At 65.1% G+C, this 55438-nt stretch carries 59 protein-coding genes and 1 tRNA gene; 26 read left to right on the top strand and 34 right to left on the bottom strand.

Features of this window, described 5'->3' with window-relative positions:
• The first annotated feature begins 104 nt into the window (after positions 1–104).
• From ACFQZZ_RS15555 to ACFQZZ_RS15535, 5 genes are all read left to right on the top strand, one after another.
• The gene (locus ACFQZZ_RS15555; RefSeq protein ID WP_378680155.1) at positions 105–971 is read left to right on the top strand and encodes an alpha/beta fold hydrolase; all 867 of its coding nucleotides are present in this window, start codon (positions 105–107) and stop codon (positions 969–971) included.
• The gene (locus ACFQZZ_RS15550; RefSeq protein ID WP_378680152.1) at positions 958–1560 is read left to right on the top strand and encodes a TetR/AcrR family transcriptional regulator; all 603 of its coding nucleotides are present in this window, start codon (positions 958–960) and stop codon (positions 1558–1560) included. Before ACFQZZ_RS15555 ends, ACFQZZ_RS15550 begins: the two co-directional genes overlap by 14 nt.
• 91 nt (positions 1561–1651) lie before the next feature.
• The gene (gene recO / locus ACFQZZ_RS15545) at positions 1652–2431 is read left to right on the top strand and encodes a DNA repair protein RecO (RefSeq protein WP_378680149.1); all 780 of its coding nucleotides are present in this window, start codon (positions 1652–1654) and stop codon (positions 2429–2431) included.
• A 142-nt stretch (positions 2432–2573) separates the two neighbouring features.
• On the top strand, positions 2574–3404 hold the full coding sequence (locus ACFQZZ_RS15540; RefSeq protein ID WP_378680146.1) for an isoprenyl transferase: 831 nt from the start codon (positions 2574–2576) through the stop codon (positions 3402–3404).
• 68 nt (positions 3405–3472) lie between these two features.
• A complete protein-coding gene (locus tag ACFQZZ_RS15535; protein WP_378680568.1) occupies positions 3473–3829 on the top strand; it encodes a YbjN domain-containing protein in 357 nt (118 codons plus the stop codon).
• A gap of 69 nt (positions 3830–3898) precedes the next feature.
• On the opposite strand, the gene ACFQZZ_RS15530 is transcribed toward ACFQZZ_RS15535, so the two are convergent.
• Complete coding sequence (locus ACFQZZ_RS15530; protein WP_378680143.1) at positions 3899–4519, bottom strand: TetR/AcrR family transcriptional regulator; 621 nt, start codon at positions 4517–4519, stop codon at positions 3899–3901.
• 102 nt (positions 4520–4621) lie between these two features.
• On the opposite strand from ACFQZZ_RS15530, the gene ACFQZZ_RS15525 reads away from it, so the two are divergent.
• Positions 4622–5602, top strand: coding sequence for a hypothetical protein (locus ACFQZZ_RS15525; protein WP_378680140.1), 981 nt, complete (start codon positions 4622–4624; stop codon positions 5600–5602).
• Between the two features lie 67 nt (positions 5603–5669).
• On the opposite strand, the gene ACFQZZ_RS15520 is transcribed toward ACFQZZ_RS15525, so the two are convergent.
• The 3 genes from ACFQZZ_RS15520 to ACFQZZ_RS15510 form a co-directional block, all read right to left on the bottom strand.
• Positions 5670–6251, bottom strand: coding sequence for an alpha-ketoglutarate-dependent dioxygenase AlkB (locus tag ACFQZZ_RS15520; RefSeq protein WP_378680137.1), 582 nt, complete (start codon positions 6249–6251; stop codon positions 5670–5672).
• Positions 6252–6336: 85 nt separating this feature from the next.
• Positions 6337–6768 carry a Fur family transcriptional regulator gene (locus tag ACFQZZ_RS15515; protein WP_378680135.1) on the bottom strand — a complete coding sequence of 144 codons (432 nt, stop codon included), beginning with the start codon at positions 6766–6768 and terminating at the stop codon, positions 6337–6339.
• Positions 6769–6771: 3 nt separating this feature from the next.
• Positions 6772–7122, bottom strand: coding sequence for an ArsR/SmtB family transcription factor (locus tag ACFQZZ_RS15510; protein WP_378680133.1), 351 nt, complete (start codon positions 7120–7122; stop codon positions 6772–6774).
• A 198-nt stretch (positions 7123–7320) separates the two neighbouring features.
• Between ACFQZZ_RS15510 and ACFQZZ_RS15505 the strand changes: the two genes are divergently transcribed.
• The gene (locus ACFQZZ_RS15505; protein ID WP_378680131.1) at positions 7321–8712 is read left to right on the top strand and encodes a glycine--tRNA ligase; all 1392 of its coding nucleotides are present in this window, start codon (positions 7321–7323) and stop codon (positions 8710–8712) included.
• 50 nt (positions 8713–8762) lie between these two features.
• Here ACFQZZ_RS15505 and ACFQZZ_RS15500 read toward each other — a convergent pair whose 3' ends face one another.
• The 3 genes from ACFQZZ_RS15500 to ACFQZZ_RS15490 all read right to left on the bottom strand — a co-directional run bounded on the left by ACFQZZ_RS15500 (position 8763) and on the right by ACFQZZ_RS15490 (position 10339).
• Complete coding sequence (locus ACFQZZ_RS15500; protein ID WP_378680129.1) at positions 8763–9179, bottom strand: DUF1707 domain-containing protein; 417 nt, start codon at positions 9177–9179, stop codon at positions 8763–8765.
• A 226-nt stretch (positions 9180–9405) separates the two neighbouring features.
• Positions 9406–10131 (bottom strand): DUF899 domain-containing protein, encoded by a 726-nt coding sequence (locus ACFQZZ_RS15495; RefSeq protein WP_378680126.1) that lies wholly within the window; start codon positions 10129–10131, stop codon positions 9406–9408.
• Positions 10132–10210: 79 nt separating this feature from the next.
• Positions 10211–10339: a hypothetical protein gene (locus ACFQZZ_RS15490; protein WP_378680124.1), complete on the bottom strand. Its 129-nt coding sequence runs from the start codon at positions 10337–10339 to the stop codon at positions 10211–10213.
• 9 nt (positions 10340–10348) lie between these two features.
• On the opposite strand from ACFQZZ_RS15490, the gene ACFQZZ_RS15485 reads away from it, so the two are divergent.
• Together ACFQZZ_RS15485 and ACFQZZ_RS15480 are read left to right on the top strand one after the other, a co-directional pair.
• A complete protein-coding gene (locus tag ACFQZZ_RS15485) occupies positions 10349–10549 on the top strand; it encodes a TetR family transcriptional regulator (RefSeq protein WP_378680122.1) in 201 nt (66 codons plus the stop codon).
• Positions 10542–10691: a helix-turn-helix domain-containing protein gene (locus ACFQZZ_RS15480; RefSeq protein WP_378680119.1), complete on the top strand. Its 150-nt coding sequence runs from the start codon at positions 10542–10544 to the stop codon at positions 10689–10691. The genes ACFQZZ_RS15485 and ACFQZZ_RS15480 overlap by 8 nt, the downstream gene beginning before the upstream one ends.
• A 103-nt stretch (positions 10692–10794) precedes the next feature.
• On the opposite strand, the gene ACFQZZ_RS15475 is transcribed toward ACFQZZ_RS15480, so the two are convergent.
• Positions 10795–11403: a TenA family protein gene (locus ACFQZZ_RS15475; RefSeq protein ID WP_378680116.1), complete on the bottom strand. Its 609-nt coding sequence runs from the start codon at positions 11401–11403 to the stop codon at positions 10795–10797.
• A 70-nt stretch (positions 11404–11473) separates the two neighbouring features.
• Here ACFQZZ_RS15475 and ACFQZZ_RS15470 point away from each other — a divergent pair, with 70 nt between their 5' ends.
• Complete coding sequence (locus tag ACFQZZ_RS15470; RefSeq protein ID WP_378680113.1) at positions 11474–12754, top strand: acyltransferase; 1281 nt, start codon at positions 11474–11476, stop codon at positions 12752–12754.
• 99 nt (positions 12755–12853) lie between these two features.
• On the top strand, positions 12854–14302 hold the full coding sequence (locus ACFQZZ_RS15465; RefSeq protein ID WP_378680110.1) for a molybdopterin-dependent oxidoreductase: 1449 nt from the start codon (positions 12854–12856) through the stop codon (positions 14300–14302).
• Positions 14303–14358: 56 nt separating this feature from the next.
• Here ACFQZZ_RS15465 and ACFQZZ_RS15460 read toward each other — a convergent pair whose 3' ends face one another.
• The gene (locus tag ACFQZZ_RS15460; RefSeq protein WP_378680108.1) at positions 14359–15183 is read right to left on the bottom strand and encodes a MerR family transcriptional regulator; all 825 of its coding nucleotides are present in this window, start codon (positions 15181–15183) and stop codon (positions 14359–14361) included.
• A 49-nt stretch (positions 15184–15232) separates the two neighbouring features.
• Entirely contained in the window at positions 15233–17224 is a 1992-nt protein-coding gene (locus ACFQZZ_RS15455) for a TPM domain-containing protein (protein WP_378680106.1), read from the bottom strand.
• A gap of 57 nt (positions 17225–17281) precedes the next feature.
• On the opposite strand from ACFQZZ_RS15455, the gene ACFQZZ_RS15450 reads away from it, so the two are divergent.
• Entirely contained in the window at positions 17282–17959 is a 678-nt protein-coding gene (locus ACFQZZ_RS15450) for an MBL fold metallo-hydrolase (RefSeq protein WP_378680104.1), read from the top strand.
• 9 nt (positions 17960–17968) lie between these two features.
• Here the strand turns inward: ACFQZZ_RS15450 and ACFQZZ_RS15445 are convergent, their stop codons facing one another.
• A complete protein-coding gene (locus ACFQZZ_RS15445) occupies positions 17969–18865 on the bottom strand; it encodes an NAD(P)-dependent oxidoreductase (protein WP_378680101.1) in 897 nt (298 codons plus the stop codon).
• A 255-nt stretch (positions 18866–19120) separates the two neighbouring features.
• Between ACFQZZ_RS15445 and ACFQZZ_RS15440 the strand changes: the two genes are divergently transcribed.
• From ACFQZZ_RS15440 to dnaG, 4 genes are all read left to right on the top strand, one after another.
• Positions 19121–19798, top strand: a complete 678-nt coding sequence (locus ACFQZZ_RS15440) for a YdcF family protein (protein WP_378680565.1) — start codon at positions 19121–19123, stop codon at positions 19796–19798.
• A 6-nt stretch (positions 19799–19804) separates the two neighbouring features.
• Entirely contained in the window at positions 19805–21067 is a 1263-nt protein-coding gene (locus ACFQZZ_RS15435) for a deoxyguanosinetriphosphate triphosphohydrolase (RefSeq protein WP_378680098.1), read from the top strand.
• Positions 21068–21186: 119 nt separating this feature from the next.
• Positions 21187–21516, top strand: coding sequence for a hypothetical protein (locus ACFQZZ_RS15430; protein WP_378680095.1), 330 nt, complete (start codon positions 21187–21189; stop codon positions 21514–21516).
• Between the two features lie 65 nt (positions 21517–21581).
• Positions 21582–23504, top strand: coding sequence for a DNA primase (gene dnaG / locus ACFQZZ_RS15425; protein ID WP_378680092.1), 1923 nt, complete (start codon positions 21582–21584; stop codon positions 23502–23504).
• Positions 23505–23518: 14 nt separating this feature from the next.
• Here the strand turns inward: dnaG and ACFQZZ_RS15420 are convergent, their stop codons facing one another.
• The gene (locus ACFQZZ_RS15420; RefSeq protein WP_366528207.1) at positions 23519–23764 is read right to left on the bottom strand and encodes a hypothetical protein; all 246 of its coding nucleotides are present in this window, start codon (positions 23762–23764) and stop codon (positions 23519–23521) included.
• Between the two features lie 211 nt (positions 23765–23975).
• On the opposite strand from ACFQZZ_RS15420, the gene ACFQZZ_RS15415 reads away from it, so the two are divergent.
• Positions 23976–24048: transfer RNA gene (locus tag ACFQZZ_RS15415), tRNA-Asn, on the top strand.
• A gap of 68 nt (positions 24049–24116) precedes the next feature.
• On the opposite strand, the gene ACFQZZ_RS15410 is transcribed toward ACFQZZ_RS15415, so the two are convergent.
• From ACFQZZ_RS15410 to ACFQZZ_RS15400, 3 genes are all read right to left on the bottom strand, one after another.
• Positions 24117–24599, bottom strand: a complete 483-nt coding sequence (locus ACFQZZ_RS15410) for a hypothetical protein (RefSeq protein ID WP_378680089.1) — start codon at positions 24597–24599, stop codon at positions 24117–24119.
• Between the two features lie 71 nt (positions 24600–24670).
• On the bottom strand, positions 24671–25918 hold the full coding sequence (locus ACFQZZ_RS15405) for a carboxylesterase/lipase family protein (protein ID WP_378680086.1): 1248 nt from the start codon (positions 25916–25918) through the stop codon (positions 24671–24673).
• Positions 25896–26138 (bottom strand): carboxylesterase family protein, encoded by a 243-nt coding sequence (locus ACFQZZ_RS15400; protein ID WP_378680085.1) that lies wholly within the window; start codon positions 26136–26138, stop codon positions 25896–25898. Before ACFQZZ_RS15400 ends, ACFQZZ_RS15405 begins: the two co-directional genes overlap by 23 nt.
• Positions 26139–26478: 340 nt before the next feature.
• On the opposite strand from ACFQZZ_RS15400, the gene ACFQZZ_RS15395 reads away from it, so the two are divergent.
• From ACFQZZ_RS15395 to ACFQZZ_RS15385, 3 genes are read left to right on the top strand one after another with little or no spacing between them, the layout of a single operon-like run.
• Positions 26479–26745, top strand: a complete 267-nt coding sequence (locus ACFQZZ_RS15395; RefSeq protein ID WP_378680083.1) for a hypothetical protein — start codon at positions 26479–26481, stop codon at positions 26743–26745.
• A 5-nt stretch (positions 26746–26750) separates the two neighbouring features.
• Positions 26751–27026, top strand: coding sequence for a hypothetical protein (locus ACFQZZ_RS15390; RefSeq protein ID WP_378680080.1), 276 nt, complete (start codon positions 26751–26753; stop codon positions 27024–27026).
• A 2-nt stretch (positions 27027–27028) separates the two neighbouring features.
• The gene (locus ACFQZZ_RS15385; RefSeq protein WP_378680077.1) at positions 27029–27316 is read left to right on the top strand and encodes a hypothetical protein; all 288 of its coding nucleotides are present in this window, start codon (positions 27029–27031) and stop codon (positions 27314–27316) included.
• On the opposite strand, the gene ACFQZZ_RS15380 is transcribed toward ACFQZZ_RS15385, so the two are convergent.
• Positions 27291–27617, bottom strand: coding sequence for a hypothetical protein (locus ACFQZZ_RS15380; protein ID WP_378680074.1), 327 nt, complete (start codon positions 27615–27617; stop codon positions 27291–27293). The two genes, ACFQZZ_RS15385 and ACFQZZ_RS15380, sit on opposite strands and share 26 nt — an antisense overlap.
• A gap of 1016 nt (positions 27618–28633) precedes the next feature.
• Between ACFQZZ_RS15380 and ACFQZZ_RS15375 the strand changes: the two genes are divergently transcribed.
• Positions 28634–29200, top strand: a complete 567-nt coding sequence (locus tag ACFQZZ_RS15375; protein ID WP_378680071.1) for a hypothetical protein — start codon at positions 28634–28636, stop codon at positions 29198–29200.
• Between the two features lie 491 nt (positions 29201–29691).
• On the opposite strand, the gene ACFQZZ_RS15370 is transcribed toward ACFQZZ_RS15375, so the two are convergent.
• The 3 genes from ACFQZZ_RS15370 to ACFQZZ_RS15360 all read right to left on the bottom strand — a co-directional run bounded on the left by ACFQZZ_RS15370 (position 29692) and on the right by ACFQZZ_RS15360 (position 33337).
• Positions 29692–30495: a HEAT repeat domain-containing protein gene (locus tag ACFQZZ_RS15370; RefSeq protein WP_378680068.1), complete on the bottom strand. Its 804-nt coding sequence runs from the start codon at positions 30493–30495 to the stop codon at positions 29692–29694.
• 174 nt (positions 30496–30669) lie between these two features.
• A complete protein-coding gene (locus tag ACFQZZ_RS15365) occupies positions 30670–31413 on the bottom strand; it encodes an IS3 family transposase (RefSeq protein ID WP_378680065.1) in 744 nt (247 codons plus the stop codon).
• A gap of 292 nt (positions 31414–31705) precedes the next feature.
• The gene (locus tag ACFQZZ_RS15360; protein WP_378680062.1) at positions 31706–33337 is read right to left on the bottom strand and encodes a hypothetical protein; all 1632 of its coding nucleotides are present in this window, start codon (positions 33335–33337) and stop codon (positions 31706–31708) included.
• Between the two features lie 866 nt (positions 33338–34203).
• Between ACFQZZ_RS15360 and ACFQZZ_RS15355 the strand changes: the two genes are divergently transcribed.
• From ACFQZZ_RS15355 to ACFQZZ_RS15340, 4 genes are read left to right on the top strand one after another with little or no spacing between them, the layout of a single operon-like run.
• Positions 34204–34545 (top strand): ESX-1 secretion-associated protein, encoded by a 342-nt coding sequence (locus tag ACFQZZ_RS15355; RefSeq protein ID WP_378680060.1) that lies wholly within the window; start codon positions 34204–34206, stop codon positions 34543–34545.
• Entirely contained in the window at positions 34542–34841 is a 300-nt protein-coding gene (locus tag ACFQZZ_RS15350; RefSeq protein WP_378680058.1) for a WXG100 family type VII secretion target, read from the top strand. Before ACFQZZ_RS15355 ends, ACFQZZ_RS15350 begins: the two co-directional genes overlap by 4 nt.
• 5 nt (positions 34842–34846) lie before the next feature.
• On the top strand, positions 34847–36160 hold the full coding sequence (locus tag ACFQZZ_RS15345; RefSeq protein WP_378680055.1) for a hypothetical protein: 1314 nt from the start codon (positions 34847–34849) through the stop codon (positions 36158–36160).
• Positions 36153–36686 carry a hypothetical protein gene (locus ACFQZZ_RS15340; RefSeq protein WP_378680053.1) on the top strand — a complete coding sequence of 178 codons (534 nt, stop codon included), beginning with the start codon at positions 36153–36155 and terminating at the stop codon, positions 36684–36686. The genes ACFQZZ_RS15345 and ACFQZZ_RS15340 overlap by 8 nt, the downstream gene beginning before the upstream one ends.
• A gap of 295 nt (positions 36687–36981) precedes the next feature.
• On the opposite strand, the gene ACFQZZ_RS15335 is transcribed toward ACFQZZ_RS15340, so the two are convergent.
• The 7 genes from ACFQZZ_RS15335 to ACFQZZ_RS15305 form a co-directional block, all read right to left on the bottom strand.
• Entirely contained in the window at positions 36982–38289 is a 1308-nt protein-coding gene (locus ACFQZZ_RS15335; protein WP_378680050.1) for an FAD-binding oxidoreductase, read from the bottom strand.
• Positions 38290–38313: 24 nt separating this feature from the next.
• Positions 38314–39777 (bottom strand): amidase, encoded by a 1464-nt coding sequence (locus ACFQZZ_RS15330; RefSeq protein WP_378680047.1) that lies wholly within the window; start codon positions 39775–39777, stop codon positions 38314–38316.
• Positions 39774–40226 (bottom strand): DUF2871 domain-containing protein, encoded by a 453-nt coding sequence (locus ACFQZZ_RS15325; protein ID WP_378680045.1) that lies wholly within the window; start codon positions 40224–40226, stop codon positions 39774–39776. The genes ACFQZZ_RS15330 and ACFQZZ_RS15325 overlap by 4 nt, the downstream gene beginning before the upstream one ends.
• 7 nt (positions 40227–40233) lie before the next feature.
• The gene (locus tag ACFQZZ_RS15320) at positions 40234–40671 is read right to left on the bottom strand and encodes a DUF4267 domain-containing protein (protein WP_364484301.1); all 438 of its coding nucleotides are present in this window, start codon (positions 40669–40671) and stop codon (positions 40234–40236) included.
• A gap of 73 nt (positions 40672–40744) precedes the next feature.
• A complete protein-coding gene (locus ACFQZZ_RS15315; RefSeq protein WP_378680043.1) occupies positions 40745–44008 on the bottom strand; it encodes a BTAD domain-containing putative transcriptional regulator in 3264 nt (1087 codons plus the stop codon).
• 456 nt (positions 44009–44464) lie between these two features.
• Positions 44465–44977, bottom strand: a complete 513-nt coding sequence (locus tag ACFQZZ_RS15310) for a hypothetical protein (RefSeq protein ID WP_378680040.1) — start codon at positions 44975–44977, stop codon at positions 44465–44467.
• Between the two features lie 780 nt (positions 44978–45757).
• Positions 45758–46072 carry a hypothetical protein gene (locus ACFQZZ_RS15305; protein ID WP_378680037.1) on the bottom strand — a complete coding sequence of 105 codons (315 nt, stop codon included), beginning with the start codon at positions 46070–46072 and terminating at the stop codon, positions 45758–45760.
• Between the two features lie 253 nt (positions 46073–46325).
• Between ACFQZZ_RS15305 and ACFQZZ_RS15300 the strand changes: the two genes are divergently transcribed.
• Positions 46326–49106, top strand: coding sequence for an AAA domain-containing protein (locus tag ACFQZZ_RS15300; RefSeq protein WP_378680034.1), 2781 nt, complete (start codon positions 46326–46328; stop codon positions 49104–49106).
• A 193-nt stretch (positions 49107–49299) separates the two neighbouring features.
• Here the strand turns inward: ACFQZZ_RS15300 and ACFQZZ_RS15295 are convergent, their stop codons facing one another.
• The 8 genes from ACFQZZ_RS15295 to ACFQZZ_RS15260 form a co-directional block, all read right to left on the bottom strand.
• The gene (locus ACFQZZ_RS15295) at positions 49300–49533 is read right to left on the bottom strand and encodes a hypothetical protein (protein ID WP_378680031.1); all 234 of its coding nucleotides are present in this window, start codon (positions 49531–49533) and stop codon (positions 49300–49302) included.
• Positions 49534–49775: 242 nt separating this feature from the next.
• Positions 49776–50087 (bottom strand): hypothetical protein, encoded by a 312-nt coding sequence (locus tag ACFQZZ_RS15290; RefSeq protein ID WP_378680028.1) that lies wholly within the window; start codon positions 50085–50087, stop codon positions 49776–49778.
• A 461-nt stretch (positions 50088–50548) separates the two neighbouring features.
• Positions 50549–50773, bottom strand: a complete 225-nt coding sequence (locus tag ACFQZZ_RS15285; RefSeq protein ID WP_378680025.1) for a hypothetical protein — start codon at positions 50771–50773, stop codon at positions 50549–50551.
• A gap of 17 nt (positions 50774–50790) precedes the next feature.
• Complete coding sequence (locus tag ACFQZZ_RS15280) at positions 50791–51009, bottom strand: hypothetical protein (RefSeq protein WP_378680022.1); 219 nt, start codon at positions 51007–51009, stop codon at positions 50791–50793.
• Positions 51010–51027: 18 nt separating this feature from the next.
• Positions 51028–52287, bottom strand: a complete 1260-nt coding sequence (locus ACFQZZ_RS15275) for a hypothetical protein (RefSeq protein WP_378680019.1) — start codon at positions 52285–52287, stop codon at positions 51028–51030.
• A gap of 3 nt (positions 52288–52290) precedes the next feature.
• The gene (locus ACFQZZ_RS15270; protein WP_378680016.1) at positions 52291–52590 is read right to left on the bottom strand and encodes a WXG100 family type VII secretion target; all 300 of its coding nucleotides are present in this window, start codon (positions 52588–52590) and stop codon (positions 52291–52293) included.
• Positions 52587–52925, bottom strand: a complete 339-nt coding sequence (locus tag ACFQZZ_RS15265; protein ID WP_378680014.1) for an ESX-1 secretion-associated protein — start codon at positions 52923–52925, stop codon at positions 52587–52589. The genes ACFQZZ_RS15270 and ACFQZZ_RS15265 overlap by 4 nt, the downstream gene beginning before the upstream one ends.
• 417 nt (positions 52926–53342) lie before the next feature.
• Positions 53343–54896, bottom strand: coding sequence for an acyl-CoA carboxylase subunit beta (locus ACFQZZ_RS15260; RefSeq protein WP_378680012.1), 1554 nt, complete (start codon positions 54894–54896; stop codon positions 53343–53345).
• Between the last annotated feature and the right edge of the window lie 542 nt (positions 54897–55438).

Genomic DNA, 55438 nt, shown 5'->3' with positions numbered 1-55438 from the left:
TGGATCTACGTGCGCACAAGGCTGAAGGTTCGCACCGATTCTATAGACATACATACCGTATGTATGTAACAGTGGGCGGGTACCGCGAGCACCTTGGAGGAACCATGGGAACCAGTACGTCACTCGGCCGCATGCATGAGGTAGATCTGCCCGGCGGCCGCATCCGATACCACGACACGGGGGCGGGAGCGCCGGTTGTTTTCGTGCACGGACTCTTGGTCAATGCCGATCTGTGGCGCAAGGTCGTCCCGGCCATCGCGGCCGCGGGCTATCGCTGCCTGACGCCGGATCTGCCGCTCGGCTCGCATTCGATCCCGGTCCCCGATGCGGACCTCACCCCGACAGGCGTCGCCGATCTCATCGCGGCCTTCCTGCAACAGCTCGATCTCACCGACGTCACCATCGTCGCCAACGACACCGGCGGCGCGATCACCCAGGTGTTGCTGACCCGCAAACCCGATCGCATCGGCCGCGTCGTGCTCGCCTCCGTCGACAGCTACGAGGGCTTTCTGCCGCAGCCGTTCACCGCGCTGCCCCTGCTCGCCCGCATCCCGGGTTCGATACGCCCGCTGACCGAAGCCATGCGGATCCGGGCATTGCACCGGCTGCCGCTGGCCTTCGGCTGGGTGGCAAAACGCCCCGTCCCGCCCGAGATCGCCGACTCCTACCTGCTGCCGAGCCGCAACTCGGCCGCCATCCGAAAAGACCTGCGCCGGTTCCTGAAGAGCGTGCACCGCCGCTACACACTCGAGGCTGCCGCCCACTTCCCTTCGATCGAGATTCCGGTGCTGATCGCCTGGGCGCGCGAGGACAAGATCTTCCCCGTCTCGTTCGCCGAACGCCTGGCCGAGGACCTCCCCAACGCCACCCTGCGGCTCATCGACGACTCCTACACCTTCCTGCCCGAAGATCAGCCCGAGTTGCTCACCGAAACGATTCTGGAGTTCACTCGGCTGCATGCCACGCCGTAGCCAGGAGGATCGCTCCCGCACCACGAAAGCCGCGCTGGAGCGGGCAGGCCGCCGCCTGTTCGCCGAGCGCGGCTTCGCTGCTACATCGGCGGAGGAACTGGTCACCGAGGCGGGCGTCACCCGAGGTGCGCTCCACCACCATTACGGTGACAAACGCGGCCTGTTTCTTACGGTGCTGGAGCAACTCGAGATCGAGAACACCGCCGAGATCGAAAACGCCATCGGCGCGGTAGGCACCGACGACGTAATGACCTCCATGGCGATCGGCCTTGGTGTCTTCTTGGAAATCTGCCAGCGCCCCGACATGATCCGGATCGCCCTGTTCGACGCCCCCGCGGTGCTCGGCTGGCAGGCCTGGCGCGAATTCGAAGCCCGCCACGGACTCGGCCTGATCATCTCCGAGCTGGAACGCGCCCGCGCCGAAGGCCTGATCCCCGACGTCTCGATCCCCGTGCTCGCCCAACTGATCCTCAGCGCCGTCAGCGAGGCAGGCCTGATCGTCGCCCACGCCACCGACAAGGACGCCGCCCGCACCCGAGCTCAGCAATCCCTGATGCTCCTGGTCGGCGGTCTGGTCCAGAACGGGTAGCCGCCGCCGACCGGGCCAAGTCCGTGGCAGATGAGCATGCGGTGGGGTGCGTCGGAGGGTGCGTGTCGGGTGGGCGTGGGAAGATGGCCGGGTGCGGTTGTATCGGGACGAGGCGGTGGTGGTTCGCCAGCACAAGCTGGGCGAGGCGGATCGCATTGTCACGTTGCTGACGCGACAGCATGGGTTGGTGCGAGCGGTGGCCAAGGGGGTGCGGCGGACCAAGTCGCGGTTCGGGGCCCGGCTGGAGCCGTTCGCTTATGTGGACGTGCAGTTGCATCCGGGACGCAATCTCGACACGGTCACTCAGGTGCACACGATGGAGGCGTTCGCCTCCGACATCGTCGACGATTACGGGCGTTACACGACGGCGTGTGCGGTGCTGGAGACCGCCGAGCGGCTGGCCGGTGAGGAGCGCGCACCCGCGCCGCGGTTGCATGCGCTGACCGCGGGGGCATTGCGGGCGATCGCGGCCAAACAGCGTCCGCACGAATTGATTCTGGACGCGTTTCTGTTGCGCGCCATGGGTTTTGCGGGATGGGCGCCCGCACTGGACGAATGCGCCCGCTGTGCCACCCCAGGCCCGCATCGCGCGTTCCATGTCGCCGCCGGCGGCGCGGTATGCGTGCACTGCCGCCCGCCGGGTGCGGCCACGCCCGCGCCGGGCGTGCTCGACCTGCTGATCGCACTGCGCCGAGGCGAGTGGGACCACATCGAAACCACCTCCGACGGGGTTCGCAGGCAGGCCAGCGGCTTGGTCGCGGCCCACCTGCAATGGCATCTCGAGCGCCAGCTGCGCACCTTGCCCCTCATCGAGCGCTCGCAGCCACGGCCGGTAATCGCGGAGCCCGCAGCCGCCGGCCACGCGGGCTGATCACCCCGCACTCGCCGGCCCGCCCCGGGGTCCGGGGTGAATGGCACATCATGGTGAGCTCCACTCGACCGTCGGCGCGACCAGGTATCACTCGACCACTGATGGTGGAGGGCTTTCCGGCGCACAGGTGGCATCAGGCAGGATGGAGGCCGTGATCCTCCGTCGAGACTCTTCCGCGACCAGGTCGAACAGCGCGCGCTCGGATGCCGAGCGCACCGTCCGTCCGCCGTCGCAGCATCCCTCGGGGGCGCGGCCGCCGGAATTGCCGCCGGAGCTGGTGCCCAACCACGTCGCATTGGTGATGGACGGCAACGGGCGGTGGGCCCAGGAGCGTGGGCTGCCGCGCACCGCGGGACACGAGCGCGGCGAGGCGGTGCTGATGGACACCGTCGAGGGCTGCATCGAAATCGGGGTGAAGTGGCTGTCGGCCTACGCCTTCTCCACCGAGAACTGGCGACGTAGCCCGGAGGAAGTGCGCTTCCTCATGGGCTTCAACCGCGACGTCATCCGGCGCAGGCGCGACGAGATGCACGAGATGGGCGTTCGCGTGCGGTGGGCGGGGCGGCGACCGCGGCTGTGGCGCAGCGTGATCAACGAGCTGGAGACCGCGCAGGAACTGACCAAGGACAACACGGTGATGACTCTCACCATGTGCGTCAACTACGGTGGCCGGGCCGAAATTGCCGATGCGGCAAGGGAAATCGCCCGGCGAGTGGCGGCGGGCGAGATCGACCCGGAGAAGGTCACCGAGGCGACGATCGCCAAGTACCTCGACGAACCGGATATGCCGGATGTCGATCTGTTCCTGCGTCCCTCGGGTGAGTTCCGCAGCTCGAACTTCCTCATCTGGCAGTCGGCGTACGCCGAATTCGTCTATCAGGACACGCTGTTTCCCGATTTCGACAGGCGCAACTTGTGGGAGGCCTGCCTCCAGTACGCTTCGCGTGACCGCCGCTTCGGCGGCACCAAGTGAACGGCGGCACGGATATGGACGCAGCGGTCACCCCGGAGCAGGAGCTACAGGCGCGAGCCGGTGCCTGCATGTCGCTCTACGACATCGACGTGCGTGTCGACCCCGAGGGTTCGCTCGGTTTCGAATACGAAGGCGCGCTGTGCTCGCTGCGCGCGGTCAACCTGGCGCCCGGACTGGACGTACTGACGCTGACCTGCGTGCTGGCCTGGGATCGTCCGCTGAAAACGCAGCTGCACAAGCGCGTCGCGGAGCGCAACAGCTCACTGCAGTTCGGTTCGATCACCCTGATCGCACACGGTCAGCTCGCCGATGTGATCCTGCGCTACACCTTCCCGGCCGCGGGCCTGGACGATCAGGCATTGGCGACCATGCTGTTGCTGGTGCTGTCCGGCGCAGGCCGCGCCAGGCAGGGCCTGCTGCCCTGACCCTGCTGTCCCCATGACATCTGTTTTGCCGGGCGTGACAGCCGGGATATCGAACCCCGGGCTGTTCGGTCAGATTGTCGCGGGTTGTGCGGCGGGCTCGCCGTAGGGGAGCAGGGTCTTGACGCCGCGGGCCATTGCTTCGGGGTCTGGATCGCCGATGATCAAGTGCTGCAGCATGAATCCGGGGAGGAAGCAGATCATCGCGCTCGCTACCGCGTGGGTGTCGGCATCCGCGGGCAGCCAGCCCGCCTCGCGCATCAGCTCGGCGTACTCCTGCCATAGTCCACGCATCGCGAGGATGGCTCCCTTGACGTACTCGGACGCCTCGGGATGGACAAGTGCCAGCGCCCAGACTTGCGGAGCCAGCCGGATCGGGCCATCCGGTCCGCTCTGTGCGACCACGAGCTCGGCGAGGGTGGTTACCAACTCGGCGGGGGTGGGCAGCTGGTCGCCGTGGATCAGTTCCGACATGGTTGCGCGCACGGTGACCATCGTCTGCGTGGCCAGCGCCGTGATCAGGTCGTTCTTGCTCTTGAAATATCGATAGACCGCCCCGGACGACAACCCGGATTCGGCGAAGACATCCTGCATGGAGGTCTCGTGGAAACCCTTGCGGGCAAAACACAGCTGCGCGGCGTCGAGGATCTGCTGCCTGCGGCGTTCCAGATGTTCTTCGCTGACTCTTGGCATGCCACCAAACTAAAACGAATGTTCGTTCTTGACAACAGTCGCGGCCCGTGCGACGGTGTTCTCGTCGAAAAAGAACGAACATTCGATTTTTGGGAGACCGTCATGACCACCACTCAGCGGGCGCTCGCTGCCGGCCTCGGCGCCGCCCTGCTCCAAGCGCTGATGCTGATCGCATTCGCGTGGCCCGCAGCCAATATCGCGCCGCGCGAGGTGCCGCTCGCCGTCACCGGACCTCAGGCCGCCATGGTTGCCGGCAAGCTCGGGCAGTACAGCCCCGACGCCTTCGATATCTCGAACCCGGCCGACGAAGCCGCCGCCCGCGCCGCCATCGAAGACCGCGAGGTCTACGGCGCGATCATCACCGGCGGCGGCGCGCCGCGCGTCATCGTCGCCTCCGGCGCAAGCCCGGCCGTCGCCCAGCAGCTCACCGCGATTGCTCAGCAGCTGTCCGGCACACCGGCCGCGCAGGTCGAGGACGTGATCGCCGCCGACTCCGACGACCCGCGTGGGACCGCTTTCGGCGCCATGGTGCTGCCCCTCGTCATGTCGGGCATCGCGGCAGGCGTGCTGCTCACACTGCTGGTTCCCGCGGTCGGCGGCCGATTGGTCGGTCTGGTGACCTTCGGCATCGCGGGTGGACTGCTCAGCATGGCGATCGTCCAGGGCTGGATGTCGGTCGTGCCGGGTCCCTACCTCGGTCTGGCGGCCGTCGCCGGTCTGGTGTCCTTATCGGTCTCCGGTGCGGTCGTCGGCCTGGCCACCGCCATCGGCCGAGCGGGCATCGGCATCGCCGCGCTGACCATGCTGCTCATCGGCAACCCGTTCTCCGCGGCCACCTCGGCCCCGGAGCTGTTGCCGCAGCCGTGGGGCGCCATCGGGCAGTTGCTGCCGCCGGGCGCTGCCGCTTCGCTACTGCGCTCGGTCGCCTACTTCGACGGTGCTGGTGCCGCGAAACCCCTTGTGGTCCTGCTGATCTGGGCTGCTGCGGCGCTGGCTCTGCTCGGCGCCGGCGCACTGCGCGGCACCCGCGCGGACACCCCGCAGGCGCAGGCCGCCACACCCGAACCGGTCGCGGCCGTCTGATTCGCTCGGCACAGCCCGCAGGCCACCACCGCTCGGTCCGCCGAGTGCTGGTGGCCTGCAACCATATTCAGCTCAGAACGGTCCGAAAGGTGACCGAGACACGGCGTCCGCGGGTGACCCGGCCGCTCGGGGTCATATCGGACTTCCTCGGTGCGATGGCGTGGCGCCACCGATAGCGGGACGGGCCGGTCATCACGATCAGGCTGCCCGCCTCCAGCCGGACCGGAATGCGCATACGGGTGTCGGGGTCGAGGAAATCCATGGTGTAGGCCGAGCCGAGGCTGATCGCGGCGACCTCGGGGCCGAAGCACGGAACGCAGTCGACGTGCGCGCTGATGCCCTGGCCCGGCTGATATTCGTTCACGATGACCTGATCGGCGCGCTCGTTCAGCTGCCGGTCGCGGTGCAGGCGCGCTGTCGCCGAGAGTGCCCAGTCCGGCAGCGGTGGCGCGGTGGCGCTGTGCTGCTCCTGATCGGTGACCGCTCGACGTCCGTAGTCGTAGCGATGGCCGTAATGCTGCACCCGGCGTCTGAGTTCGGTGGACCAGGTCGCGGCATCGATGGCAGCGAGCATGCCGGATTGCTCGTCGTCATCGAGCCATCGGGGGAGGTACCGAAGTCCGGGCACGATCTCGTTATCGGTAGGCACCGTTGTATTCTCGCCGACCCCCGCGGTGTGGGAACAAGGCGAAGGCCACCCGGGGACCACGAACGACACGTGGTCCTGATCCTTGTCAGACGGTGCGACCCGCTTTCGCGCAGGACTTGCAGGTGCCGAAGACCTCCATAGTGTGGCTGACCTCGGTGAAACCATGTTCGCCCGCAATGGATTCGGCCCATGCCTCCACCGTGGGACCTTCCACCTCGACAGTGCGCCCGCAATGGCGGCAGACCAGATGGTGATGATGCCCGGTGGAGCACTGCCGATAGACGGACTCTCCGGTGTCGGTGCGCAGCACGTCGACGAGACCGGCATCGGCGAGCGACTGCAGGGTGCGGTAGACCGTGGTCAGCCCGATGCCCTCGCCGCGGCGGCGCAGTTCGTCGTGCAGTTCCTGTGCGGAGCGGAACTCCTCGATGTCACTGAGCAGCGCGGCGATCGCACTGCGCTGGCGGGTACTGCGGATACCTACCGGCTTTTGCGGGAAGACCGTCTTGTCTGACACGAATTACCCTTCCTCGGCATGTGCGACGGCGTCGACAACGATGTGTGCCAGATGGTCGTCGACAAGTTCGTACAACACCTCGCGACCCGATCGTTCCCCGTGCACGACGCCCGCGGATTTGAGAATGCGCAGATGCTGGCTGACCAGCGGTTGGGTGACGCCGAGCGCGTCGACGAGCTCGTGCACACAGCGCGGCGACTCGCGTAGCTGCAGCACAATGGCGATGCGGACCGGCGCTGCCAGGGCGCGCAGCAGCTCGCCTGCGTCCTCCAGGACGGTCCGTGCGGGCACCGGCGCGGGCGCGGGCGACCGATACGGGTTGTGGGGATGAGCGGTGGCGGTCTCGGCGGTCATCGAACCAACTCCTTATTGGAAAGCGATTCCATTTTGATATGCACAGTTGCGCATGTCAAACGGGCTCGCCGCCGGTGTCGCCTGTGCGGTGGAAATCCCATTGGCCGATGCCGATAGGCTGGTGACACTTGCAGCGTAGTGACTACGCGATCGCGTCGTCATTACGAATCCGACTCGCAGTGGATGGAGAATTCTCGCGTGGCACCCAAGTCGAAGGTGGACACCGTTGCCAACCTCGCCAAGCGCCGGGGTCTGGTGTACCCGTGCGGTGAGATCTACGGAGGCACCAAATCGGCGTGGGATTACGGTCCGCTCGGCGTCGAGCTCAAGGAGAACATCAAGCGGCAGTGGTGGCGCTCCATGGTCACCAGCCGCGAAGATGTCGTCGGCCTCGACTCCTCGGTGATCCTGCCGCGCCAGGTCTGGGTGGCATCCGGCCACGTCGGCGTGTTCAACGATCCGCTGGTCGAATGCCTCAACTGTCATCACCGGCACCGGCAGGACCACCTGCAGGAGGCATACGCCGAGAAGAACAACATCGATGACCCGGACAGCATCTCGATGGAAGCCATCGTGTGCCCCAATTGCGGCACCCTCGGCAAGTGGACCGAGCCGCGCGACTTCAACATGATGCTGAAGACCTACCTCGGCCCGATCGAGTCCGAGGACGGCCTGCACTACCTTCGCCCGGAGACCGCGCAGGGTATCTTCGTCAACTACAAGAACGTGGAGACCACCGCGCGCAAGAAGCCGCCGTTCGGCATCGCGCAGATCGGCAAGAGTTTCCGCAACGAGATCACCCCGGGCAACTTCATCTTCCGCACCCGCGAGTTCGAGCAGATGGAGATGGAATTCTTCGTCAAGCCGGGTGATGACGAGCAGTGGCACCAATACTGGATCGACACCAGGCTGGCCTGGTACACCGACCTCGGCATCGACCCGGAGAACCTGCGACTCTTCGAGCACCCGAAGGACAAGCTCTCGCACTACTCGACCCGCACGGTCGATATCGAGTACCGCTTCCGCTTCCAGGGCAGCGAGTGGGGCGAGTTGGAGGGTGTCGCCAACCGCACCGACTTCGACCTGAAGACGCACTCGGAGCACTCCGGCACCGACCTGAGCTTCTTCGATCAGACGACCAACGAGCGGTACACCCCCTACGTCATCGAACCTGCGGCCGGTCTGACCCGTTCGCTGATGGCGTTCCTTGTCGATGCCTACGCCGAGGACGAGGCGCCGAATGCCAAGGGCGGCGTGGATGTTCGCACGGTGCTGCGGCTCGATCGCAGGCTTTCGCCGGTGAAGGCGGCCGTGCTGCCGTTGTCGCGCAACGCGGATCTGACACCGAAGGCGAAAGACCTTGCCGCGCAGCTGCGTAAGAACTGGAACGTCGAGTTCGACGATGCGGGCGCCATCGGCCGCCGCTACCGTCGCCAGGACGAGATCGGCACCCCGTTCTGCATCACCGTCGACTTCGACACCCTCGACGACCAGGCCGTCACGATTCGCGAGCGTGACTCGATGGCGCAGGAACGGATCGCGCTGGACAAGGTCGAGGGCTACCTCGCCCAGCACCTGATCGGTTCCTGAGCACGGCGTTCGACTTCGAGGCCGTCAGCCCCGTGCTGGCGGCCTCGCGGTTATTCCGGGGCAGTTCCGCGGCATTTCGCCGCCGCCGTGTGCGAGCCGACGGTGAGCCCGATGGCGGTCGGGATCAGCAGCGCGAAACCCCATGGCACCGCTACCCAGAACGGCCAGAAATATCCCGCACCGGTCGCCACCCAGATCGTCAGGCACAACGCGTTGATCGCGACCCACGGAATCCACATGATCACGACCCACGGCGGCACGCGCGCCCCCGCCTTCGGTGAATTCCGCTGAACGGGCAGATCGGACAGCAGCGGAGTCAGCTCGCCGTAGGTCTTGGCCGCGTACGCCTGCTGGATTCGGTCATCGTATTCGTGCAGGGACAACCGCCCGTCGTCCATCGCCAGACGCAGTTGCTCGACGATCTTTTCGCGGTCCGCGTCCGATGCGCGCAGCCTGTCCTCACCCACGAATGCCAGCTTAGGTGCTAACACCTTCCACGGCAGGGTGATTCGAGGTCGGGCGCAGACCGGGGCGACGAAGCGCGGAACGTCTCGACCTGGGGTCCCTATATCGGCGGCGCAATCCACGACTACCCAGTCGATGTCGGACACCATCAGCTGACGGCCCCGGAGGCGCTCGCGGTGATCGGCCCGAAGATCGCCGAATACCTACGCGGCAGAGGTGGCTGAGTAATCAGTGGCAGTGCGGTGCGCCGGCTTCGTAGCGGTCGTGGTGGGGGAACTTCGAGACGTGCCTTTGCCTGCCGAGCGGCGTCAGATCCAGGTAGTTGTGGGTGCCGATGAGGATGTCGCCGCCGCGGGCGTAGGACGAATAGGTATGGAATACCGTGTTGTCGTCGTCGCGCCAGAAGACACTGGTGCCAGGCTGTTCGCCGTCCACGTGCCAGGGAAGTCCCCTGGCTTCCAGCTGCGCCTTACCGAGATAGTTGTAGTCGACGGGCGCGACCGATTCGTCCTGTGTCGCATGGAAGTCGTAGTTGAAGTCGCTGCCGAACGACGAATACATCGGGAACCGCCACCCCATCCGCTCCTGGTACCGGCTCAGCGTGTCCCACGGCCCACGGGATACGGCAACGAATCTGGTGTCGGAATGTTCGAGATGCGCGGTGTGCCCGACATTGTCGAGCAGGAGCGCGCAGCTCGGACAACCCGCATCCAGATCCCAGCGCCACATCATGTGATACACGATCAACTGCCGCTGCCCGTCGAACAATTCGGCCAGGCCGACCGTGCCCTTCGGCCCCTCGAACACATACTTCTTGTCGATCACGACCATCGGCAACTCCCGTCGCCGGGCAGCCAGCGCGTCCTGTCGACGCGTCTGTTCTTTCTCCTCGGCCAGCAACCGTTTGCGCGCCGTCAGCCATTCGTCGCGGGAAACCACGGTCGGACGATTCATGACTATTCTCCTCAGGCTCCGATGACACAGGTCTGCTTGTGTAGACCGGACGGCAGTCAAAAAGTCATCGCGGCTGCGATCAGCTGTTCGGTACCGAGGGCGCGGGCAGTGCGGCGGTGGTCGCTGGCGCCATGATGCGCTCCATACCGGCGAGGGACTCCAGCAGCGGCAATCGCGCGATGATATTGCGCACCGCCGCGGCTATCACGCCGTCACGGTGCGGGAAATCGCCGAGGATCTCGGTTTGACGAAAACAGCTGTGCTCTATCACTTTCCGAGCAAGAGTGACATCATTCCCGCGGCTGCTCGGTTCGGCTGTGCCGCAGGAAATTTCGTCCGATCCGGCGGCGGTCATGACGACGCCGCAGGCGACTCCGGGCCGTCCCAACGTTCGAGGCAGGCCGGGCACGATGAGTAAGGAGATGGTGGAATCCGCGCGGCAGATGCGTGCCTCCGGTGCGTACACCGTCGACGGCATAGCCGCCGAACTGGGCGTTTCGCGCGCCACCCTCTACCGTCACCTGTCGGTGCACGGGAAGTCTCACGCGCCGGGAGAATAATTATGAGACGGTTTGTGAGACGCCAATTGCCGTAGGGATTCGGTATCGCGGGTCGCTCAGTGGAAGCAGGTCACCTGTGCAGCGGCCTCGACCACTTTCGACATCAGCGCGGCACGTCCCAGAAAGCGATTTCGTGGTGCATGCCTGCAAGGAAGAGCTCTTCGGCGCGGGCCGGTTCGACGTCGGCCTCATCGATCATCTGCGCGCAGCGGCGGGTCAGCGCGGCGAAGCCAGGGTCGGCGTAGGTGTCGACCCAGCGGCGATAGCGTGGCTCGGCCGGTGGGTTGCGGGCGAGGATGCTGCCGAGGGTCGAGTACCCCCACATGCACGGGTACAGCGCGGCAAGACCCTCGCCGTAGGCGGCGGCCGACTCCAGGAGGAACGTCGTATAGGCCGCGCACGGAGCGCCTTTGGTCGCGCCGTCGAGGTCGGCGCCGAACTCGGCGGCCAGCGAACGGTGCAGCGACAGCTCCTCGTGGTAGGTGGCGTGGGCCAGATCCACCAGGTCGCCGAGGTGTGCCGCAGGGGCCTGCCAGGCCAGGCGGGAGAACACCCGGACATAGTCGAGCAGGAATAGGTAGTCCTGTTCGAGCCAGGATCGGAAGATCGGCTCGGCCAGGTCGCCGGTGGCGATCCCGGCGACCGTTGGGTGCGCGAGTTGCTTGACGACCAGTGGACGGCCGAGTTCCTCCAGTTGTGCCGCGAGACTCATATGTGCAGTCTCTCGCAGTCCGCACGGTTTCCGGTTTGCACCCTGGTCGTAGTTGCCGCACGCTTGCGGTGTGTTGCGGGATGAGGACGATGTGGTGCGGGTGTTGGCGCCGTCGGAGGAGCGATTCGTACGGCACGGGACCTACACCGGTCGGTCCGTGTCGGTTGTCGGCGATCTTGATATCGATGCGGTGAGAGCCGCCTTCGCCGCACTGCGGCGGGCGTATCCCGTGGTGATCTGCCGCATCGAGGAGGACACCGCCGGGCGCGGCTACCTCCTGCGCCCCCGGCAGCGGCCGCCGGTCGGCGTGTGGGCCAACCTCGGCGATCCCGATACCGTGCGGCTGCCTGCCGAGCCGATCGATCCGGCGGATCAACTCGTCTACCTCGATGTGGTGCTGTCGGATGCTGGTCGATCGCGCATCACGTTGTTCGCCCATCACAGCATCGCGGACGCGGGCCACTGCGTCGAGCTGCTGGCACGGCTGTGGGACCACTACACCGATTGCGTCGAGTCGGGAACGACAACCGTTGTGCCGCACGACTATCCGCAGTCGCTGGAATGGCATGCGGCGGCGCATGGAATCACCCGAAGTGAGCTGTCCGGGTTCGACGACGTCGCGCGGCCACTCGATCCCGAAGAACAGTCACTTCCTGCCGACCCCGCCACTGCGGCACCCAGTGTTCTCGTCCGACCCCTGCGAGCGGTGCTGGACCGCGCGGCGACCGCGCGGATAATCGGACTCGGCCGCCACCAAGGCGTCACGGTCAACGGGCTGGTCACCGCCGCGCTGCTGCGCGCCTACGTGTCCGAAAAGGACAGAGCCACCGGCGATCCGGTCTCGGTCGGCTGCCTGTACCCGGTGGATATGCGATCGCGCCTGACCCCACCGGTGCCCGCCGCCGCAGGAACCAACATGGCAGGCCTGGCCTCCTTCGCCGCCGAGGTCGATGTCTCGGCAGGAGTCATCGAACTGGCCCGGCAAATCTCGTCCCGACTACACCACGACCTGGCCGAAGGCATTACCCAACAGTCGGTACTGCACTTCCCGGATTTTTTCGGCCCCACCAGGATCCACTCCCTCGCCGGCCACGTCGCCGTGACCAATACCGGTGTTGTCCCCACCTTCCGAGTCCCCGCGAACATCGAGCTCTCCGACTACGAAATCGTCTACGTCTCTGCACACCCGAGACCATCGGCAGGCGCCTCCGCCGCCGTGACCTTCCTCGTCTACACCTTCACCGGCTGCCTCACCGTCGGCATCCTGGGCGGCGGCCCCACCGCCGGCCGTCTCCTCAACGCCGTCCGCAAAGAACTGACGGCGTTATCGGAGGAAGCAATCGGCGCCTGAGTCTCGTGTCAGTCGATGCGCGACGCGGGCAAGGCGACTCGTGGAGAATGCGGGATAGCACGGCACGGGTAGTGATCGATGGAAGCGGGTGTTCGAACGGTGCGGACTAACGGAGACCGGAGACACGGTGGCCTCGGTGCCGCAGCGGTCGGCGTCGCGGCGCTCGGCGTCGGCGAAGTGATCGCCGCGACACGGGGCGATTCGCTGATCGATGCCATCGGCCGAGTGCTGACCGATACAGTGCCGGTTCCGGTTGTCGAGGCAACTGTCGCGCTGTCGGGCAGGCACGATAAGCCCGCCGTCCGAATCGGCGTGGGTGCGGGCGCGGTCGCGGCTGCCCTCGGTCTAGGCGCACTGCCCGAGCGGGCCCGCACCGCCGCCGTCGCCACGTTCGGCGCTGTCGCGGCCGCGCTCGGGCTGCGGCCCGCGACCCGATCCGCGGCCACCGTCGCCGGTGCTGTCGCGGCCGCGGGCGTGCTCGGTGTCGGGCTGAGCAAGCGGCCGCGTGGACTGATCGGCTCGCTCGCGTGGGCGGGTGCCGGCGTCGGACTCTTCGCGGCTGCGCGGACGCTGCATCGCGACCTCGACCGTCGACAGGACGAGGCGATCCAGAAGGTCGGCCCGATGGGCGGTCTCGCCGCGGTGCCGCAGGACGGGCTGGAGGACGAACCGGGGCTGTCGTCGCTGATCACCCGAAACCGCAGTTTCTACGTCGCCGACGTCAACCTGAGCCCGCCCCGGATCGACCCGACCCGCTGGCGACTGTCGGTCACCGGCATGGTCGCGCATCCGCTGCGGCTCTCGCTGGCCGAATTGGTCACCGACGCAGTGGAGTTCGATGCGGTCATGGTGTGCGTGCACAATCGGCCCGGCGAGCGGAGGGCGAGCAACGCCCGCTGGTTCGGTGTCCCGCTGGCCCGGCTGCTGGAACACACGATCCCGGAAGCCGGTGCAACCAGGCTGGTGACCAGGGCCGTCGACGGCTACACCATTTCGCTGCCGGTGGAGCCGCTGCGCTCCGGGGAATGGCCCGGGTACCTGGTTGTCGGTGTGAACGGCGAACCGCTCGCACCGGAGCACGGGTTCCCGGCCCGCGTCTTCGTCCCCGGCCTGTACGGCCAGTACACCGGCGCGAAATGGCTTGCCGAACTGCAACTCACCGATGACAGCCACGCCGACTACTGGGTGCGGCGCGGCTGGCCGTCGGATCCGATATGGATCACGCCCCAGGCGCGTATCGACGTCGCCGCTCCCGGCCGCGCCGCGGCGGGCACCACCACCGTCGCGGGCGTCGCCTGGGCCCCGCCGGACGGCGTCGCGGGCGTGGAGATCCGCGTCGACGAAGGGGAGTGGCGCTCAGTCGATCTCGGTACCGAACTCGCCCCCGCCGCCTGGCGTCGCTGGCACACCACGATCGAAATCCCGGCGGGTGAGCACTCCGTGCAGGCGCGCGCGACCGGCCACTCCGGCGAGGTCCAAGACGGCACCCGTCGCGCGCCGTTCCCCACCGGCCCGACCGGCTTCCACACGGTCACCGTCCGGGTCTGAGGGCGGTGACACCCCTGGACGAGATGCGGTCTGCGCTCGGTCTCGACTGAAGACGGTCACGCGCTGGTGATCGGCTCCTGGAGTTCGGTGACCCAGCCGCTCGGATCCTCGGTGTATTCGAGCGTCACCTCGCGCGCGTAGCCCGCCGACTTGTAGCCATTGGCGTCGATCCAGCGGCCCAATGCTTGCCAGGGCTCCAGCACGTCGTCCATGCTGCCCCGATGCACCACCGTCGCCGCTTGCGCGATGGCGGGCAGGTCGACGACAGCGAAGTCGTGTGCGGCATCGGGCTCGATATTGACGGGCACGGCGGCGTGCACAAGTACCGAGCCATCGCCTGTCGTGTTCTCCTCGTAGTACGCGATCGCGGGGCCCGCGATCGCCACCCCGGCCTGCTCCAGGCGTTTGCACACTTCCTCGAACAGCGGCCCGACCACCGGACCGATCGACTGCGGCTCGAAATCACCGGCGACACCGGTCAATTCGGCCACCCGTACCGCCGGAACAGACTTGATCACCACATCATTGGCAGGCATGGCGCCCTCCTTCTCGATGATGCGGAGCCTCGTTTCGACCTGGACGAGCCGGGCGCGATCGCCGATGATCCGCTGCTCCAGTTCCGCGTGGCGCAGCCTGAGCATGCCGCGTAGCGCGGCGCTGTCGACCCGGTCGTCGAGGATCCCGCCCACCTGTTCCAGCGTGAAGCCGAGATCTTTCAGGGCGACAATGCGATTGAGCCGAGCCAGCTGCCCGGCCTCGTAGTAGCGATACCCGCTCGCGGCGTCGACCCGATCCGGGCGCAGCAGCCCGATCGCGTCGTAGTGACGCAGCATGCGGACTGATACCCGTCCGTGTCTGGCGAAGTCTCCGATACTGAACATGACGACTCCTGGTCTATGGCCTCACACGGTGTCAGGGTCAAGGGCGCCGTCAGAATCGCCCACCGCGGCTGCTCCGGCGGGATCCGGAGGAGCCGCCGTAGGAGCCCGCGCGGTAACCGCCCGACCCGGTCCTGCTTCCGCCCGCCGCGCCACGCAGCAGTCCTTCGATGAGGATGCCGCCGAGCACCGCTCCCGCCTGCGCCGTGCCCGACGGCCCCTGACTGCTCTCCCAGGCTCGCACGCTGGCCTGCGCCTCCTGCATGGCACGTCCGGCCATGTCGGCGGCGGCCTGCGCGTGGGCGAGGGCCTGCGCGGGATCGGTGGCGTCGAGCTGTTGGGCCGCATCGAGATTGCGCTCGGCCTCCGAGAGCCGGGTGCGTGCGTCGGCGTCCACGCCGCCGCGGCGGGTAGTGACATAGTCGGTCGCCGCGGCGAGCCGGGACCTGGCGTCGGTCAGCGCCCGCTCCAGCCTGCGCCGCAGGTCCTCGGCGGCCAGTTTGCGATCCGTTGCCGCCGCGTTGGCGCGGTCCAGCTCCGTGTCGGCCGCTACCGCGTCGTGGAAGGCGTCGAGTGGATCGCTCGTCGCATTGGCCGTTGCCTTCGTCGCTGCCGCCTCCGCCGCGGCGATGGCCACGGCCGATTCCGGACCACCATAGGACGCAAGGGTTCTCGCGGTGGCGATGTCGGAGCGCAGCTCCTCCAGCGCGGCAGGCAGCCCGTCGGTCGCCTGCTGAATGTTCGCGGCCGCATTGTCGACGGCATCGAGCAGGGTGCGGGCCTGGCCGACCGCCGCCTCCGCGGCACGGATCGCGGCGACCGCGCCGCCCTGCTTGCCGACCGGCTGGGTCAGCGCGGCGCGGCCGTTGTCGATGTTCTGTTCCGCGAAGGTGATTCGCTCGCGCGCCATAGTCACGTTGTCGCGGATCGGTGCGAGCACGCTGGCCGGGTACGCGGTAGTGAGCCGGGTCAGCTCGGCCGCCGAACCCGGTGTGCGCCCGGTGAGTTCGACCAGATCCCTGGTCAACGCGTCCAGCCGGTCCGCTGCGTTGATGAGCAGGTCGCGCATCGCATCGAACTCGGCGACCTTGGCGTCGAGCTCCCGATCGGCTCGGCCGACCGTGCCGATCAGATCGACGAGCATCGTCCGCTGCTGGTCCGGGGTTTCCGGGATATCGTCGTCGAGCTGCTGGCGGATCGAGAAAGCCTTGGAGACCGCCGTTTTCGCGTGCGCCAACGCGGTGCTGAACGGGGTGACGGCGGTGGCGCCGAACTCGCCGGTCGCAAGCTCCAACTCCTCGTCGCTGGTCCGGATCGCATTGTCGATCTCGACAAGCACCTCCCGCGACCGCACCTGGAGTACCTCCAGCGACAGTGCCCCGAGCGCGACGCTGTTATCCGGATCCAACTGCCGCGCGGCCCGCAGTTCGGCGGTGCTCCGGTCCTTGCGCCGCTTGCGCGAGTACAGCACCAGCCCGCCGCCGACGAATGCGATCGCCAGCGCGACGATCAGTGCGACGATCAGCAACGCGCGGACGCTGACACCCCCGTTGCCGCGCATGGCCGAGTCCAGGCCTTCGGCGGTCGCGATCCCTGCCTCGGCCCATCTGCTGTCCCGCAGCGCGGGCTCGACCTCCGTGGTGAGCAGGCCGTCGAGCTCGGAATCGCTGACGCCGCTTGGCAAGTCGCCGTAGAACCAGTAGTCGCGGGTTTGGGTGGCGACGGCAAGCAGCAGGTCACGCCTGCCGAAACCGGACTGCGTCGCAGTGCGCTCGGCCCAGGCATCCGGGCCGAGCTCGCCGAAGTCCCGCACATAGACGATCCAGAGTCGAATCTGCTGGTTGGCGTACAACTGGTCAACGGCATTGCGCACATCGTCGAACTGCGCCCGGTCGAGCACCTTCGCCGAATCGACCACATAGGTCCCTAACCGAGTCGGTGGCTCGGCCGACGCGGTCGGAGTACCGACCAGCGCGACACCCGCGAGCAGCATGGTGATCGCCACCCGGACAGACCAGCGGGCTCGACGATTCGGCAGCAGCATGGCACGAATGTATCGCGAGGTCCCACCTGTCGCAGACACCCTCGATACCATCGATGGGTGATCACGATCGATCTCCCGTACAGCGGCCATGTGTCGCCGGGATCGAATCCGCAGCAGCGCGATGTCCCTGGTGCCCGAATCGTCAAAATGTCCGTCGGTGGCATGGACAACAACTGTTATCTCGTGCAGTGCGCCGCCACCGGCGCCGCCCTGCTCATCGACGCCGCCAACGAACCCGCCCGGATCGAGGCGCTGATCACGCAGGAAACCCCCGGTCAGCTCGCCCTGATCGTCACAAGCCACCTGCACCGCGACCACTGGTCGGCGCTGAAGGACATCGCTGCCGCCACGGGCGCGCCCACCGCCGCCCACCCCCTCGACGCCGATTCCCTGCCGATCCGCCCCGATCGCCTGCTCGACGACGGCGACATCATCGACATCGGTGACCTGGCCTTCGAAGCAATCCACCTCCGTGGACACACCCCAGGCTCACTGGCGCTCGCCCTCATCGACGATGCCGGTGGCACCCACCTGTTCACCGCCGATTCCCTGTTTCCGGGTGGGGTGGGGAAGACAGCAGGCCCGAAAGAATTCGCGTCGCTGTACGCGGATGTCACCCAGAAGATCTTCGACCGGTACCCGGACGACGCAATCGTCTATCCGGGTCACGGTGACGACACCACCCTCGGCACCGAGCGTCCACACCTGGCCGAGTGGCGCGAAAGAGGTTGGTAACCGCCCTGTTTACGCGCGCGGCCGGCCTACCGGCGGCGGGTTGAGGCCTTCGAACATCCGCTCGGTGCTTTCGGCGCCATAGCCGTCGGCGACCTGGCGGTCGACGAGATTCTTGAGTGGGCCGACGATGTCGAGGTCGACGCCCGCGTCGCGGCTGGCCGACACGATCGCGTCGATCGCGGCCTTGGTGAAGTCGAGGGATTGGAACACCGTGGTGTAGTCACCGGTGTCGATCTGGGCTCCGGCTCGGGGCAGCGACGTGGTCATCGCACTCAACCACCCCGCGGACCGCTGCCCGAAGTCGGCCGCGGAAATTCCTACCGTCCGCACCATCGCCGCGCCGTGATAGAAGCCAGCGAACATGGCGTACATCCCGGCCAGCAGCGCGAAATCGACCACCGAAGCGCTACCCGCGTCGGTGCCGAAGTATTCGGCGGAGCCGAACAGCGTCCACACCTCGCGGTGATCGTCGAAGATTCGCTGCGATCCGCTGTAGAGGATCGAGGACCCCGGCTGTCCGATCATCGGGGGCGTGGCGATGATGCCACCGTCCAGATAGTCGATGCCGTGCCGCTGCGCCCATTCGGCGAGCTCGCGCGCACCCTGTGGTTCGGTGCTCGTCAGGTTCACCAGCGACCGCCCGGACAGCTGATCGGCCACCGCGTCCAGCACGTCGTGCACGGATTGATGGTCGAACAGGCACGCGACGACGAGGTCGCCCGCCGCGACCGCCTCGGCGATGGTCGTTGCGCTCTTCGCCCCTGCGGCAACGAGTTCGGTGTCTTTGCCCGGGCTGCGATTCCAGACCGTCGTCTGGTGCCCGCCTCGTACGAGGGCCGCGGCCAGCGCTTGGCCCATCGCGCCGAGTCCGAGCACCGTCACCGTTGTGCGCGGAGATTCCGTCATCCTGTCCACTCCTCAGTGTTGTCGAATCGCTCTGCCGTCCGTGAAGCCGGTTCGGTCGAGCGGAAGAAGTTCGGTGTGGCGCGCCGGAACCAATTGTCAGCACATACCGTGGCACCGGCAAGTACCTACTATTTGGTCTGGTACTTACCTATTGGTAAGTGTCGGTCGCGGTGGTGCGATCGCGCCGTCGAGATCCAGCGGTAACCCGAGGCGCATCGACACCGCAGGTGACCTGGCAAACTGGGTGGGGTGACCATGGCTCCCCAGCGCACCGCGACGGAACCCGGCATGCAGCGTGGCTGTGGCGCCGGGTTACTGCGGTGGGCGCGACGGCTCGTTGTCGGCGTACTGCTCGTGGGGTCGGTGTTGGTGGGCGGCACCGCCTTCCGGGTGTGGCAGGTGGCCCGCATCGACGATTACACGAAGGCCGACGCGATCGTGGTGCTCGGGGCCGCGCAGTACTCCGGAACACCCTCGACGGTGTTCGAGGCGCGGCTGGACCAGGCCTACAAACTGTTCAGGGCCGGTGTCGCGCCACGAGTCATCACCGTCGGCGGCAAGCAGGAAGGTGATCTGTACACCGAGGCCGCCTCGGGCAAGAACTATCTGGAGGCCAGGGGGATACCGGCCGACAAGATCCTCGCGGTGGAGACCGGATCAGACACCTTACGCAGTATCGAAGCGGTCGCGACGGCCATGCATGCCCGTGAGATGTCCGCCGCGGTGCTGGTCAGTGATCCGTGGCATTCGCTGCGCACCCGAACCATGGCGCGCGACGCCGGGTTGGCGGCATGGACCGCCCCGACCCGCACCGGACCTGCGGTGTACACCAGGGAATCGCAGGCCCACGGCATCCTGCGCGAGACCGGCGCATTGCTCTGGTACCAGCTCACCCATTTCTCGGCGGACTTCAAATATACAGCGGGGCAGTGAAATTCGATGACCGACGGCTACACCGAGCACGACCGGGAGCGGATGGTCGTCGAGGGAACCAAGACGGCCGGACTCGGCCCGCCGCGCAGCGAATTCGAAACCGGGCATCGCACCGAATTCGCGCGTGACCGCGCCAGAGTGCTGCATTCGGCGGCACTGCGAAGACTCGCCGACAAAACCCAGGTCATGGGCCCGCGCGACGGCGACACCCCACGCACCCGGCTGACCCATTCGATCGAGGTCGCCCAGATCGGCCGCAGTATTGCCGACGGCCTCGGCTGCGACCCCGACCTCGTCGATCTGGCCGGCCTCGCCCACGACATCGGCCACCCGCCCTACGGACACAACGGAGAGACGGCCCTCGACACCTTCGCCGACGCCTACGGCGGATTCGAGGGCAACGCCCAGAACCTGCGCATCCTCACCCGCCTGGAACCGAAGGTGCTCGATGCCGACGGTGTCAGCATCGGCCTCAACCTGACCCGCGCCGCACTCGATGCCGCCATCAAATACCCATGGGGGAGAACGGGACCCGGCACCAAGTTCGGCGCCTACGACATCGATACCGACCGTCTCGAATGGGTCCGCAAAGATGCGCCGGACCGCAAGAAGAGTCTCGAATGCCAGATCATGGACTGGTCCGACGACGTCGCCTACTCGGTGCACGACGTCGAAGACGGCGTGATCGCCGGTCGGATCGAACTGCACGCCCTCGCCGATCCGACCGAGCAGGTGTCGTTGGCCCGACTCGGCCACGCCCGGCACGCCGCGCTCTCCGTGGACGAACTCGTCGCCGCCGCGCAACGCCTTTCGGAACTGCCGGTCGTCGCCGCGGTCACCGACTACGACGGCACTCTCGCCAGCTCGGTAGCCCTGAAACGCTTGACCAGCGAACTGGTCGGCCGCTTCGCCACCGCCGCCATCATCGCGACCCGCCGCGTCGCTGGCCCGAATCCGCTGTCCCGCTACGCCGCCGACCTGGAAATCCCGCCCATAGTCGCCGCTGAAGTAGCCATGCTCAAAACCGTCGCCCTCCACTACGTCATGTCGGACACCGACCACAAACAACGCCAAGCAGCCCAACGTGACCTCATCCTCGAGGTAGCCACCCGCCTTCTGGCCGCCGCCCCGACCCACCTGGACCCGCTCCTGCTGCCCTGGTGGGAAGCCGCCCCCGACGACACCGCCCGCGTCCGCGTCATCGTCGACCAGATCGCCTCCTACACCGAGAGTCGCCTGGAGCGGGTCGCCGCAATGCTGGCCGAATAAGGGCCGGCCGGCTGCTGCATCGGCGATTGACGTAATCATTACGTGAATACCGGCCGGACCAGGATGTCGCCAGTTGGATCCGGTTCAACCTGACCGCCTATCACCAGCAGGCGCAATCCGTGCACGCTCGCCTCGATCGGTCGAGCCGTGCCTGGGAGGTACTGGCCGAATTCGCTCGGCAACACAAACTGGATGACCGCATCGTGACCGCGCTGCATGACGTTGCGATGGCCGGACGTGTCCGCCGCACCCGATACGAACAGTCCGAGGGCCTCAGTATGCAACAGGCGCAACGGGACTTGCGCGACCTGGCCACTGCCGGGGTGCTCGAATCGGTCGGGCGAACCCGTGCACGGTATTACGTCGCGGGATCGAGGTTCCCCGAATCGGCCCTGGAGATCGCCCGCACCCCGATGTCGCTGACCGAGCCATACGCCAACGGTGCGTAAGCCGGACCAAAGTGGCATGACCAGCCACTGGGCGGGTCGGGGGCGGACTGGCCTAGACTCTCTCCGTGGCCGGACGACTTCCAGATCGCGATATCGCGGCGATACGTGAACGCGTTCGGATCGAGGATGTCGTGGGGGAGTACGTCGCACTGAAACGGGCGGGCGCGGACTCCGCGAAGGGGTTGTGCCCGTTCCACGACGAGAAGTCACCGTCGTTCCATGTGCGGCCCAACCACGGGCTTTTCCACTGTTTCGGCTGCGGTGAGGGCGGCGATGTCTTCGCGTTCCTGCAGAAGATCGAGCACATCGGGTTCGTCGAAGCGGTCGAGCAGATGGCCGACCGGCTCGGCTACCAGATCAACTACGAGGGTGGCGGCACCTCGGTGCAGCGTGATCGCGGCACCCGATCCCGGCTGGTCGCCGCCAACGCGGCCGCGCACGAGTTCTATATGGCCAGGCTGCGCGAGCCTGACGCCGAGATGGCCCGCAAATACCTCACCGAGCGCAACTTCGACGCCAACGCCGCCCAGCAGTTCGGCTGCGGCTACGCGCCTGCGGGCTGGGACGTGCTCACCAAGCATCTGCTCCGTAAGGGCTTCGACTTCAAGGAGCTCGAGGCGGCGGGGTTGTCGCGCCAAGGGCAACGCGGCCCGATCGACCGCTTCCACCGACGGCTGCTGTGGCCGATCCGCAATCTCGGCGGCGACGTCATCGGCTTCGGCGCGCGCAAGCTCTTCGACGACGACACCATGCCCGGCAAGTACATCAACACGCCGGAAACGTTGCTGTACAAGAAGTCTCAGGTGCTCTTCGGCCTCGACCTGGCCAAGCGCGACATCGCCAAGGGTCACCAGGCTGTCGTGGTCGAGGGCTACACCGACGTAATGGCCATGCACCTGGCCGGTGTGAAAACCGCCGTCGCCTCCTGCGGTACCGCCTTCGGCGACGAGCACCTCGCGCTGCTGCGCCGTCTGTTGATGGACGACAACTTCTGGCGCGGCGAGATCATCTACACCTTCGACGGCGATGCAGCGGGCCAGGCGGCGGCGCTGAAAGCCTTTGCCGGCGACCAGAAACTGGCCGGCCAGACCTACATCGCCATCGCCCCCGACGGCCAGGATCCGTGCGAGCTGCGTCAGCACTCCGGCGACGGCGCCGTCCGCGATCTGGTGGCCCGGCGAACACCGCTCTATGAGTTCGTGGTTCGCGGCCTGCTCGCCGAGCACAACCTGGACACCGCCGAAGGCCAGGTGGAGGCATTGCGCCGCGCCGTGCCGGTGGTCGCCCAGATCAAGGACAACGCACTGCGCAAGGCATATGCGACGAAACTGGCGGGTTGGGTCGGCTGGGACGATATCCAGACCGTCGTGCGTCGGGTCGGTGAGGAAGCCAAGCGGAACCGAAATGGCGGGCCTCGCAGCGGAATACCGAGCCGTAGTGCCGCGCAATCGAGCGCCGTCGTCGCCGAGCACCCCGCGGCGCGCCCGAACCCGAACGATCCCACGCTGCTGCCGCAGCGCCAGACGCTCGGCGCGGCCCTGCAGTATCCGGCGATGGCCGGTGCCGTGTTCGACTCGCTAGAACCCGAAGCCTTCACCCACCCCGCCTATGCCGCGGTTCGCGCGCTGATCGCCAAGGCAGGCGGCACGGCGGCCGGGCTGGGCGGTGCGGAATGGGTAAACGCGGTCTGTGACGGTACCGACGACCTCACCATGCGTGCACTGGTGTCCGAGCTGTCGGGCGAACCGCTGCCCGTGAAGTCGGCCAATGGCATTCCCCGATTCATCGCAGGCGTGCTGGCCCGCACCCAGGAGGCGTGGGTAGGCCGTCAGACCGCCGAGCTGAAATCGAAACTGCAGCGAGTGTCCTCGACCGAGGAGCCGGAGGCGTACATGGCGCTGTTCGGTGACCTGGTCGCGCTCGAGCAGTACCGCAAGAGCCTGCTGGAGCAGGCCATGGGCAACCACGACGACTTCGCCGCAGGCTGAAACACCCGACTTGCTCAGCGCCGCAACTGATCCTGCGGGACCAGGATGGTGGTCCGCTCATCGAGCGGCTCCATCGGCTCCAACTGTGGCCGAGTGCTCAACTTGTCCGACAGCTTCTGCCTGCCGACGAGCACGAGCTTGCGAGTCACCGGGCTCTCGGTCACAGCACGGGTCGCCGCACTGATCTGCTCATAGCGAACCCGCCCGGCCTTCGTGCCGAGCACATACCCGGCCGCGACACCGATGATCAACCGCAGCATCTCGTAGAGCTCCTCCCAATAGCCTGTCCGCGCCCACCATCCTGCCCGACGCCCCACACCCCTGTCGATCCGGATACCCGTCACCCCCGCGCCACTCCAAGACACGCCGAACTGGACGCATGTCCCCAGGTAGTGACACGATTTGGGAAGCCGCGCGGCAATACGCTAAAGTTTCTCCTCGGCGCGCCCGACACGGACGAGCCAAGGATAGTCCCCTATAGCTCAATTGGCAGAGCAGCCGACTGTTAATCGGCAGGTTTCTGGTTCGAGTCCAGATGGGGGAGCTTTGACCAGGGCGAACGTATCAGTTCGACCCTGGTTTTAGTCGTTTTAGGGGTAGAACGACACGCTTTCAGCCTGCGAGGCGTCCCAAGGCCGCCGTGAAGTCGGGTGCTTCGGTGGGTTGGTCGATGTAGTGGCGTTTGGTGACGGAGTCGTTGGCGTGGCCGAGTTGCCGGGCCGCGGCCTGGGGGCCGTACTGGTCGGCTATGAGGGATGCGACGGTCTTGCGGAAGGTCTTGGGGGTGACCCAGGCGAACTTCTCGCCGAGGGCTTGGCGCCACAGGCGGTTGAACCACCAAGGTGTCCCCGGGGCGCAGGTAGTCCAGGCATGCCCACAGTTCTTCTCGCTCTGCGTTCTTGCCGGATTCTTGTCGGTGAAGATTCGCTGGCATCCGGCCGCGGTGAGGGCGGCGATCTGGCGGCCGAGCAGCTGGCCCTTGGTCGAGACCCGTCCGTAGCCGACGAGGGTGCCGCCTCCGCCGATCGGATCGAGCGCATCGCCGTCGAGGGCGAGCGGTTCGGCGATGTCGAGGGAGCGAGTCTGGCTGGCCATGCCCGGAACTGTACGAATCCCTAGCACGCCACCTCTGTGTGCCGGTCCCGAGCCGAGGTTGCTGGCCAGCTTCAGCGCGCCATGTGCAGGGTGTCGAATTGATGGGTGGACCAGATCCGGCGTGAGGGTTCCTCGGGGTATGGCTGGGTGGTCGGTTCGGCGGTGTAGACACGGGTGGAGCGGCTGGCCGGGTTGTAGCGGGCCCAGCCGGGGCTTCCGTTGGTGGCGAAGTTCAGCCAATCGGTTCGCATGTGTTGGGAGACGGCGGTGACCTGGTCCGCAGCGTCCGGATGCGCGGACCGGTGTTTGCGAACATCGTCGGAGTGGAGTGTGCCGAACACGAGCAGGAAGTCGAGGCTGTGGGAAGCGCCCTGCTCGTGGTTGAAACTCCAGCACAGTTCGTAGAGCCAGGCGGGTCCGCCACCTGCATGCTGAGCGTGGGCAAGATGCAGGCTGGGCATGCGGAACAGCCAGTCAGCGTGAACGAGTTCGTATAGCTGTGCGGGGGTGGCCTGGGGGTAGAAGCCGCGATAGCCACGGCCGCCGTCGGGGCCGGGTGCGAGCCACTCGAGGGTGGTGTTCACCTGTTCGTCAGTCATCTCGATGCCGAGATGGGAGTTGAAAAGCCGGTATTCGTCCCGGGTATGTCCTACGAGCAGGTCGATGTCTCGTGCGGCGCCAGCGGCGAGCGCCCGCCACGGCGCCTCGGGCAGGACGTTACCGTCGACGACAGGTGAGAACGGTGACGGCGTCAACGCCATCGGCCCCCACGTTTCGACGAACTCAGGCATCTTTTCGAGGATCGTGTCCTTGGCGTCCGCCAGTGCGCGTGGGTCGATGCCGACCAGATCCTCGACGGTGGCCCGCGCACCGACTTCGGCCGCGATCGCCCCGGAGATCGCGGCAGCGAGCTCCGGGGAGAAGAAGGTGCCCGGCACACTCTGAGGAATGGCGCGGCGGAACAGCCCGGCAGCTGTCGGCATGGTGAGCAGCGCGGCGATGCATCCCGCGCCCGCGGACTGGCCGAAGACGGTGACATTGCCCGGATCCCCACCGAAGGCGGCGATGTTGTCCTGAACCCACCGCAGGGCGGCGGCCTGGTCGAGGATGCCGCGGTTGGCGGGGGCTCCGATGATGTGGGCGAAACCCTCCACACCGACGCGATAGTTCAGACTGACCACAACCACCCCCGATCCGGCCAGAGTCGTCCCGTCGGCGTGCGGGTTGGCGGAGCCACCCTCCTGGTAGCCGCCCCCATGGATCCACACCATCACCGGCAGCCCGGCAGCCCCGGGGTCAGGGGTCAGGGGTCCAGACATTGAGCGTCAGGCAGTCGGCGGCTCGATCACCGGCGCCGCCGACCACTGACGACATCGCGAAACCAGCCTGAGGAACCGACGGACCGAACTCCAACGCGTCTCGGACACCGTCCCACGACTGCGCCCGGACGGGCGCCATGAACCGCAGCGCACCGAACGGCGGCTGGGCGTAAGGGATACCCCGAAAGACTGCAGTGGCGCTCTCCCACCTTCCCCGCACAGCTCCAGCAGTAGTGCGGATTTCGGGTCCGGCATTCACTCGCAATACTCACTTCCGTGTGGTTTCACCGGCCGTCGTGTTGCCGAGGCCATGACCGCGTGCGATCAGCGGCCCGCTGAGAAGGCTAGAGCGAACGGCCGTGCCCAAGCGAGCGGTTTTGTTCGGCGTGTAGGGCGGTCACGACAACCGTATCCATCTGGAACAGACCCAACCCGGCATATCGAATCGGCTCAGCCGGTGTCTCGTCAACGATTTCTCGACACTGTGATTACTGGCGCACAAGTTCGGTTGCCGCGTGGGACCGCCCGGCTGCGAGCACAATCAAGCGATACTCGGGTGGGTGAGCGCCGTTGGCGCACAGGCGCGTACGAAGTCAGCCGCGTTGCGGGCCCGGATGAAGGGGAAGAACCGGGCGGCGCTGAGTCGCCGTGCGGGACGGATCCGGTCATTCCCTGCGGTCTGGCTCGCGCTCATCGTCGGATTAGCCATGGCGTTCACCGCCTATGGGTTCCTACGCCGGATCACCCCCGTCGACGCGACTAAGGCTGCCGCCGAAATCGACATCACCCGGGTCGCATTGACGTTGTCGCCAGGGTCGGTGGTGTAGTCGCGTTGGTGATCGCCTACCGCCGCCAGCGTGATCTCCAGCAGAGCCGGTTCGTGGAACGGGTGATCGAGGGCATGGCCCTGCGCCACCCACGCCCGTCGCTGGCGACGATCACCCGCCGTGCCACCCGCCGCGCCTACCGGCGCCGGGTCCGCGACCAGATCAACGAACGCATCACCGTGGTCACCGACTACCTGCCCGCACCCGAACGCGTGCCCGCGCCACCGAAACCGGCGAAATCCCCACCGGCACCGCCTCTTCGCGCCTACCTCGAGGACTGATCATGTCGCCGCCGCGGAACTGGCCGTTCATCGCCACCAAGGAACACCGCCGGTTCGTCGAGTTCGCCGACACCGTCAAACGCGACCGAACCATCGGAATCTGCTACGGCGCAGCAGGAATCGGGAAAACCCTGTCGGCCTCTCGCTACGCACGATGGGACAAGGCCGAACACCTGCTCACCACCTGGGGACCCCGCGAAGAATCCGACAAAGACGTCACACATAGGGCGGTATCCCACCCCAAGGTTCATGTCACCGAACCGATCAGTTACTCCACTCCCAGGGATTGACCCCCGCCTCATATGCGGCTGACTCGTCCCTATCGTGCTGGAAGCGCGGGTTCACCATGCCCTGGAGCGAGCTGTCGCTGATCGGCCACCGCTGCCACTCGTTGCGCAGGAGCTTGAGCAGGAACTCGGCCATACCGCACGGGTACACCGACCACTCGAGGTCCCCGCGCGAGTACACCGCGACCGGCCATCGGTCCGGGTCCGGATCCGTCGTGATCCAGCACATGGTGTCGCCCGCGACAGTGCCCCCCAGATGAGCAGGTCCTCCCGCCGATACCGGCCCCTGTCGGCGGGAGCCCACTTACTCTCCCAATGGGTCTTGTCCATTGCCTCCGAGATCCTCGAGAGCGCGGCCCCCTGCTGCTGGGCCGAAGTGACGACGGGGATGACAACGCCGACTATGTCCTCGATCGAGCCGCTGCCGAAGGCTGCCACGAAGGCCCGGTAGTCGGCCGGGAAAGAGGTTCCGCAGGCACTCCAGTCGATAGTGTCCCCGCAGGTCGGCCCGATGCACGACAGCACTTCTGCGAGGCCCGCCATCGCGGCGGGCTGATCCTGACTCACGCTACAGCTCCCATCAGTTCGGGACGTCCTGCCCCATGTTGTGCCATTGCCGGATTCCCTTCACGGCTTCGGCCGCGGATGCCGCTGCCGGACGGAACCGTCTAGCAAACCACACTGGAGTGCAACCAGCGTGGCCACCAGCAGGGGGTCACTTATCGGCGGTCAGAAAACGCCGTTTCGGCAGGGTCAGTGAGATGGGAGCGGGACGGACAGAGCCATATGGTTCGGCTTGCCGATTGCATCACGGCAGAGGCGCGGCGTCGGTTCACCGATCTGTTCCCCACGCCCCAATCAGCCTTCCATGACCGTGAAATCACTGACCCGCCGACGGCTCACGGCGAGCGTTTGTGTGCTGACCGATCCAGCCACGCCCTTGATCCGGTTGGTGCTGATCGTGCGCGTCTTTCGGTCATCGCGAACGAGATTTCCTTCAACCCGAGTCCATCGCCTCGCAGCTGGACGTGGTGCGGCCAGCCACGATCGGTGGTCGTTACCGGCACGATGAAGACTAGCCCACGCGCGGTGCGCAGGTAGTCGGTGGTGGAAATGATCACCGCCGACTCACCAATGTTGACGGCAGTTGCTCATGGATTCTTATGGCAGTCGGGCAGATTGGGGTGTCGAGTTGTTCGCGAATTCTGACGGTATCGGTTGAAGTTGCGACCCCGGACGGTCGCGGGACTCGGGGCGGTTGACGAGCGACTGGCACGAACTCTTCGCGCGACCGGTGGCCGAGTAGGGGACCATGGATTGGTGAATACAGGCGAGCGGTCACGCTGGCAGCAGGATCTTGTCGCGTCGGCGAATGAGCTGATCGGGCATACCATCGCAAAGGTCTACTACATCGGACTATGCACGGACAAAGGTGCCTTCGACCGCGATTACGGTGAATGGCACGATCCGATAATGGACGTCGAGTTCGTGACGACCGAACGGACACGCTTCTGGGCCACGTGGCAGCAGAATCCCCTCGACGATTTCCACCTGACGTTGAGCAGGAGACCAGTGCCCGACAAGGTCGTCGGCGATCGCCAAGTCGAACCGGCTCCTGCCTGGGATGAGATACCGACTCCTCACTGGGATATGACCACACACCCCCGTTGGGCGACGCTGATCGGCCAGTCGGTTGAGGCTGTGACACCTATCTGGTCGCCGTGGCCGGACTCGGGTCCCTGGGCGATTCGGCTCGACTTCACAGCAGGGACCGTGTGGCTCGTTGCTGTTTGGGAACTAGACGACGGCTACTGGCTCGGTGGCGACGACATCGCCGTCGTCTTCGACGAAAAGGTGATGGCCCGGATGCGAATCTCCTCTCCCTAGCCAGCGAGGACACGTTCTTCAGACATCTCCTGACGCAGCATCTGTCGGTGCGGCTTGCCGGTGGGCATGGTCGCCTTGGTGTGGCCGAGGCGGTAGCTGGCACCACGAACCGACCGCGATGTCCAAATTGGTGAACAACGACTTCCCCGACACGCCGATGCCGTCAAGATTCGTGAACAACCGCCGTCACAGTTCGTGAACCGAGCCACTGCGTCGACCGACGTCATAGTTCACCGATGATTGACGTCGGAATTCACCAGCGTAGCCAGACAGGACACGCAATAACGCGGCCGGACTCGGTGTCTTTCGCCAGTTGATCTGACACATTGCCAGCGTGGTCTGACGCAAACACGCGGTTTCTGCCACCAACTCTGACGCAGGTTGTTGGTAGTTACCTGCCTGGAGTGGTCGTCGTGGGTCGTGTTGTCGCCGCTGCGAGCGGGGTGGACGAGGGCTGCTGGGCCGAGTTCATCAGCGCGGCCGCTGCACTTTCAGGATTCGCGTGCTGCGATTGCGGCTTGGATTCGTCGTAGCGTGCGGAGGCCTTTCTTCGCGGCGACGCTCACCATGCCGTCGAAGACTGTTGAGCCCCGGTCGTGAGCCATCAGCCGTTCCAGCGTCGGCACGGCACGATCGTCGCCGGTCGAACCGAGCGCGACAGCCGCCCAGTATCGCTGGTCCGGGTCGTCGCTGTCGGCCACCTCGCACAGCCTCGGGATGACGTCCGGGGCGAATTTGGCCAGCGCGCTGGCGATATAGCCGATGCGGTAGTACCGGCGGTTCTCGAGTTCGTCCCATAGTGCAGCGAGGGCTGCATCGCCGCCGATCATGCCGAGGGCCTCGGCGGCACGTTCGCGCATTCCTCCGATCGAGTCCCGCAGCACGGGCGCGAGCGCCGGGACGACCGTTTCGTCGCCGAGCGCGCCCAGAGCGATCACCGCTTGCTCTCGAGCCATCTCCTGTGGGTGGTCCAGCATCGCGACCAAGCCGGGAACCGCGTCGCGGAAGCCGAGCGCCGCGCAGCCCATCGCCGCCCATGCCTGGCAGTTGTACCGAGTGTCGGCGAGTGACGCGAGCAGCGGTGCCTTCAGAGTGTCGTCGCCGAAGACCGCCGCCCGGTTCAGCGCCCGGCTGTAAAGCGACCGGTGGTAGTCGGGATAGTCGCGGACGAGCGCGCACAGTGCTTCCTTGGCGGATGTGTCGCCGTCAGCAGCCCGCACGAGCAGGAGCCGCAGATTTTCCTCGCGGGTCTCGAGATCGCCGTCTTTGAGGCGTCGCGCATCAGCTGGGTTCACCGCCCAACGGTACCTGGCGATGATCTCGTCCCCGCGGCCACGTTTGGGTGGTCAGTGCCGCCCGAAACGCAGGTGAACCTGGACGGTGACTTGCGTCGGCAATCTGACAGAAAACCAGCCATCACGGTCTGCCATATACCTGACTGAGGTTCCCCCGCTTGGCCGGAGAGCGAATTACCTGGTCCCAGCCGGAACCTGTTGATGGTAGCTGGCTTCGAACTCGTCGGGTGATCGCCAACCCAGCTTCTTCTGTATGCGCTGGCTGTTGTACCAGCCGTCGATGTAGGCAAACAGCGCGTTCTCGGCCTCGTCGCGAGTCCGCCACGCCCGGCGATAGACCAGTTCGGTCTTCAGGGTGGAGAAGAAGTTCTCCATCAACGCGTTGTCGTAGGAATCCCCGACCGAACCCATCGATTGCGCAATCCCGTTGTCAGCCAATCGATTAGCGAACCTGATCACGGTGTAGGTCGACCCCCTGTCGGAATGATGGACCAGTTCACCGTCGCGGACATCGCGCGACCAGACACCGTATTCCAGGGCGCCGAGCACGAGATCGGTGTCGCAGCGGTCGGAGGTCTTCCAACCCACGATCCGATTGGAGAAGGCATCGCGGACCGCGGCCAGCCAGAACGCGCCTTCCCCGACCGGGATACGAGTCGCATCGGCCACCCACAGCATGTTCGGGGCGTCCGCGGTGAAGTTCCGCTCGACCAGATCCGGCGCCGGCCTGGCCCTCGGATCCTGTTTGGTAGACCCGATCCGCCACTTGCGGCGCAGGAACGCTCCCTGCAACCCGGCCTGGCGCATCAGCCGCTCCACCCGTTTGCGGCCCACGCAGATCCCGCGCCGCGCCAGCATGGCATGCACTCGCGGACAGCCATAGGTGCCGCCAGAACTGCGCCCGCCGCTTCCACTCATAGAACGTCGAGGACGCAATCTCGAGCACCCGTAGTACGAGCTCGACCGGGTACTGCGGGTGGTCTTTCACGAACCGCACGATCACCTCCGGGTCTGGTCGAGCTCCGAGGCGAAATACGCACTCGCAGAACGCAACACCGCGTTGACCTACCGAGTAGCTCGGAGACGAAGCCGAGCGCGGGTGGCGAAGTGCCCTCGACGAAGGCGGTCGGCTCGGCCGGCTCGAGGTCGAAGTGTTCGGCCCTGATCTACTGCCCCGGATTCGGCATAGCTCGAGTGTCGATCTTCTGGGCTAATCGCCGAAATTTCTGCGGAGCGGGGTCGCCCAGATGAATCCGTCCTTGTCGAGTTCGTACAGATTATTGCCACCGAAAACGATCTGATTGATCCTCGGCTTGCTGTCGAACCCGGCGAACTCTTCATAGATTCCGCCCATGAATTTTTGCACCGTGCCGTCGCTCAGAATGCGGAACAGGCCGTCATGTCCGGCCGCTATATGCGTTGTGTAGATGTTGTGGTCTTCCAGTCTGTTCCAGCGGCTTCCGGTCCATATGGAGATACTCTTGTCGCGTCCCATTATGTAGGGCGTCGTGGCCGCACCTCCGGTTCCCGCGACGAGCTCCTTGATGTCGACGGGTTTGTCGAGCTCTTTCCATCCCGGGATCGGCCTGCTGTTATAGCTGTAGATATGCTGAAAGATCCTTCCCGTAGAAGTTCGTTGATAGACCGTGTTTCCGGCGGCGACGATCTCGACGGTATCCGGATTCTTGTCCATATTGACCCAGCCTGTAGCGGAGCCAGTGTATTCCCAGACACTTCCGTTGTCGTGTAATTGATAGAGCTTTTCTGTGCCGAAATAGGAAACCGCCGCGATTTGTTTCGTGTGCGGATTGCCGTCAATTTTCTTCCATCCGGATTGGTTTGTGCGCTCCCAGATGCTGCCGGTCTTGTGCAGTTGGTACAGTCTCGGTCCGTCTGCCGAGATCTGCACAGTTTGCGGGTTGTTGCCGATTCTCTTCCAGCCGGTGAGGGGAGTGCCGGTGTATTCCCAGATACTTCCGTTCGCGTGGAGCTGGTATAGCTTGTGAACCTGCTCCGTGCCCTGCGGATGGCCGGGGGTCTTCGGGCCGATCCAGTGTGCTGCGCCGCTTGTGACGATCTGTCGTGTCGCTGGGTTGTTGTCGAGCATATTCGTGGATCCGATTACGGATCCGGAGAGGCTCCAGATGCCCGCCGGGCCGCGCCAGGTGTGGTAGATCGGCCGGACTTGTCTGTTGCGGAAGTCATCGGAATCGACACGTTCTACGAAGTTTCCGATCCGCTGATCCGGATCTGCTATTGCGAAGACATTGAAGCTGAAGAGTGTCGCGAGAATCAGCGTCCTTTCCAGATCCTGGGTGAGCCTGGCCTCGATCGCTTGGAGCCTTTCTTCGATGGCCGCGTCCGTCGGCTGGGCCCCGGTGGTGATGTAGATGGTCTGCAATTCTTCGACAAGGTTCGACAATTCCTTTCGCAATCCACTCACGAGTTTGTCGTACCCCTTGCCGAGGATGGCGTTGGTGGTGCCGTCCTCTTCGAGGAGGGCGCCGATGACGCCGGCGTAGGCCTTCATGTCATTGCCCAGGACTTCGATCGGCCGCAGCACGGTCGACCAGGTGCCGACTTCGGCTGGCACGGCCACGTCCTGGAAGGGGAAAACGGTGTCACCGGACTCGGACTTCCCCAGATTTCCGTGCCGGAAATTCCGCGGCTCGATCACCGGTTCACCGGTGAGCCGCCCGTTGACGAATCGATAACATTCGCCGTCGACCTTGAAGAACAATGCCCACAGGTAAGGGGCGGCGCCACCCGCGTCATCTGCCTCTTCGAGACAGTGAACCTTTTCTATGACGATTTTCAGACCGAAAGTCGGTAAATGGCTCATTGCTGATCTCCTTTTTCACGCTGCCCGAGCCTGTGGTCGGTCGCCACGCAGCGATAAGAGCCATTCTGCCCGCATCGGCCCGATCTTGACACCCCTCCTCGAACGAATCCCGGTACGCTTTACCACCTGGCACCACGAATCACCGCCTCGCCCGACAGCTCTCACCTCGACGCCGAGCCACGAGAAACCTGATGACTGTGCATTACGTAGTCCACCCGACCTGGGTACCCGGAAGCCTTCCTTGTCGGGTGATCGCAAAACTTCAGCCGCGGACATGGCGGGTGATCGTGGGCGACGGGGTCGGCCAACTCGATTTTGGCGTCCATCAGGATTGGCCGGACACCGACCTGCCGTTCGAATTCCGTAGACCGAATGCTGTTTTCTTCGCAACCGGCCCCTACTGAGCCGGCCGAATCGTCCCCTCGGCAATGCACGATGTTGGTGTGACAGTTGGTCACCAGTTCCTGAAGGACGTTCTCGTCGCGGGGCTCACCGCGCCGGTTACCGACGCGGAGCGAGAAGCGGCTTGTCGTCCGCCGTATCCGGTGCCGGCTGCCATGGCTCCTCTTCGTGACCAGGTTCTGCGGGAACTCAGTGCTCGGCTTCCTGATGAAGGGGACGGGCCGCCCGTGGTAACACGCGTATTGGGCCCGGTCGCGAGGTATCGCGGCGCAGTGCGTCTGCGGTCTGGGCCTCCGCCGGGCGCGATCCTGACACCGTTCCAGCCCGACGGTCGCATAACCGCACGAACCGGGCAGGAACGGAGCAATGTCCTCGACCGCGGTCACGTTTGACCACCGACCGGGCGATGCCGACCGTGTACCGGTCGCGGCCCACGCTGAAAGCCCTCGACTAGCATTCGCCTCATGAGCGACGACGGGGGGACGCCCACTTCTGGCCAAAACCTTTCGGTGGTGCCCGAGAAGGTGCGCGAGGTCGGCAAGTATGTCTACGAGCTGTCCGAAGCACTGCGCAATGCACTGGACTCCGCCGCGAAGGAGGTCGCCTCGCTGACCGATGGCAGCTGGACCGGCGATGCGGCAACGGAGTTCTCCGAAGGTTGGACCGATGTCCGTGACGGCGGCACCCAGATCATGAGCGCCCTGACCGGGATGGCGGAAAAGCTGGGCGTCACCGCCGACACCTACCAGGCCCGCGACGAGTCCAACGCCGCCGGACTGGATACCTCGAGTTTGGATCTGCCATGAGCTCAGAGTTCACCGTCGACCTGGACCATCTCGACGAGATAGTGGCGAAGCTGTCTGGGCTGGCCGGGTTCATCGGAGAGCATCTCGATGAAATCGACGACCGCGTCACTGCCCTGACCGACACTGGATGGGAAGGTGTTGCCGCGCAGGCATATGCCGAAGCCCACACCCAATGGGTCACCGGTGCACGCGAATTTGTCGAAGGCGTGAAAGAAATGAGCGACGCCGCCAAGGCCGCGCATACTCGCTACACGCGCGCGGTCGATACCAACTACAAAATGTTCAACCAGGGGTAAGCAGCATGGGCGAACTGGCCATCAACTGGCAGATCTACTACGACGCAGCCACGAAATGCCACGCCCTCGCCGCCGATCTCCGCACCGCCGACAAACCGGTCCACGATGCACTCAAAGGCGAGTGCGCGGGCATGGCCGGTGACACCGCGGGCTGCGAGAGTTGGGGCAAGGAGTACGACCGAGCAGTTCAGGGAACGTTGCAGACCTGCACGAATCTGGCTGACGCACTGACCAATTTCGGCTATATGCTTTCGGCCGCCGGATACAACTGGGCGCTGTCCAACAAGTCCAACCCGATGCCCGACCGTCCCACCGTGACCGCGATGACCGAGTACAAGGTGTTGTTGCCGACCTCGGTCGGCGACAACGGTGACGGCATCACCGAAGGCGACAACAGCGTCCCTGGCTTTTATGACGCCTTGGTTGGGAAGATCCAGGAAGAATTCGGAAGCAAGCTGCCGAATGGCCGCAAAGAAGATCTCGCCAAGGCCGCGTCCGTCTGGAAAACCTTCTCCGAACACGCCACCATCAAGGGCGCCCCGGGCCGGATCACCGAGATCAGCAACCTGTTCGCCGACATCAAGGACAAGAAAGGAGGCCTCGATGGACTCCTCGGACACCTGACCACCTTGAACGGCGGCGCCACCCAACTTGCCGCCGCAACAACGAACATCGCCGCACCCGTGGCGGCATACAGCGAAGGCACCTCCGAAGTCCGCGACAAATTCAAAGAAGCGGTCACCAATGCCTTGATCGCGGCCGGAGCGACCGTTGTCATCGGCATCGCCGCCGCCTGGATCACCGCCGCCCTCAGCACGGCCGCCGCCGGGGCCGGCGTCGTAGTCATCGCCGGCAACACCGCCCGCGTACTCAAGACCACCTACGACATCAGCAAGCTCTACCGAATCATCGGCGCGGCAGCGGCCGTAGCGGGCGCCGGTGCCGCGGCAATCACCGCGTTCAAAGACGTCGACCTCACCCAAGAAGCCCTCAAGCTCTCCGCCCTCATCGTCATGAAGGTGTTCCTCGACGCCGACGACGCGGAGGACATCAACTCGAGCAGCCCGAGTGGTGCGTTTACAACTGCGTCGCTTACGACCAAGGTGAACAAGATCGCCAGCCATTACGGGGTTCCTGCGCAGGAAGTGAGAGAAGCCATCCACAAGATCAAGGCACAGGGGGCCTGGCGCGGGGATGGCGCCAACAAGAACCCAGATGTCGTCGTGGACTTGGATACTGGCGAGGTGTATGTGAAGCTCCCCGGCGGTGAAGTGTCCGAAGACAGCCTCGGAAACATTCTCGACGAGTTGGATGAGTGACGTGGACAAAAATCGGCGAGAGACGATAAAGGAATACGAGGACAGGTGGATCATGCAGCCTCTGCGTGGGAGCCGTGTCGTTCGTACTACTTGGCTGCCCGAACAGGTCGAATTCGAGACGGACACGCCATTCCGGATAGTTGTCGGATACGGAGCCGAGATGGCGCCACGCTCGATCGCCGAAGACTCGCCTGAACGTCACATGATCAGCCACTGGACAAGAGCCGAAGTTGAACGCAATGTCTCCGCGCCGATTCTCTCGCCGGTATTTTTCAAGTCTGGAAGCCTGCGGCTCGGATTAGGGAACGGATGGAACCTGTTCGTCTCCAACCGGCACCCTCAGGTGACAGCCACTGTCTTCTTCGGTGACACCCTGATGTGGAATCGATCCGGCATGCTCTCCCCGGCAGGATTTTCCGTGGTCACGCTCGACCCGTGGACCGGACAGCGAATCGACGCTCCACCGTGGCCGCCACGTCCAGAAGATCTCGACATCGACACAGACTCAGACGACATCAACGGGTGAACGGTCCGGGTCGAACATCTTGAAACGCCAGCTCACCGAATCCGAAGCTGGACCGACGAAATCGCGCGACTCGACCTGGCCGTGGCCTTCATAGTTGCAAACGTGTCGACAGGACTGGGTGGCACCCCCACCAGCCAATACAGCCGTCCGCACCTTCGTGGACCCCAACGAGGCTGCGGTATTCGCCGTTGTGGGCGGTCCCGTATTCGGTGTGGACCTGGTGCTGCCCCGCCGATCACGATCGGCGGGACACAGCGGTGCGGAGGTGCTTGACCTCGGGCTCGAAACCGAAGGTTCAGTGGAGAATCGGGAAGTTGGCGCGGAATACGCCGTGTGGGTCGCGGGCCTGCTTGAGCTTTCGCAGCCGGTCCAAGGTGCTGGTGTCGAAAACCTCTGTGACACTGTCGCCGGCGGACAGGACGGTGTACGGCTTGCGGCCGCTGACTCGCGCGCCCAGATCGGCGATGATGCGCTTCTGAGTGGAGCGTACCGCGGCGACGGTGTCGAGGTCCGAGCCGATGGCCTGCAGAGACAGTGCGTAGGGCTCCGCGAACGGCGGGACCGCGCCTCGGGTGGGCTCGGCGAGCGCGCCTCCCAGCTGCCGGAGTTGGATGCCCATCAGCGGATCGATCGGTGCGTGCAGCAGAATCTCGACGGCGGCCTCGTCCAGTGTGGTCAGCAGCTCGGTTCGCACCAGTCCGGGGCCCGGCGTGGTGGGCTCGTTGACGATGGTGCCCAACTCGGCCGGGGACAATTCCCGGCGCGTGTCCGCGAGGATGCCGTCGATCGCGTCCAGCCGTCGCAGCAGTTCCCGCCCGCGCGCCGATTCGCCCAGGTAAGTGGCGGCGATCGTGATTACCGGCGGAGCCTGCGGCAGCTCCAGCCGATTGAGCCAGACCGTGAGCTCCGCCGGTGCGTGATCGGTGATGTCCTGGAAGGCATCACGGACCGCCTCGGTCTGCTCGGCCGGCCAGGCGACTAGGCCGCCGAAGAGGGCCGGAGCCGCGAACAGATCGAACTCCACCGCCGTCACCAGTGCGAAATCCCCACCGCCGCCACGCAATGCCCAGAACAGCTCCGGGTCGGATTCCGCGGTGACCCGGGTCTGATGACCGTCGGCATCGATGATGTCGAAAGCCCGGACGCTGTCGGCCGCCCAACCGTATTTGCGGCCGAACCACGACAATCCGCCGCCGAGGGTATAGCCGACAACGCTGATCACCGGGGAGCTTCCGGCCAGCCCGGTCAAGCCGTGTGGGGCGGCCGCCGCCTGCAGTTGGCCCCAATTGGTTCCCGCGCCGACGCGGGCACGTCGCCGCGCTGGATCCACCTCGACCCGATCGAGTCGGCGGGTGCGCACCAGGATGGTGCCGGCGGTATCACCGGAAGCGCCGTGGCCGTTGGGCTGAGCTGTCACCGACAGACCCGCGTCGCGCGCGTAGCCGACCACGGCGGCCATATCGTCCGCGTCCTCGACGTGCACGACCGCCGCGACCGGCTGGTCGATATTCAGGTTCCACGGCGTCCGTGCGGTATCGAACTCCTCGTCGTCCGGCAGCAGTACTCGGCCGCGCACGGCGGATCGCAATGTGTTGTGTGACATCTGGATTCCTTCGCTACGAAATATTCACCGCGTCGTGCCCGAGCCACTGGACGGAGCCTGGCTCGGGGCAGGGCGCCGGGTGGTCGGGTTGGTTGCCCAGGAGATGGGTGTGGGCATCGGAAAGGCCGCTTCGATATGGGCGGCGGCAGTCAGCGCGCGGCGTTCGGCGAACGGGCCGGTGATCAACTGGACCCCGATGGGAAGACCCTCGACCGAGACGCCCGCAGGGACCGTGACCGCGGGCAGGGCCAGGTAGTTGGCGGCGATCGTGAGGCGGTGCGCCGCATACATGGTCGCGACCTGTGCGGAGCCGCCCAGGTCGTAGCCGACCGGCCAGGGCAGTTCGGTCGAGACCGGGCCGAGCACGATCGGGTGCTCGGCGAGGAAACGGGACCAGGCCGCGCGGCGGGTGAGTCGCTCACTCAGCGCGGTCATGTAGCCCGCCAGATCCAACGGCGGGAACAGGTTGATCGCGGCGTCTACGAAGGTGTTCAGTCCAGCGCTGCCGACACGCCGCATGGCTTCGCGGCGCTGGACCATCACCTCGGTGGAGACCAATCGGCCGTAGTCCGCCGCCACCTCGCCCAAGTGCGGCGGATCCAGTTCGGCTACCGGATATCCCGCGCGTTCGAGGGCGTCGGCGCAGCCGAGCACCGCGGCCCGCACCTGCGGATCGATATCGTCACCGAGCGTGACGGCGACCGCGGGCAGAGTGGTGTCCGTCGTGTCACACACCGGAATCCATCCGGGATCGCGCACGTCAGCGCTGTCGCGCAGGACCTCCAAGGCGGTCGTCAGATCGCGCACGCTGCGCGCTAACGGCCCTGGCGCGGCGAACAATTGGTTTGTCGGTGCGGGTGCGGCCCCGGGCAGGCTCGAGGCCACTGCCACCCGGCCGGGTGTGGTGCGCAGGGAGGCGACTCCGCAGAACGCGGCGGGTACGCGCAGTGAACCCCCGAAGTCGGTGCCCAGGCCGAGGGGTGTCATGCCCGTCGCTACCGCGGCGGCGTCACCGCCGCTGGAACCGCCCGGGCTGCGGGTCGGGTACCACGGATTCACCGTCGGTCCCGCCTCGTCGTTGTCGGTGTGCCAGCGAGTGGCGAAGTCCGGCATGTTCGTTCGCCCGATGACGATCGCCCCGGCTCGCCGTAGTGCGGACACCGCGGGTGCGTCCGCTGTCGCGATGGCCTGTCCGAAGGCCGCCACGCCCCAGGTGGTCGGGCTGCCCGCGACATCGAGGTTGTTCTTGACGGTGACCGGAACCCCGTGCAGCGGCCCGGTCGGCCTCCTGCGGTCGGCCGCGGCCGCCTCCGCACGCGCGGTCTCGGCGAATACCCTGGTGAGCGCGCCGATTTCGGAATCGACCTGCTCGATGCGCTCGAGATGCGCCTCGACGACCTGGGCCGCGGTGACGGCGCCCTCGGCGATCAGCGCAGCGAGCGAGACCGCGTCTCGCGTCCACAGCGCGCTGTCCCGGCCGGTGGTCACGATGCCTCCTGTTCGGCAAATATCGCTGTGGTGCGCGGTGTTCGGCTGTCGTCGATGGATTTGCCGAGGGTGATGAAAAACAGGACCAGCCCGGCGGTGAGCAGGATGTGGCCCACACCCGAGACGAGCGCGATCGCCGCACCGCTGCTCTTGCCCAGCACGGTGAAGGTGCCGTGCAGCGTCATGGCCGCGACGGTGATGACCAGGCCGATGTTGTACAGCCAGAAGAACCAGCCGTACAGGCTTTTCCGGGCGCTGAGCGTGAACTGCTTCTCCAAGGCCAGCACGATGAGGAAGAACAGCATTCCCAGCGCCAGCAGGTGGGTGTGCACGACACTGAGCTGCGACTTCCCGGTGAAATGTTCGATCTTGGTGATCTCGCGGTAGTAGAACCCGGAGATCAGGCCGATGATCATGTAGATGTGAGCGGTATTGACCAGCGTCTTCATCGGGCGCTCAACGGTTTTCACGGCGTAGCAGCAGCGCGCCGCTGGCGGCCACAAGGGCGGCGGTGAAGCCGTGCACGCCCAGGGCGGTGGCGGTGGAACCGTGGCGCAGCAGGATGGTGAGCATGTCGCCGGTCGGGATGAGGGCGACGGTGACCGTGGCGACGCCGACGGCGCGACGCTGCCCGGCCGCGAGCAAGGCGAGCAAGATCAGGCCGGAGACCACATCGCGGACGCCTTTGACGTTCAGGAAACCGTCGGCTTCACTGTGCGGCCAATCAGTGAAGCCGAACCCCTGGGCCATTTGCTGTGGGACGAGCAGATAACCGCCGCCGACGGCAATGATGAACCCGGCACCCAGTACGGCGCCGGCCATGCCGACACGTTCGCCGAGTCGGCGGGAATTACGCACGGAAACAACTGATTCCGTATTCGAGGGAACGGACATGAGCACTCCTGGATCGGTGGGATACGCGTCCCGAGCATCCAGTGCGGCCCGTACCGTTCGCTGACAGTCGTTGTCAGCGAACGGTACGCAGCAGTTCGAGCACCGCCTCGTCCGGAAGCCGGGCGCCCGCAAGGAACTCCGCGCCCAGGCGCACGGGCCCGAGCGCCGCTTCCGCCTGGTCGAGCGCTCGCCGCCGTAACGGGCCGATGCGAATGACCCCGGCCCTGCGGTTGATCCGATCGGTGGCGCCGAGAATGCGGGCCGCGCGCTCCGGGGCACCCTTCGCCAGCGCGACCAGGGCGTAACCGATTCCGACCTCGGCCAGCAGCGCCGCCGAGGTCTGGGCGGCCAGATCGCGAGGCATGGCCAGTTCTCGCAGCGCATCGTCCGGCTGCCCCGCCGCGACCAGGGTCGCCGCGTGCACGGTGCTCACGAAGACCGGGTTCACGAAGCGGACGGTGTCGTGGCGTCCGGCGGGCGGCGGGCCGGCGGGAAGCGGCTGCTCGGACATCCGCCGGAACAGTTCCATCGCGCGGTCGTTGTCGCCGCGCAGGTGCGCCAGGTGCGCCTGCGTCGCCGCCAGGAAGCGCCCGGGTGCGGGGATGATGTGCGGGGTGATCAGGGGCTCGGCCCGGTCGAGATATGTTGCCGCGCTGTCGGTATCGCCGCCGACCAGGTACATCTCCGCCGCGAAGAGCAGCACGCCGATGCGCTCACCGGCGCCAAGGTCGGCGCTGAGCAGTTCCAGCGCGTGCGCGATCAGCGGGCGGGCGCTGTCCAGGCCGAGCATCCGGGTCCGGTAGCTGGCCAGGGAGATCAGGGCGCGGCTGTGTGACCGGGCGTCACCGTGCGCGCTCAGGCAGGTCAGCGCCGCCTCCAACGTGGGCAGGGCGCGGGCGGGATGGTCGCCGCCCAGTTCATCGAAACCTTGTGCTATCAGGGCATTTCCGCGTAGCCATGGATCGTCGGAGGTGGTGCAGGCGGTCAACAGGCTGTCGTCGTCGCCGAGCAGGTCACGCAGCGCCAGTACGAGCACGAACATCGGGTGCGGGGGCCGATCTTCGGTGAGGGCAGCACGGGTCAGTCGCTCGAATTGCCCTGTGTTCTCCCGGATTTGGCCCCACCAGATATTGGTGAAGTACGCGAGCAGCTCCTCGCCGTACCGGCAGGCCAGATATGCCCCGGTGCACCCCGGCGGCGGTGTGTCGCCGAGCAGGCTGAGGACCTCGCGGCGGCGTTCGGAGATGTCGCCGTGCAACCCGCGCAGCAGCCAGTACCAGACGAGATTCCCGTACAGGCGAACCGCACGCTCGCCGTCGCCCGCGTCCAGCGCCCACCGCAGCGCGGTTTCGCAATTGGCGTGTTCGGCGATCAGACGCGCAAGCCAATCGGGGTGTGCGGCAGTGCGTAATCCGGGGGCGGCGGCGTCGGTGAACTCCAGGAAGCAGTCGGCATGGATGCGGGCGACCTCGTCCGCATCGCCGACTGCGGTCAATTCCGCGGTCGCATAGGCTCGGATGGTCTCCGCCATTCGATAGCGCTGTCCGTCGAAATCCACCAGCGACTTTGTCACCAGTGAGGTGACCGTGTCGATGGCGTCCGGACCACACACCCTGGTGATGGCGTCCAATGTCGCGCCGCCCGCGAAAATCGAAAAACGCCGGGCTGCTGCGGCTTCCGCATCGGTGAGCAGTTCCCAGCTCCAGGCGACAGCCGCGTGCAAGGTGCGATGACGCGGGACCGCGTGACGAGTGCTGTTGGTGAGCAAACGGAAGCGATCGGTGAGCCGCGCGCTGAGGTCCGGCAGCGGCAGACTCCGCACGCGAGCGGCGGCCAGCTCGATGGCCAGCGGCATGCCGTCGAGGCTGCGCACGATGGCACGGATATCCGCGGAATTGCTTTCGGACAGCGCGAAATCCGGGAGGGCCGCGGTGGCGCGGTCGAGGAACAGCCGGACGGCGGGCGATCCGGCTGCCGCCAGGAAATCCACGTCGGCTTCGGGCAGGTCCAAGGTCCGGACCGGATACAGTCGCTCGCCGTCCACGCCGATCGGCTCCCGGCTCGTGGTGAGGACCCGCAGCAGGGGTAGCCGTTGCAATAGATCGTCGATCAGGCGCGCGGTCGCCTCCACGACATGCTCGCAGTTGTCGAGTACCAACAGCATTCGGCGGCCGGACAGCGTCCGCTCCAGTACTTCGGCCCACTCCGCGCACAGTTCGTCGGGTCGCTCGAACCCGGCGAGCGCGTTCACTATCGCCACTCCGACCGCGGTCACGGCAGGTCGGCCAGCTCGTTCTCGCTCGAGTGCGGCCAGTTCGACGAAGGCGTAGCCATCCACCCAGTCCACGGCGTGCGCCCCGACCGTCTCGGCGGCCAGCCGAGTCTTTCCCACACCCCCGCTACCCGACAGTGTCACCAGTCGGGACTCGCGCAACGCCTGCCGCACTCCGTCCACGTCGTGTCCGCGTCCGACGAAGCTGGTGCGACGCCCGGGCAGCAGCGGCGCGGATACCTTCGATGCCCCGGTGGTCGGGGATGCTGCCACAACTCCCGTACGACCCGATCCGGACGTCGTCTCGGAGACAGGTCCGTCGACGGTGGGATCATGGCGTGCGTTGGTGTGAAGTTCGGCCAGGGCCGAGCGCAGCACCTCGGCGGGTGTTGTGCCGAGCTCCTCCCGTAACAGGGCCTCGGTGCGTTGAAACTGCTGTATCGCCTCGGATGTGCGCCCCGCTGCCGCCAGTGCCAGCACCAGTCGCGCGGCGAGCGTCTCACGGAACGGATGTGCCGCGACTTCCGTGCGGAGCTCACGCAATACTTCGCCGCCTCGGCCCAAGGCTCGCAAGGCGTCCGCTCGCAGTTCGATCGCTTCGAGCCGCTGTTCGGTCAATCGCAGTGCCGCAGCGTGCAATACGTCCGATTCCCCCACATCGATCAACGGCTCCCCGCGCCACAACGCGAGCGCGGTATCGAAGCGCGCGATGGCTCGTTCTGTCTCCCCGGCCGCGAGCAATGTCCGCCCCGCCTCGACCTCACGCGTGAACAGATGCGCGTCGACGTCCTCGGACGCAAGCTCGAGCACATACCCGCCCCCATCCCTCCGCACCACCCCCGGCGCCGCCGCGCGCAACCGACTCGCCAAGGTCTGCAACGCATTCCCTGTCCCCGCCGGCGGGTCCTCTCCCCACACCCCGTCCACCAGTCGCGCCACCGGAACCACTCGCCCGGCTTCGAGCGCGAGCAACCCCAGCAATGCCCGTACCCGCGGCCCCCCGACCGACGCCCTCGTCCCGTCCGCGGCCTCCACCATCACCGGACCCAATAGTCCTACCAGCATGAATCGCTCATATCACGATCGATCCTGCGTGGCGGCGAGCCTCTCGTCAACCCGGGCCAACCTGGGGATCGGTGCGGGCAGTGGGGGCCGTCGCGGGAGGCGCCGTCACGGCGATCTCGGTGGGGAGAGGGTCTCATGACTTGGGGCAACCGATAGTCACCATGCCCAGACCTACTTGACGCTACCGATACCGACACCGCGACAGCGATGTCGGTGATCCTGAAGCTTCGCGGCGAAACCCGCGATATCGACTGTTTGTACTGCTAGGGCACTCAACAGTGAAGACCGATGATAGCCGTAGGGCTGCGCTAAGCAGTGTTGTGCGTTCGGTGACACCGAGGGCGGCGCGTGCGGGGTGGACTGGGGAGGTCAGGTCAGCCACGTGGAGGGGTATGCGGCCTGCCGCCCGGCGGGCTAGGTGCGCTACCTACATGAGGTCGGCCTCTGCCCCGCGGATCAGTACAAGGACGGTAGGGCATCGGTAACCCGCTGCTGAAACTGAAGTCGCAGGGGATGGATGGGCTCGTATGCCTTCTTGCACGATTCGGGGCTCTCCGCCCAGATGGAGTGGTAGGCAGCATCGTTTATCTTGTGCGCGAGTGAGCGCAGATCAGCGTCGAAAACTCGGGCGGCGAACTCCTCTAAGCGAAGGTGAGCGTCTTCCCAGCCGGCGGCTGCTGGCGTCTCCCACTGACGGGCGGGCCAGCGGTTGGTCCGTTCGTATTCGCTGTAGATCCGGTTGAGCTCTTGATCGGCTGCGTTGATCAGATCCCTGACTGCTGACTGCAACGCGAGGATGCTGTCTCGCTGGAAGCTGTCGCGTGCGGTCTTGCGGTCACGCTCGTACTGCTGATCACGCACGGTGATGTCACGTTTCGCCGTGATTCGTTCTTTATAGACAGTGAGTACCGACGTCGTCACGGAGCCGAGAACGACTCCGACGAACCCGAACCATGCTTCCGCAGCCATGCGTCTATCTTGATCCCGGCAACGGGGCCATGGCGGAAGGTCGGGAAGTTCTCTCCGGCTCGGTTGGCCCGGCGGTTCGGAGCCGGCGTCATGACGCATCGCAGCTAGCTGGCGTAGCTGAACGGCACCAGCTGCTCGCTGCCGTGCAATTTCCAACACCTCATCAGATGGCGTGCGCGGGGAGATTGAAGGCAACGTGACCGGCCGACTGCGGATCAGCCCAGGCTGTTGGCCCATCCGGCAATGGCTGGAACAGACACAGCTTCTTGTGCGATCCGGCCATGTGCTGACCGGATAGGTGCGAGCCGCGACCACAGCTCAGCGCCCAGCCATTCGTCTCCCTGTATTCCATTCCAGTCGACAGCGCCTTGGTCCTGGACGGGTCTTTCAGCCATCGCGGCCCAGAGTCCGATGGCCGGTCGAATGGGGATTGCTGTGGCGACGCGGGAGGCAGCGGTGGCGATCGCGATCCCGGATGGGTCGAAATCACCCCAGTACCATGCTGTTCCGGCTATAGGGCCAAGCCCTGCGACGTCGACTTGCAGTGAGTCGACTTGAGCGGGGAAGGAACGACCGCAGCCCCAGGCGACGACCCCTATCGGATGGCCTGGTGAGTTGCGGAGCAGATCGATAAGGACCCAGTACGGATCGCTGTTCTCAGTGATCAGGACATCGGGTCCGGTGCCGACGACCGCACCGGGCAATGGAGGGGCCAGCCGGGTACATGCGAGCAGATCGAGGGTGACCCGGTTCGGACCGAACAGGGTTGTCCGCGTCAGCTCATCGAGGCGCTTTTCCCGACCGAAGATTTCGGCCGAACGAAAGCGCAGGGGAACGATGGGGGTTGTGCTTGGTGGATTGTGGCTCAACCAGTTGTTGATGGTCGTCAGATCGTCGAAGAGATCGTCGGATAGCGAGCGCACCGAAGCGGCCCACCCGAGTTCCGCCCGCCAGGCATACGATTTCCAGGGCTGCGATCTGCCAAAGCTGATTCTCGACGTCCCATCGCCGACCAGACTGGGGAACCGCCTCCTTCATCATGTCGAGAAGCTCGCGGTCGGCTCGACTGAAGGCGATGATCCACTCGCCGTCCATCCCCTCGACTGTGACCCTGGCTCTCACCGGCCCCTCCCATTCCAATCAGTCACCGCACTACTTCGGCAACATTGAGAATGCACGAATTATCCTTGCTTGCAATCTCTTTCATGTGGTTGGGCCAGATCGGGCGTGGGCGCGGCCGACTGTCACGGCCAGCTCGTTGCCCTAAAGGTAAAGTGCCGCAATAGAAGACAGAGAAAACCCTTGAACTGTAGGATGCTTACGCGGGCGGCGGCAGTGAGGGGATGCAATGCTCGATCCACGGGTTGTGGCGGTCGTTATCCGCCGGAAGGAGGACTGGGTTCCCGAGGACAAGACTCTGGAGATCAGAGTATTCGAACCGCGATCGGAGCGGGTCCGGGTGCAGTTCGGGAAGCCCAAGGATTACTCGTTCGGGTGGGAGCGAGTGACGGTTCTCGAACGGCCTGCGCCGGTGCTGCTGGGGCCGCACGTGCTGTTGTTCGTAGACGGATCCGCGGCGGCCGCGACAGAGGCGTACCTGTTCACCGGCCCGCAGGAGGTCGGATCGTGGTGGCATGTGTTGACCGGTACGGGCGGATGGAACGCCTACAGCGCGGACCGGGTGAAGGTGCTGCCGAATGCCGTCATCACCCCGCGCTCCCGTGATGTGCTGACGTACTGGCGCGCAATGGCGGAGAAGCTGACCGGCGATTCCGGAGTTCTGCTCCGAAACCATCAGAGCCTGAACTTCATTCACTCCGAAAGCGCGTTGGCCCGCATTCTTGAGCATGAGCCGATCGAGCCCAGGCCCGATGACGAGATCCCGCTGCCGGTGTATCCGTTCCGTACCAACATCAGTCAGAGTGCGGCGGTGCTCAATGCGCTGCGGTATCCGATCTCAGTAATCGACGGCCCGCCCGGAACCGGGAAGACGCAGACGATCCTCAACATCATCGCCTCGGTGATCTGCCGACCTGGCGCGACGGTCGGGGTGGTGTCGTTCAGTAACTCCGCTGTCGACAACGTTTTCGAGAAGCTGAGCAAAGAAGGCTTCGGGATGGTGGCGGCCAATCTGGGGCGCGCCGACAAGCGGGATGAGTTCTTTGCCAGCCAGGGGCCACGCAACACCGTGGTCGATGCGATGTTGCGCGCCAGTTCGGTGGCTGTCCCGGAGGCCTCGGACCAGCTCGGCAAGGTGAATCGGCGCCTCGCCGCACTGCAGGAGCAGGATCGCCTGCGCGCCGAGCTACGGCATCAGCTGCACGGATATCAGTTGGAGCAAAGGCACTTTCAGTCGTTCTTCGACCGCGGTGAGGTACCGAACGTCGACGACCTACCGCTGTTGCATCGCTACAGTGCGGGCAAACTGCTCGATTTCATCGCCGACACCGATCCGCGGTGGAGCCGCGACCGCGGCTGGGGCCGGATGGTCGACATAATGAACCGCTATTTCAAGTACCGGGCGCTCCGCAAGGTCGATGCCGGCGACATCGACGTCGTGCTGCAGATCGAGCGCCTGTACTACGAGAAGAAGATCGCTGAACTCGCGCGACAGATCGAGCAGCTGAGCAAAACCTTGGCGGGCAAGAAGTTCGACGCATTGTCGGCCGACCAGGCGCGGCTGTCCGGGCAGATGCTCCATGACGCGCTGTGCGCTAGGTATGCCGCAGTGTCCCGTACGGTCTACGACCGGCGGTATCGGCGGCAGTTCGGGCAGTTCACCCACGACTACCCGCTCATCCTGAGCACCTGCCATTCGCTTCAGAACAGCATCGGGCCTTCGGCCCTGCTGGACTATCTGATCATCGACGAGGCATCACAGGTGGATCTGGTGACGGTGGGCCCCGTCCTGGCATGTGCGCGGAACCTCATCGTGGTCGGTGATCTCGAGCAGCTCCCGCCGGTCACGAAGGATCTCACCGATGCGCCCGCGGCACCCGATCCGGTCTTCGACTACCGGCGCAGCGTCCTGTCCTCGATCATCGACCGTTACAGCGATCAGATGCCCCGGGTGATGCTGCGTGAGCACTATCGATGCGATCCGGACATCATCGAGTTCTGCAATCGAAAGTTCTACGACGGCAAGCTGATTCCGTACACGCGCAGCGCGACGAAGTTCGCTCCGATGACAGTAGTGCGGACCGCTCCCGGCAACCACATGCGCTATGTCTACGGCGACGACGACCCGAAGTCGAAGGGGCGCAGCAACGAGCGCGAGATCGACGTGATCCAGCACGAGGTCCTTCCCTGGATATCCGCCGATATCCCGCCGCACGACATCGGCGTCACCACCCCCTACCGCCGTCAGGCCGACAAGGTGACCGACGCCCTGATCGATTCCATCGAATCCGATACCGTGCACAAATTCCAAGGGAGGGAAAAAGACGCGGTCGTCATGACCACGGTGTTGGACGACACCCGGAGCAGCCGGTCAGCTCTGGAGTTCGCCGACGATCCCAAATTGATCAATGTGGCTGTATCCCGGGCGATGCGCTTGTTCGTCCTGGTCACCCATCCCTCTGAACTGCCGAAGAGTCGGCACCTGCGCGATCTGATCGGTTACATCCGATATCGGGATCCGGACAACGCCGTCGTCGACAGCGACGTGGTGTCGATCTTCGACCTGCTGTACACAGACCGCGAGGAGCGGCAGCGCAAACACCCGCATATCGGTTGGGGGCGTACCGAGTTTCCGTCGGAGGACATCGCACTCACGATGCTGGAGGAGGTGCTCACCGAACCCGGTCGCAGCCACCTGGCGATACATCGACAGGTCTTTCTTCAACATGCGTTCCCGCGCGGTCTGGACCGGCTCGACGATCAGCACCGCGAGTTCGTCCAGCGCCGGGCGTCATTCGATTTCGTCCTCTACAACCGGATCACCAACGCCAACATGTGCGCCATCGAGGTGGACGGCTTCCGTACCCATGAGGCGGACCCGAAGCAGCTCGCCCGTGATGCGATGAAGAACGAGATCTGTCGGCGCTACGACTTCTCATTGCTGCGCTTGGCAACCACCGGAAGCAACGAAGCCGCACGGGTCCGCCGCTTCCTCGACCGACTGCCCTGAACACCACCGGAACGGACACCAGAACGCCCGCCCGAAGCATCACCGACCTACTACCGCGGCCTGCCCTGAGGATCCCGCCACGCGATCCCCAGCCGTTCCAACACAGCACTGTGTGAGTGAAGTCGGCCGCAGCATCATGGTGCACACGCCCACGGGCCATGTACTTGCGCTGAGTCACCGCCGGGTCGGCGTGTTACAGCATGTCCGTAGTCACCCGAGCGGACGATCCTTGATCGTCGGGGAGAACCGCAACCAATTTGCGGAACGCGTACGGACTCACATCGTCAGGCAACCCCAGCGCCTCGCGAACCTGCTGCCACTGGTGATTGACGTTCACCGGGTCCCGCAGCGTCCAGTCGAACGACGGAAAGATCAAATCCACTTCGTAGTCATCCGACCGCGGATTCTCCCGCTTGCGTAGCTGCAATCGCCAGGACCTCAGACAGTGACAACCACCCTGAGACCTCGAGATCCGGCCCGAATCTGCCTCTGGAGCAGACGCGCGAGTCCTCATGTGCCACCAGCACGTTCCGTAACGGCTGGAACGCACGTAGACAGCGGTCGTTCACCTCATAACCCAGAGGTCGCAGGTGATCGACTGATCTTCTGGCGCAGAAACGACATCCGCCCGACACTGACGGTCGGACCGATGCGCTGTGTGACCCCGATTTAGCTGCTGCCGAACACACCACCCGGTATGAGATTGTGGAACAGACGCCACAACGGATCATTGCCGCGACCGCGGTCGTGATCCCCCCACCAATCTTTGCCCCACCAATCTTTGCCGTGGCCGTTGCCCTGGAAGCCAGGACGGTCGTCCCAACGGTCATGCCTGATTTCGGTGCCGACCGTGACGGACGTCGCCGGATCGGCCGAGGCCGGAATCGTCGATATTGTCAAGGACGCAGCAGCAATTGCGCCAGCGACAGCTGCGCGGGCCAATATCCGGCGCGACGTAGTGCATGTGGTTGCCATGAACACGGCAGCTCCTTTCTAACGACAGTGAACGTGTTCACCATCCCCAATCTGCCCGAAGGAAACCGGGGCAGGTTGGAGATCGACAGTGCCGACGTATAGGTGTCCTGTCCCCAACCCATTATCGGCCGCAGGTCCCACGCTAGTCCGACGACAACGCTGACGACAGTTGCAAACCGGTATCCCTGCAACTCCATCAGGAACGGCGTCCGATTTGCCCCTGATCGTCGACCGTGCCCGCGCCTGGGAGTGTGGGGACCGGTTGGGGACCACACGTCATGTGTGACCACGAACAACCGGCCGATACGGGGGGCACCCGACCAGATACAGACCGTGTGTCACGTGCACGGATGCATGACTGCGATTGCTGGGGGTCAAGTTGGCTCCCGTCGACCGACGCGGCTGACAACGTGCCTGTCGGTAAGGATGCTCTCGTCGGGCACGGTCATACCCTTGGAGAAAGGGCGCTATACTTCGTTACTGTTGTCGTAGCCTTCCGTCCAATAGTTTTTATCTATCTCGTAGGATTGGACGACAAAATTGTCGGGATAGTCGCAGAATCCTGGCTGCGTGCGAAGTCTGTCGACAGCATTCCGGGCGTCGGCTTCCGACTCGTATATGCCGATGCGTTTGCGATCGTCTGCATCGTCGCCGACTGGACGTACGTGTTCGAGAAGAAAGAGTGATTCCATCGAGTCTCCTTGGCTCATTAGTCTGGGGTGAAGAATCCCTCTGTCCAGTGATCTTTGCCTATTGTGTATCGGTCTATATGAAAACAGTCAGGACGATCGCGGAATCCCGGCAGATCCTGCGTCTGCTCCACGGCCTCTTTGGCCTTGAGTTCGGTGGAATACAGCCCTATTGTTCTGACAATTTCGGTGCCATCGTCAAATTCATACCAATGGTCTAAGACATAGATGTAACTCACCGGCACCTCGTACATTCTCTAGTTTGGATTCTTCCAGCTTCGGTCGCCGTATTTCTTGATCTTGTTGAACTCGCTGTTGGGACCGGTACCCTCCCAGTTGCCAGGTCCATAGTGTTCGTCCATCAGTCGGCGTGCATAGGCTTTCCCGCTTTCTCCCACGTAGGGCGCCTTGCCTTTGGCCCAGCTCGGTGCGTCGCTGGCTTTGTCTTTGCCGGAGCCCGATGCCGGAATCTTCTTGGGGCGATCGGTGCCTCCAGCGGCCTCGTCACTGTCGACATAGACCTTCATCGCGATGATGGTCGCCAGAGCCTGGATGCCATCGGTGAGGCTGGGAACCTTGTCGAAGGCGTCGATGACTCCGACGGTGACGCTGACAGCCAGGGTGACCTTGAGGATCTGGAAGAGCCGCTTGGTGGTATAGAGGCCGCGGATGGCGGAGACAGTGTCGGCAGCGGCGGCTCCGACGCCGACGCCGGCAACTGCGATGGAGCCTCCGAAGCTGAACAGAGCGCCGATGACTGCGCCAGTGACAAGTAGTCCGACGGCCCAAGCGAACCCCGTCATCAATGATTTGATGGCGTCGCCGACCTCGTTCATCGAACTGTGGTAGTCCGCAACAGGTGCTGCGACGTTGAGGGAGGCGGCTGAGAGGTTTTCGGCTCCGGTTTTGAGGGTGCCGAAGCTGTCCTGGATCAGCTGCCGATTCTCGGGCTCGTCCATGCCGTCGAACAAGGCCGAGATCGCGGAGATCTTGGCGCTCGCCCCAGTGATTGTTTCATTGTCGGCGAAGGTTTTCCATGTAGTGGCGGCCTTCGAAAGCTTGTCCACATCGCCATTGGGAAGCTTTTCGAAGGTATCGATGATCTTGGCGACTAGTTCGTTGAAGAACTCTTCCACACCGCCGTTGTGTTTGACGCCATTACCGTTGTCGTGAACCGACGTCGGTATGGTGACCTTGTACTCCGAGACCTGCTGGATGGTCGGTGCCTGCGGTGCCGGATTGCTCTCGTTGGCTACACCATAGTTGTAGCCGTTGGCGTAGAGCACATTCCCGAAGTTGGTGAGTGCATCGGCCAGGTGCGTACAGCTTTGCATTGTTTGCTGCGCGACACGGTCGTAGGTTTCACCCCATTGTTTACATCCGGGAGCGTCGCCAGCCATTCCTGCGCATTCACCCTTGACGGCGTCGTGTACCGGCTTGTCGGTGCGGCGCAGCTCGGCGGCGAGGTCGTGGCATTTCTTAGCGGCGTCGTAGTAGGTTTCCCAGTTGACATGCACCGCTCATCTCCCCTTGAGCATCTTCAGATTCAGTTCGATCGCCCGGCTATAGCTGGTATGAGCTTTTCGGGCAGCTTCGCTCATGTCCTGGATGCCCTCGGTGAATTCCCTCGCGCCCGTGACCCATTCACGATGTGCCTCCGTATAAGCCTGAGCCGCAATACTTTCCCACCCAGTATTTGTGAGGGTAGCGACCCTGTCGTCTATCTCGTCGAGGTGCTCGGATATGAAGCCTGCAAGCCCTGACAGCCTTGCCACGATCTCGTCGAGATGGTCCAGATCAACCTGAAACTCTGAACTCATGGTAGATCCAAACTGGAGGTATTCAGTCCGGACGCGTTGCTTTCGTCGCGAGCCTGGTAGGTATCGGCGGTGACGCCGAGCTTCTCGGCCATCTCCGATAGTGCGGTGATGATCTGACCGCCGCCATCTCGGACGTCGGTCCAGCCGTCGGCGAACTTGACTGCCAGGTCGCCCGTCCACGTTCCGTTGGCCAGCGCATCGACGTCCTTCGCAGCAGAATCCAACGCGGTGCGTAGCGCCTCGGCCAGTTCGTAGACGTACTTGCCGACGTCGCGCACCTTATCGGGAACCACCGAAAGGTTCTGTCCAGAGGCTGGAATCCCCCCATCACTCATGGAGACGGACGCTACCTGACCCTGGGCGGCCGCGGCAACGGCGATCGAACGCGCGGCGTCGGAGTGAATTGCGCAGGGGGAGTTAGGTGTATCTCTCTTCCGCCGATGAAGCGGATGCTTGCGTGGATGGCCTGGCAGTTGCTGGCCCGGTTGGCGGCGCCGACAGCGGATCGGCTCGGACGAGAGCATGCAGGGAGCCGCTCCGGGCGCCTGCGTACCGCCGAGGGAATCGCAGTGGCAGTTGTGGTGAGCACCGATTTCGTTCCGACGGGAGCGCGCCCGGGTAGGTGGCTTGTCTGCGACTCAGTGGCTTTGGTGGTGAAGATTCGAGTGCGACCTCCTTATCCGGTCCGTTCGGCAACTGGTCCTGGCGGCTGGGCCCAATACTTGTGGTGCAGCGGTGGCGGTTCGGGAAGCTCACATCGGGTACACCGGGTGTTTGCGTGGGTTGAACTCCGGCTTGACCGGCGGCTTGTCGCGCAACAGGTGCAGTGCGCGCCGGATCTCCAGTCGGGTGTGCGCCGGTTCGATGACCGCGTCGATGTAGCCGCGTTCGGCGGCGATCCACGGGGTGGCGATCGTCTCGTTGTACTGGTTGATCATGAACTCGCGCGCCGCTGCCCGATGCTCCTCCGGCACCGCCGCCAATTGCCGCCTGCCGATGAGGTCGACCGCGCTGTCGGCGCCGATCACCGCGATCCGGGCCGTCGGCCAGGCGAAACTGATATCGGCACCCACCTGCCGGGCTGCCATCATGCCGTAGGCGCCGCCATAGGACTTGCGCACGACCAGGTTGATGATCGGGACCGTCGCCTCGATGATTGCGCGCGGGACCCGGCCGCCGCGGATGATCACACCATTGGCTTCCTGCTCGAGGCCCGGCAGCACGCCCGGGGTGTCGGCGACGAACACCAGCGGGATATTGAATGCGTCGCAGAGCCGGATGAAGTAGGTCGACTTGTCCGAGCAGGCGGCGTCGATGGAACCACCCAACACCAACGGCTGGTTGGCGATGACACCGACCGGATATCCGTCGACCCGGGCAAACCCGGTGATCAGATTCGGGGCGAACGCGGCGCGGATCTCGTGAAATTCACCGTCGTCGAAGATCCGTAGCAGGATCTCGTGCATGTCATAACCGGCGCGATCGGAATCCGGGATGATCGTGTCGAGCTCCCGATCGGAAGCAGTGATCTCCGGCTCCAGACCGGGGTTCACGATCGGCGGCTGCTCGAGACAGCTCGTCGGCAGGTAGCTGAGGTAGTTGCGGGCCCAGTCGTAGGCTTGCTGCTCGGTGTCGGCCACGTGATGCAGGGTGCCGCGTTCGGCCTGTACCTTGGCGCCACCGAGCTCCTCGGCGGTGATGTCCTCACCGTTGACGGCCTTGATCACCTCCGGCCCGGTGACGAACATGTAGGAATCCTTGGTGCCGATGAGCACATCGGTGTTGATCGGCCCGTACACCGAACCCGCGGCGCACTTGCCGAGAATGATCGACACCTGCGGCACATAGCCGGACAGTTTCTCCAACACCCGGGAAATATCACCGAACGAAGCGATCGAACCCACCGCGTCCTGGATACGCGCACCGCCGGAATCATTGATCGTCACCACGGGGCACGCGTTGTCGAACGCGAATTGCAGCGCCCGCATGAACTTGCGGGCGGAGGTGATACCGACCGACCCGCCGTACACGGTCTGATCGTGGGCGATCACCACCACCGGACGACCCCCGATCAGCCCGCGACCGGTGACCAGCCCGTCACCGTAGAGAGCATCCGGTTGGCCGGGCTGACGAGCAAACGCACCGGTCTCGATGAATGTCCCACGGTCGAGCAGCATGTTCACACGCTGACGAACGCTCGGGATGCCCTTCTTCTCCCGCTTGGCGGCACCGGCCTCACCTGCCGGTTCCTCAGCGATCGTCAGGATCTTGACCAGTTCATCGATCTTCGCCTGGGTACCTGCCACGCTCGCTGCCACCTTCCAAACCAACTGTTATGCCGTCGCGACGTTAAGCGGTATCGACACGGGACGTGTCATTGAACCGGATATACGGGAGAAATCACAGTCGAGGCCGGGCGCACATCACATCTCACCCAACAAGTTCGAACACAGTCAGAGGTATGCCTCTCGCTGACCATCTCGAGAGGGTCGCCCGAGCGGCGGCAGGATGCCAGCCCTCAGGCCAACCCTCTTTTTATCCCGGGCTGCCAACCCGATGCCGCACACATGAGCCCGCCCGTCGGTGGGCTAGTGGCCACTGACAGTCGACCTGATTACGGGATCCGCGACGGCGGCGGACAATGTGCAGGCGCACAACGCGTGGGCTCTCGATGAGGCGGGCGCGGCGGTCGCCCAGCTCGGCGAGGTGTCAGCCGAAACCCTTCGCAACGCTGTTGCTTCGCTGCTCGCCGGCATGCCAAGGAGGGTGCTGCCCTTCGAGATGAAGTGGTGCGATATCGGTCAGAGCTGCGCCGAGACCTTCAGAGGTGCGCGACCAACTTGAGGCG

Origin of the sequence: Nocardia sp. GCM10030253 (assembly GCF_042675075.1) — a bacterium.
Classification (GTDB): Bacteria; Actinomycetota; Actinomycetes; order Mycobacteriales; family Mycobacteriaceae; genus Nocardia.
Note: the sequence above shows the minus strand (reverse complement) of the source record. Positions and strands in the feature narration are given on the sequence as shown.

What these genes read in the sequence shown, in the direction of transcription:
- ACFQZZ_RS15440 (WP_378680565.1), top strand. Translation starts at nt 19,121, where the DNA reads ATGGCTCCCCAGCGCACCGCGACGGAACCCGGCATGCAGCGTGGCTGT.
- ACFQZZ_RS15455 (WP_378680106.1), bottom strand. Translation starts at nt 17,224, where the DNA reads ATGCTGCTGCCGAATCGTCGAGCCCGCTGGTCTGTCCGGGTGGCGATC.
- ACFQZZ_RS15480 (WP_378680119.1), top strand. Translation starts at nt 10,542, where the DNA reads ATGAGTAAGGAGATGGTGGAATCCGCGCGGCAGATGCGTGCCTCCGGT.
- ACFQZZ_RS15310 (WP_378680040.1), bottom strand. Translation starts at nt 44,977, where the DNA reads ATGGCTGCGGAAGCATGGTTCGGGTTCGTCGGAGTCGTTCTCGGCTCC.
- ACFQZZ_RS15405 (WP_378680086.1), bottom strand. Translation starts at nt 25,918, where the DNA reads ATGTCTGGACCCCTGACCCCTGACCCCGGGGCTGCCGGGCTGCCGGTG.
- ACFQZZ_RS15285 (WP_378680025.1), bottom strand. Translation starts at nt 50,773, where the DNA reads ATGGAATCACTCTTTCTTCTCGAACACGTACGTCCAGTCGGCGACGAT.
- ACFQZZ_RS15540 (WP_378680146.1), top strand. Translation starts at nt 2,574, where the DNA reads ATGGAGGCCGTGATCCTCCGTCGAGACTCTTCCGCGACCAGGTCGAAC.
- ACFQZZ_RS15550 (WP_378680152.1), top strand. Translation starts at nt 958, where the DNA reads ATGCCACGCCGTAGCCAGGAGGATCGCTCCCGCACCACGAAAGCCGCG.
- ACFQZZ_RS15530 (WP_378680143.1), bottom strand. Translation starts at nt 4,519, where the DNA reads ATGCCAAGAGTCAGCGAAGAACATCTGGAACGCCGCAGGCAGCAGATC.
- ACFQZZ_RS15300 (WP_378680034.1), top strand. Translation starts at nt 46,326, where the DNA reads ATGCTCGATCCACGGGTTGTGGCGGTCGTTATCCGCCGGAAGGAGGAC.
- ACFQZZ_RS15345 (WP_378680055.1), top strand. Translation starts at nt 34,847, where the DNA reads ATGGGCGAACTGGCCATCAACTGGCAGATCTACTACGACGCAGCCACG.
- ACFQZZ_RS15335 (WP_378680050.1), bottom strand. Translation starts at nt 38,289, where the DNA reads ATGTCACACAACACATTGCGATCCGCCGTGCGCGGCCGAGTACTGCTG.
- ACFQZZ_RS15475 (WP_378680116.1), bottom strand. Translation starts at nt 11,403, where the DNA reads ATGAGTCTCGCGGCACAACTGGAGGAACTCGGCCGTCCACTGGTCGTC.
- ACFQZZ_RS15355 (WP_378680060.1), top strand. Translation starts at nt 34,204, where the DNA reads ATGAGCGACGACGGGGGGACGCCCACTTCTGGCCAAAACCTTTCGGTG.
- ACFQZZ_RS15525 (WP_378680140.1), top strand. Translation starts at nt 4,622, where the DNA reads ATGACCACCACTCAGCGGGCGCTCGCTGCCGGCCTCGGCGCCGCCCTG.
- ACFQZZ_RS15360 (WP_378680062.1), bottom strand. Translation starts at nt 33,337, where the DNA reads ATGAGCCATTTACCGACTTTCGGTCTGAAAATCGTCATAGAAAAGGTT.
- ACFQZZ_RS15460 (WP_378680108.1), bottom strand. Translation starts at nt 15,183, where the DNA reads ATGTTCAGTATCGGAGACTTCGCCAGACACGGACGGGTATCAGTCCGC.
- ACFQZZ_RS15435 (WP_378680098.1), top strand. Translation starts at nt 19,805, where the DNA reads ATGACCGACGGCTACACCGAGCACGACCGGGAGCGGATGGTCGTCGAG.
- ACFQZZ_RS15410 (WP_378680089.1), bottom strand. Translation starts at nt 24,599, where the DNA reads ATGGCCAGCCAGACTCGCTCCCTCGACATCGCCGAACCGCTCGCCCTC.
- ACFQZZ_RS15320 (WP_364484301.1), bottom strand. Translation starts at nt 40,671, where the DNA reads ATGTCCGTTCCCTCGAATACGGAATCAGTTGTTTCCGTGCGTAATTCC.
- ACFQZZ_RS15270 (WP_378680016.1), bottom strand. Translation starts at nt 52,590, where the DNA reads ATGAGTTCAGAGTTTCAGGTTGATCTGGACCATCTCGACGAGATCGTG.
- ACFQZZ_RS15340 (WP_378680053.1), top strand. Translation starts at nt 36,153, where the DNA reads ATGAGTGACGTGGACAAAAATCGGCGAGAGACGATAAAGGAATACGAG.
- ACFQZZ_RS15305 (WP_378680037.1), bottom strand. Translation starts at nt 46,072, where the DNA reads ATGGACGGCGAGTGGATCATCGCCTTCAGTCGAGCCGACCGCGAGCTT.
- ACFQZZ_RS15325 (WP_378680045.1), bottom strand. Translation starts at nt 40,226, where the DNA reads ATGAAGACGCTGGTCAATACCGCTCACATCTACATGATCATCGGCCTG.
- ACFQZZ_RS15350 (WP_378680058.1), top strand. Translation starts at nt 34,542, where the DNA reads ATGAGCTCAGAGTTCACCGTCGACCTGGACCATCTCGACGAGATAGTG.
- ACFQZZ_RS15315 (WP_378680043.1), bottom strand. Translation starts at nt 44,008, where the DNA reads ATGCTGGTAGGACTATTGGGTCCGGTGATGGTGGAGGCCGCGGACGGG.
- ACFQZZ_RS15420 (WP_366528207.1), bottom strand. Translation starts at nt 23,764, where the DNA reads ATGCTGCGGTTGATCATCGGTGTCGCGGCCGGGTATGTGCTCGGCACG.
- ACFQZZ_RS15555 (WP_378680155.1), top strand. Translation starts at nt 105, where the DNA reads ATGGGAACCAGTACGTCACTCGGCCGCATGCATGAGGTAGATCTGCCC.
- ACFQZZ_RS15510 (WP_378680133.1), bottom strand. Translation starts at nt 7,122, where the DNA reads ATGACCGCCGAGACCGCCACCGCTCATCCCCACAACCCGTATCGGTCG.
- ACFQZZ_RS15265 (WP_378680014.1), bottom strand. Translation starts at nt 52,925, where the DNA reads ATGAGTGATGGGGGGATTCCAGCCTCTGGACAGAACCTTTCGGTGGTT.
- ACFQZZ_RS15385 (WP_378680077.1), top strand. Translation starts at nt 27,029, where the DNA reads ATGTCGCCGCCGCGGAACTGGCCGTTCATCGCCACCAAGGAACACCGC.
- ACFQZZ_RS15495 (WP_378680126.1), bottom strand. Translation starts at nt 10,131, where the DNA reads ATGAATCGTCCGACCGTGGTTTCCCGCGACGAATGGCTGACGGCGCGC.
- ACFQZZ_RS15365 (WP_378680065.1), bottom strand. Translation starts at nt 31,413, where the DNA reads ATGAGTGGAAGCGGCGGGCGCAGTTCTGGCGGCACCTATGGCTGTCCG.
- ACFQZZ_RS15445 (WP_378680101.1), bottom strand. Translation starts at nt 18,865, where the DNA reads ATGACGGAATCTCCGCGCACAACGGTGACGGTGCTCGGACTCGGCGCG.
- ACFQZZ_RS15535 (WP_378680568.1), top strand. Translation starts at nt 3,473, where the DNA reads ATGTCGCTCTACGACATCGACGTGCGTGTCGACCCCGAGGGTTCGCTC.